Here is a 57,671-nt window from a genome sequence, read left to right as displayed (position 1 = left end):
GATACATTTGCGGCACCATTACAAGGTATTTTACGAGGCTACAAAGATACTGTCATCCCTTTCTACCTTGGTCTCCTTGGATACTGGGGAGTTGCTATACCTCTTGGTTTATTTCTAGATTATTCAACAAATCTCGATGCTTATTCATATTGGATAGGTCTTATCGTAAGTTTAGTTGTCAGCGGATTACTCTATCAGTGGCGTTTACAAGTTATTATGAAAAGATTCAAATAATTTGTTGAAAATATCCATGGAAATCAGTTTGTGAAATAGCCATTTTACGTAAAGAAAAGTCTTGATTTCATTGACTTTTCTTTTTTTAATTTGTGAAAAAATATCAAGCATAATCTTTGACTCTAGTTAACCTATAAGTTAGAATAGAACTATAAGAAATTAAACTTAGAAAGGCAAGATTATGTCAACTTTAGATAAAAATCTTTTGCTTGAGATGTTCCGTAAGATGGAAGAAATTCGTCGTATGGATTTAAAAATTGCTCAATTAGTAAAAAAAGGAAAAGTGCCAGGTATGACGCACTTTTCTGTTGGTGAGGAAGCTGCAAACGTTGGGGCTATGTTAGCTCTAAACGAAGACGACCTCATAACATCGAACCACCGTGGTCACGGACAAGCCATTGCTAAAGGAATCGACCTTAATGGTATGATGGCTGAAATCCTTGGTAAGTATACTGGAACTTGTAAAGGTAAAGGTGGATCAATGCACATCGCCGACCTTGATGCAGGGAACCTTGGTGCTAACGGTATCGTAGGTGGTGGTATGGGGATTGCAGTAGGTGCAGCCCTTACTCAACAAATGAAAAACACTGGTAAAATCGTTGTCTGCTTCTTTGGTGATGGAGCGACGAATGAAGGTGTATTCCACGAAGCTGTTAATATGGCTTCAATTTGGAATCTTCCAGTAATTTTCTACTGTATCAATAACGGTTATGGAATCTCTGCTGATATTAAGAAAATGACAAATGTCAAGCATATCCATGAGCGTAGTGCTGCTTACGGTATTCCTGGAATGTTTATCGAAGACGGTAACAATGTTATCGATGTCTACGAAGGATTTAAGAAAGCAGTTGACCATGTTCGTTCTGGTAAAGGTCCTGTCTTGATCGAAAGTGTAACTTACCGTTGGCTTGGTCACTCATCATCAGACCCTGGTAAATATCGTACACGTGAAGAAGTCGATGAGTGGAAAGAAAAAGATCCAATCGAAAACCTTCGCAAGTACCTTGTTGAAAATAAAATTGCTAGTGCAGAAGAACTTGAAGAAATTCAGGCTCAGGTCAAGGAAGCAGTGGAAGCATCTGTTAAGTTTGCAGAAGAAAGTCCATTCCCTCCACTAGAATCAGCTTTTGAAGATATTTACGCAGACTAAGGAGAAGTAGAGAAATATGGAAACAAAATTAATGTCTTTCCGCGATACCATTATCCTTGCAATGTCTGAGGAAATGCGTCGCGACGAAAATGTACTCTTGATGGGTGAAGATGTCGGTGTCTTTGGTGGAGACTTTGGTACATCTGTAGGTATGCTTGAAGAATTTGGGCCAGAACGTGTTCGTGACTGTCCGATTTCCGAAGCAGCTATTTCTGGAGCAGCTGCTGGTGCAGCTATGACTGGGCTTCGTCCAATCGTCGACATGACTTTCATGGACTTTTCTGTTATTGCCATGGATAATATCGTCAACCAAGCAGCTAAAACTCGTTACATGTTTGGTGGTAAAGGTCAAGTACCAATTACAATCCGCTGTGCCGCTGGTAACGGAGTAGGTTCTGCAGCACAACACTCACAATCATTGGAATCATGGTTCACTCATATCCCAGGATTGAAGGTTGTAGCTCCAGGTACACCAGCTGATATGAAGGGACTTCTTAAGTCTTCTATCCGTGACAATAATCCTGTTATCATTCTTGAATACAAATCAGAATTTAACCAAAAAGGTGAAGTACCAGTAGATCCTGACTATACAATTCCGCTTGGTGTTGGTGAAATTAAACGCGAAGGAACTGATGTAACGGTAGTAACATACGGTAAAATGCTTCGTCGTGTCATGCAAGCAGCTGAAGAATTGGCTGAAGAAGGCATCTCAGTAGAAGTAGTAGACCCACGTACTTTGGTTCCACTTGATAAAGACATCATTATTAATTCAGTTAAGAAGACTGGAAAAGTAGTTCTTGTAAACGATGCCCACAAGACAAGTGGTTTTATCGGTGAAATCTCAGCTATTATTTCAGAATCAGAAGCGTTCGATTATTTAGATGCACCTATTCGCCGTTGTGCAGGTGAGGATGTACCAATGCCTTATGCACAAAATCTTGAAAATGCAATGATTCCAACGGTTGAAAGCATCAAAGATGCAATCCGTAAAACTCACAACAAACAATAATACATAAAATAAATTATGTAATCAAATTAATCAGACGAGAAGCTTAGTATCTAATAGATGCAAAGTTCTCTACGTACTTGATATCTTAGATTAGAGCACGGGCTAAAAGCTCGGAAAAAAGATAAATCTCCTTGACTTCATCGAAGTCTGCGTCGATTTCCTATTTTTCGGTCGCTTTTAAACGCCCTTTGCATCATAAATAGAATAGGAGAGGTCATGGCTGATGATAAGCTAAGAGCGACTCCTGCGGCTAGAAAATTAGCGGATGATTTAGGGATAAATCTCTACGACATTTCTGGCTCAGGCGCAAACGGTCGTGTCCACAAAGAAGACGTGGAAACATATAAAGACACTAATGTGGTTCGCATTTCACCACTTGCAAAACGAATTGCCCTTGAACATAACATTGCATGGCAGGAAATTCAAGGAACTGGTCATCGTGGCAAGATTATGAAGAAGGATGTTTTAGCTTTCCTTCCGGAAAACATTGAAAACGATACGATTAAGTCACCTTCTCAGATTGAAAAAGTGGAAGAAGTTCCAGATAACGTAACTCCTTATGGGGAAATCGAGCGTATTCCAATGACACCAATGCGTAAGGTTATTGCTCAACGTATGGTTGAATCATACTTGACTGCACCAACCTTCACGCTTAACTATGATGTCGATATGTCTGAAATGCTTGCACTTCGTAAGAAAGTCCTTGATCCAATCATGGAAGCAACTGGTAAGAAAATTACTGTTACAGACTTGCTTTCACTTGCGGTTGTTAAGACTCTTATGAAACACCCATACATCAATGCGTCATTAACTGAAGATGGTAAGACAATTATCACTCACAACTATGTCAACCTTGCGATGGCGGTTGGTATGGATAATGGATTGATGACACCAGTTGTCTACAATGCTGAAAAGATGACCTTGTCTGAATTGGTTGTTGCATTTAAAGATGTCATCGGACGTACTTTGGATGGTAAACTAGCTCCTAGCGAATTGCAAAATTCAACCTTCACCATCAGTAACTTGGGAATGTTTGGTGTTCAATCATTTGGTCCTATCATCAACCAACCGAACTCAGCAATCCTTGGGGTTAGCTCAACAATTGAGAAACCTGTTGTAGTAAATGGTGAAATCGTGATTCGTCCAATTATGAGTCTTGGTTTAACAATTGACCACCGTGTCGTAGATGGTATGGCTGGTGCTAAGTTTATGAAAGACTTGAAAGCTTTAATTGAAAACCCAATCTCAATGTTGGTTTAGAGAATTTATTTTTAGAAATATAGATAAAGGAAGTAAGATATGGCCTTAGAAGTAATTATGCCAAAAGCCGGCGTGGATATGACAGAAGGACAAATCGTCCAATGGAATAAAAAAGTCGGAGAATTTGTAAAAGAAGGAGAAATCCTTTTGGAAATCATGACTGACAAAGTCAGCATGGAATTGGAAGCAGAAGAAGACGGTTACTTGATCGCTATCCTGAAAGGGGACGGCGAGACTGTTCCTGTTACTGAAGTTATCGGTTATCTTGGTGAAGAAGGGGAAAATATCCCAACAGCTGGAGCAGCTGCACCAGAAGCTAGCCCAGCACCTGCAGCAAGTGCTTCGAATGATGATGGTAAGAGCGATGATGCTTATGATATCGTTGTTATTGGTGGTGGACCTGCTGGTTATGTTTCTGCCATTAAAGCAGCTCAATTAGGTGGTAAGGTTGCTCTTGTTGAGAAATCTGAACTTGGTGGAACATGTTTGAACCGCGGATGTATCCCAACTAAAACTTACCTTCACAACGCTGAAATTATCGAGAATATCGGTCACGCTGCAAATCGTGGTATCGTGATTGAAAATCCTAACTTCACTGTTGATATGGAAAAACTTTTAGAAACTAAATCTAAAGTTGTTAATACTCTTGTTGGTGGTGTTGCGGGTCTTCTTCGCAGCTACGGAGTGGATGTTCACAAGGGTATCGGTACCATTACGAAAGATAAGAATGTCTTGGTTAATGGTTCTGAATTGCTTGAAACGAAGAAGATCATCCTTGCTGGTGGTTCAAAAGTAAGCAAGATTAACGTTCCTGGCATGGAATCATCACTTGTGATGACTAGTGATGACATCCTTGAAATGAATGAAGTACCAGAAAGCCTTGTGATTATTGGTGGTGGAGTTGTCGGTATCGAGCTTGGGCAAGCCTTCATGACATTTGGTTCAAAAGTTACTGTTATCGAAATGATGGATCGCATTGTCCCAGCAATGGATGCGGAAGTATCTAAGAACCTTCGCTTGATTCTTGAACGCAAAGGTATGACTATCTTAACAGGTACTAAACTTCAAGAAATTATTGAAGAAGATGGCAAACTTCGTATCAAAGTTGAAGGAAAAGATGATATCATCGCAAATAAAGCCCTTCTTTCAATCGGCCGTGTTCCAGACCTTGAAGGTATCGGAGAAGTTGAGTTTGAGTTAGACCGTGGTCGTATCAAGGTTAATGAATACATGGAAACTTCTGTTCCAGGTATCTATGCACCAGGTGATATCAACGGTACTAAAATGTTGGCACATGCTGCCTTCCGTATGGGTGAAGTTGCTGCTGAAAATGCCCTTAAAGGAAATCACCATGTTGCTAAATTGAACTTGACTCCTGCAGCTATTTACACACTTCCAGAAGTAGCAGCAGTTGGTTTGACTGAAGAACAAGCTCGTGAAAAATATGATGTCCAAATCGGTAAATTCAACTTTGCTGCAAACGGACGTGCAATTGCATCTGATGCAGCTCAAGGATTTGTTAAAGTCATTGCAGACAAGAAATATGGTGAAATCCTTGGAGTCCATATCATTGGTCCTGCTGCTGCAGAGTTGATCAATGAAGCGTCAAGTATCATCGAAATGGAAATCACTGTTGAAGAAATGCTTAAGACAATCCACGGTCACCCAACATACTCTGAAGTTATGTACGAAGCATTTGCTGATGTTCTTGGAATGGCCATCCATTCACCTAAGAAAAAATAAAAATAGATAGACTAGACTGGAATTATTTTCCAGTCTCTATCGTATTAGAAGGTATCTTATGAAATACATTATCAATCATTCAAACGACACTGCCTTTAATATTGCTTTAGAGGAGTACGCTTTTAAGCATCTTCTTGATGAAGATCAAATCTTCCTTCTTTGGATCAACAAACCATCTATCATTGTAGGTCGTCATCAAAATACCATCGAGGAAATTAACCGTGACTATGTTCGTGAAAATGGAATTGAAGTAGTCCGTCGAATCAGTGGTGGTGGAGCTGTTTACCATGATTTGAACAACCTAAACTATACAATCATTTCAAAAGAAGATGAAAACAAGGCCTTTGACTTCAAGAGCTTCTCTACTCCGGTTATCAATACCTTAGCTCAACTTGGTGTTAAAGCTGAATTTACAGGCCGTAACGACTTGGAAATCGACGGTAAGAAATTCTGTGGAAATGCACAAGCCTATATCAATGGCCGTATCATGCACCATGGTTGTCTTCTCTTTGATGTGGATTTGTCAGTCCTAGCTAACGCACTTAAAGTGTCTAAAGATAAGTTTGAATCAAAAGGGGTTAAATCAGTCCGTGCTCGAGTAACTAATATTATTGATGAGTTGCCAGAAAAGATCACTGTTGAAGAATTCCGTGATTTACTCTTGGAATACATGAAAAAAGAATACCCTGAGATGACTGAGTATGTATTCTCAGATGAAGAATTGGCTGAAATCAATCGTATCAAAGATACTAAGTTTGGAACTTGGGATTGGAACTATGGTAAATCACCAGAGTATAACGTCCGTCGTGGAACTAAATTCCCAAGCGGTAAGGTTGAAATCTTTGCTAATGTTATTGAGTCAAAAATTCAAGACATCAAGATTTACGGTGACTTCTTTGGTATCGAAGACGTAGCAGCAGTAGAAGATGTCCTTCGTGGTGTCAAATACGAACGTGAAGATGTCCTCAAAGCCCTTCAAACCATTAACCTAGGTCGTTACTTTGCAGGAATTACTGCAGAAGAAATTGCTGAGGCTGTTGTGGAATAAAATCAAAAGAGATCCATGTAATATGGATTTCTTTTTGTTTAAACTTGATATTCAAAAATAATGAGAGTAGAATAAAGGGAAATCTGAACAAAAAGGGGATCATATTCGATGATGAAAATTCCAATGGAAAAACTTGGTCTATTTGAACAGTTAGATCGTATAGTAGTGGCTTTTTTTAGTAAGCAACAACCTTCAAGTCCATATGATTTGAATATCAGTATTACACAAGAACACCTTGACCAGAAAAAGCAAGAGCTAGAACCATTAGGCTACCAAGCTGTCCAACTACCATTAGGAATGGCCTTAGATAATATCATTCAGCAACCTCATTATAAAAACTTAATCATTGGTGGGCTTGCTCCCGACGAAATTATAGTCAGCAAAGAAGAATTAATGCCTTTAAAAGATACTGTGGACAGTTTTTGTATTATGTACGCTGCAGCGAATAACAGACTGGAAAATAGTAAGGCTTATGAATTAATGAAAGATAAGACTGTTTATTTTATTGGTAAACTATTTACAGATATTCCAAAAGCCGGTGATGAAATTGCTTATTTAGGAATTGATCGAATAGCGAGCGATGGTACACCATATGAAGCAGTTAAATGCTTTCTAACGGAAGAGAGTGCAGAGAAGTTCAATGATGAAAAAAGACCTGTCACCCCTGCAAACTTGGCCTATCTAAAATCATTCTGGGAAAAACCAGTAATTATTGAGCCACACCGTAATTATTGGATCGAATTTTTATAGAAAGAATAAAAGAGCGAAAGATTCGATAAAAAATCTACGCTCTTTTTTTACACTAAAACATTACATAATTTATATTATGTATTTTATAAACTATCCAAGGCATTTTTCTGTTCGTCATTAACGATATGCGTATACAAGTCCGTTACTTGTGTGCTAGCATGTCCTAGCTGGTGACTGACCAAAACTTGGGATTTGGTTGCATCATAGAGACGGGTTGCAAGAGTATGGCGCAGTTTGTGGGGAGTTACGCGGACTTTAAAGTCTTCTGAATACTTGGCCACCATCTTTTCAACACTAGAAGCATCAATCCGGTTTGGAACACCTCGATACAAGGTTAAGAAGAGGGCTGTATCAGTCTTTTCAGACTTATAACGTTTGTCTCGAATAGCAAGATATTGCTCTAAATAGGGTTTAGCAAAGGCAGCCACATTGACTGAGTCTCTTTTCCCACCTTTTCGAGTAACATCAATCACCATCATTTTAAGGTTAAGATCTCGAAGATCTAGGTTAACTGCCTCAGAGAGACGGACACCAGAGGCAAGAAGGAGTGCAATAATGGCTAAATCTCGCTCCTTATTCTTGTTAAAGGACGATAAGGCTCGATTTGAGAGAGTTTTAGGGTATTCCTCATCTATATAATTCAAAAATCCCTCTGTTTCATCACCTAAAAAGAGCTTTTGCTTGATATTTTCAGCTCGGGCCGCCAAGGTTTCTTTCTTTTTCTTGGTAGCAACCTTCTTCATAACATTGCGATAGAAATAAGGTTCACCTTGTTCATTTTCAACCTCCTCAGTCAAATACTTATAAAGGCTAGAAAGTGCCGAAAGGGTACGGTTAATGGTTGTTTGAGAAACTCCGTTTTTCGTCGTATTGGCATTGAGCAGAGGACGTTCACGTAAGTAAAGGATAAAGGATTCCATGTCTTTCTTGGTCATGTGCTCCAGAACGTCTAAGGGAATATTAGGCATGGTGTCAGCATCCGATATACCAGATTCCAAAACCCAGGTGAAAAATCGATCGTATTCCTTTAAGTATTCGTATAAGGTCGTAAAACTATATGGAACAGCCAGTTTTGATTGGTAATATTCTAAGACGTACCAGGGCATGACTTGTTTGAGTTTATCAATCCGTTCTAATAAGATCTCGCGTTTCATGTTTTTCTCCAAATCTTTCTATACTAGTAGTATAGCATAGCTAGATATATTTTTCAAGAAAATTATAGTTTTTCGGAAAGATATTATAGGGGAGATTTAGGAATGTTCAAATAAGCTATACAATTAAACCAATAACCAAAAATTTTTTTAGAGCTAATTATTCTCAATTATGTACTTTATTTAAGTGAAAACTGGAAATTTTAAAAGCCATTCATCTACTGTAAAATGTACTTTATTTAAGTGAAAACTAAAAATTTTTCAAATGTACATTTTGATATTAAAAAAACACTTTAATATCAATTTAATGATTTAGAGTGTTTTTAGATTGTTTAATTTATTTTAGCAAACTGAACGAAATGCTCTTGTTTTCTTCTTAAACCTTTACAGATTTTACAGGTTATTAAGCTACGTTTTTCATATTTAATTTTTTCATTGATTTTAAACTTATACCGATGATTTGGATTATCTTTACAAATCCACCATACAATTTTATTACTTTTCTCATCAATTTCTGTTGGCTTTGCTAAAAGAATATTATTCAGATAATCCCATTCGTTTAATAAATACTCATGTGTTGTTGCAAGATCGTTTAAACCTTTTAATACTTTATTGTTTCGACAATATGGACAACAAGATATATTCATTAGAATTTTTTTCTTAACTGATTGCCGATATTCTTTGCTACATTCAGCACATTTCCACCATGCTCTATAATTTGAATTACACATTATAGAACTAGAGTCCCTGTCATTTAAAGTTGACCATTCCTTAATCAACCACGGGTGTGTGGTCGCAAGGTCGTTAAAGCCTTTTAATACTTTTGTTTTTCGACAGTAAGGACAAGATGTTTTACTAATTAACTTAGAACTAACAACCTGCTGGTATGTATTTGAACACACAGAACATTTCCACCATGCTTTATAGCTTGATTTGTTGGTTAAACAACTTAATTGTCGGTCATTCAAATTTGACCACTCTTTTATTAAGTGAGGATGAGTTGTCGCAAGGTCATTGATTCCCTTTATTAATATTCTATTGGAACAATAAGGGCAACATTTATCGTCTTCAGCTCTATTAGAGATCTTTGCCTTAAAGTTTCTGTGGCATTTTCTACATATCCATTCAATTATATCGTTTGAATTAGAGAAAATGTTATAAATGTCTCCATTAATATTTTCTAGCCATTCCGATTTTAAAAATGGCTTTTTGTAACCCAATGATTCTTCAGGTTTAGGTATTTTTTTATTACAGTAAGGGCAAATTTTCTTGAGTTTTCTATTATTATTCGAAAATTTATCTAGAACAATACTTAGTTTTTCATTAAACTCTAAATTACAACAGTCGCACAACCATATATATTTTTTATTTTTAGCTTCTGATAGAGTTATTTCATCAAATTTTTGGATATTTTTGCTGCTCCAATAACTAGATAGTTCAGGGTGAATGTCAGCTAGTGTATTATATCCCTTTAATGGCTGTTCATCATTACAATATGGACAGCTATCTATTACTTCTCTTCTTATTGGGATTGAACAGAGGTATTCGCCTTGACAAATAGAGCAGTTCCACCAATATTTTTTTGTTTCAATATGACTTAGTGCTAAGTGAACAGGGATATTATTTTTTTTACTCCATTCTTTCCGTAACCTTGGCGAATTATGGAAAATATCATTATTAAAAACCAGTGTATTCCAATCACAGTTGTTAGGACACGTTTCAAAGTTACTATTCTCTAAGTTGGTTCTAGAGATCATTTCGGCAGGACTGCATTGAAACTGAATATTACAACAAGGACATTTCCAATTCAAAACATCAAATGATTTATGCCAATAATTAGAAAATAATCGTTTATTATTAATCCAAAATTTTTCAAGATATGGGTGGGTTTCTTTCAAGGTGTTAAAGCCTTTTAACATTTGTTTATCACTGCAATATGGACAACCTTCTTGATGTCTTTTAACAACTGAGCATTCATATTCCCCATTACATTCTGTACATTTCCAAGTTGCTACTATATTAGACAAACAGTCAATCATATTTTTTTTAATATGATTTCTAACCAATTGCTCAAGAAGATGCTTATCTGTGTAAACAAGAGGCGGAGTTGCGTTCGCTTTTATAGCTGTGTCAAAAGTTGCTTCACATTTAGTGCAATAAAATCCATTCCTCTTAATTCTTGAAATCAACTTATCTATTGATAAATCAAAAAAACAATCGCACTTATCACATTTCCATTTTCTGGGAATTGTAACATTATCACTGAGAGTTAATTTTTCAAATTCCAACTTGTTATAATCGCCTGAAAGATATATTTTCCCAAGATTAGGGTATGCTTTATAGAAAAGTACATTATATTTATATTCGTTACAGCCTACATGAAAAACTTTTTTGTTTAATTTTGTTGTTAATAATCTAGAAGTATTGGCTACATCTTTCCAACCAACATGACAGGTAGGACATTTAAAATGAAATAATCTCTTTGAAGTAAAGGTTAAATTTTCAATTTCGTTTTGAATTGTTTCTATATTTTCATAATGAAAGTTTATGTACTCAAGAAGGTTAGGAAACCTATCAGATATAGAGTTTTGTCCTTTTATAAGCACTTCTCCGAGGTCACATACAGGACAGATTTTCGTATGATTTAGAATTTGCTTGTAAGATGTTGAAACACTTGCTTTCCATTCATAGGAACAGTTAGGACATTTCCAGTTAACGTGTTTTTTACTAGTAATAGGGAGTTTTTCTATATCTAATTTAATATTGCTATCAAAATTCCAATATTTCAATAAAGCTGGAAAATCAGTGATGAAGTCTGACATTTTTTCCTCCTAATACTTAGTCTTATTATCCAGTAAGTTTTTAATTTCAAAAATCTTACTTTTGCCCGCTTTCTTCTCTTTATGAGTATGCTTTTCAAAAGATATTTTCGTGTCTGAAGTAATAATATTCTCGCTAAGATACTTCTTAGTTACTAGTTGCTGATCAGATTTTAACAAGCCCTCTTCTTTTAACAATTCATTCGCAATATCAGGATACAAACTAGTTTTAAGAAGATTCCTTAACTTTTTGTTTTCCTCTAATAATTCTTTGTTTAACGCTGTCTGCTCCTTTATTTCAGCATTCTTTTCATTAAGTTGTGCTACCTCATTTTTCAACTCTGAAACTCTTGTTTTGAGCTTACTGGCTTCTTCCTTATATTCTATTGCTGCATCAACAACTCTTTTATAATAATTGTTAAGTTCCATCAATGCTGATTTGATTGCTTTAGGGGTTCTATTGGTCATTAAGAAACGTTCTACATCTAGAGTTTTATACGTTATAACTGTTTGATAAGTGTCGTCTTCAAATAGTTCCAATCTATCATTAAGGGCTTGTCTAAATTCTTTGTTTCTTCTAATCGTTGTGTCTGCAACTTGAGGAAATTCGTTACTTCTAAGGTAATTTCCAAACTGTGGAATTTTGAATAGTCTAGGATTATTCGAACAATGTTCCAGTAAATAATGTTCAAATAATAATAGTAATTCTTGATTATCAATATACTTCTTTCTCGCCATTTGAGAACTCCTGCAAGGATAATTGTTTTTCAGTTAGATATTCTTGATAAGAATGACTAACTGTTTTAAGTTTTAATAACGCCTCACCAATATCTTCTATATTTCCCTTTCCTTGTCGAACTCTTTTTATAGCCTCATCTACAATTAAAGCTTCCTCATCAATTGATTTCTTAAAGGATTTATCCATAGAGAAATAATCTTTTCCTGCTTTTCTGTAAAATGGACAACTAGTGCAAGCACCAAGCTCTGCATGTGAGCTAATGACTTTAAGGCAGTCTGAATAATCACCTTCCGCAAATCTTGGTGAATAACATCTGCCCTTATTATCAAGAGACACATAGTCTTTATTAACGGTGTATTTGTGCTGAGTCTTACTGATAGCGTAAGATGTTTGAGAATTTGTTAATTTACGATAAAGCTGATAACTCCTACATTCAATAAACTGACTCAGATTTGAAAAATAATGTGAAGATGTTGTGACACTATCATGTCCAGCCAAGAGCATTGCGGTTACTGGACTAGCCCCTTCTGCTATCAGATTGATCATCGCAATGTGTCTAGTATCTCCGATATGAATGAAATTAATCTCATGATCGTCTAATTGCTTTGGGGAATTGATATGATGGACAAAATACCCATACTGTTGAGATACAATCTCATTAAAGAAATATTTTAAAATTGTATTTAAGTTACTGTATGTTAAGAAACGGTTCTTAGTACCAGCAATACGTTTCCATTTCCGATAATGAGAATCTATCACAAATAGAGTATCCAACTGCGTAGATGATAAATCTTTGGTTAGTTCTAAATATTTTAAAATTTCACTCGCAAGATTAAAGGGGACTTCGTAAGTCGTCAAATAATAATCCTCTGAAATTTTATGTGATACTTCCCTATCTCTTCCTTTTAAGTTATTTCGTCTGAGAGTTAAGTAATATTTTCCGTCTTTTTCTGTGAGACAATTTCTCTGAGTGAGTAAAAACTCCCTTGGTCTAAGTGGTACTACTGCTGTTATTTGCCACCATAGGTAAAGAGGGTAATAAAATAATCTCTCATCATCCGATAAAGGTTTCGTCCAATAGTCACTTAAAATATCATTAAATAAAAAATAGGATTGAAATTGGGCTAACTTTCGCTGTTTTTTAGTTTTTAGTTGATAACTAACATTTAAAAGTTCATCTAGTTGTTCAATCAATTGGGTTAATTCGTTACTCTCTAAACATGGTAGCGTAGAAAGAAAATCTATACATACTGAGGGATTGGAAATCTTCATATTTGCTAATGCGAAGACTTCATTCACTTTTACTTCTTTGACTATTTTCTTTATATCTCTTAAAAAGGCTTGGAGCGTGATTAAAACATGATGTTCCATAGATAGCACTATAAAACTCTTTAAGTAGGTTACAAAATCATCAAAAGATAATTGAAATATTTGTTCATAAATCCTTTTATATTGGAATTTATTCAAGTTAAAAATGAAGCTAACGTTAGAATATTCATTAGTCGTTACCCATTTATTTTCTTCAAAATTGGTGGTTAGAATAATCCCTTTTTCAACATAGTCTTGAAAACATTCTTTTGCGCTCTCAATCATATTGTCATCAAACAGGACAATTTCATTTACTTTACGAAATAATTTTGGTTGATTATTCAACTGACTAACTCCTTAATAATATCCTCATAATCAGACAATACAGCTTCGCCATACTGTTCCGATAACGCTTCTAACATTTCTGTAAGACATGGTTTAATCTGTTGCTCAAGAATGGCTCGAACCTTTCCTCGTTCAAGTTTATTCTTTAATTTTTGGTATTGTTTATTGAGACGATTAAACTCACCTATTAACAAAAGCAAAGTAGATTTTGTTTGTAATTCATACTGGCAGCCGACACAATGCTGACGGTCATCATAGGGGCATAGTTTCCCTAGTGCAGATAAAAGACACATGCTCTCTCCTTGTTTAGAAAAAGCCTCTCCGTTACCAATTCGATGACAGATCGTTAGTAATTGTTCAGGTTCAACCTTATTTTCAACTAGTATTTTTAAAGCTTGTTGAGAACGTGTATCAGCCTTAATACTCAATTCCAATGTTTTTTCAATTTCAACTGGCGTTAAATCTAAACTTTTAATCATTTGAGTTTGTTGGCTTGGACTTAATTCTTTATACTTTCCTCTAGTTACAATGGTCAAGAGCATAGACGGAATCATGGATAATACGCCTCGTTCAAATAGCTCTTTTGCAACCATTTCAGGTTTTAGTTGTCCAAGTTGGGCATCTTTAAGATATGTTGTTGTTGTTTGTGCAAATTCATTAAAATCCCCTTTATGGCTACGAGCTAATGCTGCTAAAAAATAACCTTTTATATTCAGTTCTGACTTATCTTCAAGAATATCATCTGCCAGCATTGCGACTGATTGTAAGTAAGATTTATTCGCGGAACGACTACTAAAGTTACGCTCTAAAAATAAATTTCCGATTTCCTCCCCCATATAACTAGTAATCTTTTCATAAGTTTTAATTCGTCTGATCAACGGACTTTCTAAATTGTATGGTATTTGAAGTTGGAAATGTGCCTCACAGATAGCCAATAACGTTCCAATAAGAACCTGACAACTTTCTGGGACATGAAACTTTAACTGAGTAACGTTAGAAGCATTTTTTGTTTTATTAGGTGTTAAGTTTAAATAAGTCAATCTTGTTGTAATACTTAGTAAGGTCCTTCTAGCTTCACTGCTACTCCAAGTTCCATCTACTACTGCTTCTAAAACTTCTAATGGTTCTCTTGTTAATTTAGGATGTCCTAATCTTTCTAAGTCTGTTGATCTTAGTGCGCAAATAAAATGTAACCCTAGATACAACCATGTATCTGCATAATCCTTTGAATTTGCTGCTTTACACAACATATCATTTTTTATGATGTAGTTTTCGTTGAATAGGTAGTACATTAATTCAAGGTATTCATCTAATTCATACGCTCCATTTGCACTCTCAATCGTGTAACGCTTTGTCATTTCAAAACTTACTCGATAACGAGTAACGCCTTTATTGAGTAGCCATTTAATAAATTGAATGAGGATATTGCCTTGTGACTTCGTAAGGACTTCTGTTGCTACTTCTACTAAGGTCTCTACTTCAGCATCACCATATAGAAACAAATCTTTTGTTAAGTAGTATGCTAAAAAATCAAGTAGATAGAAACGATTTGTTTCACTCAGCTTTTCTTCTTCAGCAAATTGTACGAATAATTCACTTGTAGAAGGAAATTTTTTTGAAAAGATTCCTTCCATACTCTTAATTCCAGGAGGTGTTGTTAGATAGTCTTTGATGTGATTTTTAAGAACTTCAACATCTTTTTCAGAAATAGTATAGTCATCAAGATTTATAGACACACCAAACCATTCATTGTCTAGTAAGAATCCACTGACTTTCTCACGGTGTTTTATTGTAGCAGCACCTAACTCGACTAATATTCTTTCAAGATAATTTTTTAAATCTACTACCAATAGCTACTCCTTTTAATCTTCTCCAAACAATTTTTCTGCTTGCCAGTTCATATATTCAAAAACACCATTATTAACCTGACCATATTGTTTTGCAATTTCTCCTTTATTTTGTAAATAAACCCAAGCACTTTCTGGTGAATTGTCCCCTCTAGCAGACATCAGTTCACTAACTTCATTAACACCTGACAAAACCAATTGTGTGGTGTACCAGTGCCTAAAGATATGGGGTGAAATATTATTTTCTTGCAAGAGTTGACCAAAAAAGACAACCTCTGGGTCATCAGATTTAAGAAATATTGGAATCATTTCTTCGCGAATAATCTTACGAAATCGTTGATAGTACACATCGTATGACAATGCTTTCCCTTGCTTGTTAAGGTTTAATGGACCATAATCTCTCTCATACCTTTTACCTTCTAGGTAGCTCATATAGTCATTGTAGGTGTCTAAAAAGACCTCTAAGAAGATATAAGGTACAGCTTGAAGTCTTTCCTTTTTAATTCGTCCAGTTGGCTTTAAATCGCTTCTAAGGGGCATTTCTTTTCGCAGATCAATCTCAATTTTAAATACTTGATTATCACTTTGGTGAAATATGATACCTGCCCCCAAAGGGCTATCTTCACGCCTTACATTACAAGCTTCTGATGGTCTTAAACCAACAAATGCTCCCAAAGCAACAACCATAAGTAAATCCTTGTGATATTGAGCAATGTGAGCAAAAAGCATTTCAAAGGCGCTGTTTGGCATATCCCTAAAAATTGACTTCTGTGTGTTGCTTCCATCAACAAATACCTCAAAATTCAACTCTTTTCTTTTGATGACTCTACCTCGTCTATTAGTGAACGTATTGATAGAATAAAGGTCTTTTGGCTTCAATTTAGCCTTCCCTTTTCGTTCATTCAAGTATAGAGTTAAAAAATCAAGAACGGCATTTACACATTTTTCGACTGTACTTTTCTTTCTATTTGTTCTATCTTCAGGTAATTGTGCTAAACCATAAAGCGTAAAAAATTCCTTGACCATTTCAAAAGTTAGTTGATCAAGATTATTTACCCCAACTGTTCCAAATATATAGTTCAAAAACTTAACAACGTATGAAAAACGTTTGTTGCCATTGTCTGAGATAGACTTAATTTTTGCGGAAGATTTTACATATCTATGAAAATGAGTGAATTGTAATGTGCCATCATCATGTTTGAGTGCAATCAATTGCTTTGTAACGATATTATTATCACCTAGAATCAGCGAATGTTTATATACAACAAATCTCATGTTACCTCCTTGTTTATTATGACTGAAGGTTCTTACTGTGTTTTATGATGTCAATACAGAAAAAACGATCAAATCAGTACTATTTTCCTTTGTGCTCTAAACTGCATAAAGGGAATATCGATGAGTACTTTCATTGATCGTTATTATTATTCAAATTAATTCAATAATAAAAGTAACTTCATCTAAGTAATAAGAGCAATTAATTAGCTCAGCGACAACGATAACCACAGCAACTCCTTCTAAACGATGAAAGGAATATCCGCCGTGGCTATCTATTTACTTTTTTTCTTTTACTTCTGTAAGTTACTTTTGTTATTTTTACTTTTTCTGTATTATATCATATTTTGATTAAATTGTCATCTAAGAAAGTGATTTTAAAAAAACTGGAAATTTTTTCAATTGTATATTTTGAAAATAAAAAACACTTTAATATCAATTTAATGATTTTAGAGCGTTTTTAGCTTATTTGATTCTAAAGTTGTCGTCTATTCCTCAGGATTACTTGAAGAACAGGAAAAATTCGACAACAAAGTAATCGATCTATTCAGTTATAAAACTTATGAAGGTCTTTCTGCTGGAACTGGCCACTCCTACTTTGGAGATGTAGATTATACTCTTACTTATTCAACTGAGAATATCCCTCATGATTTCTCCTCATGTGGTGCTAGTAAACTTCTATATTATAGAACGAAAGGGATAGAGTTAATGTTTAAACTTAAACTTTAGAATGAAAATATTTTTTCTTTTCTTACCCTACAGTATCCGTACAAATTTTATAGGTTTCATCTCATAAAAACTTGTACCTTGATAAATTCAACAAACTGAAGCTTGTTTGTTGAATTTAGCTTTCTACTATGTAAGATTCTTGCTTGATAGCGGAGTAAATTTTCTACTCTACACCAAAAGCAAAAAGGATATATTTTTAATAAATTCCATTTGAAAACAATTCCTGTTCTATTATAGTAATGGTAATTCTAACTTTACACTTGCACCATGTTTATCCGAGTTGTTTTCTAATATGATGCGTCCATTATGTAATAACATTATTTTCCAAGAATTATATAAACCTAAACCATAGTTTGTAGCTGAATGTCTACTCTTATCTCCACGGTAAAATTGTTCCGTTCCTCGTTTTAAATCCTCATTAGAAAATCCTGGGCCTTCGTCTATCACAGATATTGAAAGTATCTTATCTGTAGTCATTATTAGTAATTCAATGTTGGATTTGTCTGGTGAATATTGAATAGCATTACTAAATATATTTTGAATGACTCTTTCAAATAATTGTACATCTATCATTACATCTGAATCTTCACAATTAATAGATTTAGATATAGTACGGTCATGTATTAGTGTAATCTCTCTCGCTATTTCACTAACTCTTTCGATTATTTCTGACACCTTTACTTTTTTTAAATTCAACGAGTTTAATTTAATTGACTGATTCATCTCCATCAGAGCTTTTGTATAATCTGATATACGTGTTGAATTTTTTATAATGTACGCTACATAATCTTTTTGTTCATCAGTTAGATCAGTTACCTTTAACAATTCAGCATTACCTTGGACAATAGAAACCGGAGTTTTTAAGTCATGCATTAATGCCGATATCTGACTTCTCTTATTCTCTTCTTTAATCCAATTTTCTCTTAATGAATCACTTAAGGCTTTTTTCATTATATCAAGGCTATTTAAGACATCATTAAATTCTTTGATATTTGAACTTCCTATTTCAAAGTCTAATTCTTGGTTGGCGATTTTATCTGATGCCTCTAGCATTGGCGATAATTGCCTTGTTATTCGTTTTGCCCAGATTAGAGTAGCCACAAATGCACTCATTAAAAAGAAAATGATTAATAAAAATATTAATAGTAAATCTATGCTAGGGAAATATTTTTCCATCCAATCATTATTGTATTGTGGCTCTAGTGAATAATGGATTAATACATATCCATCATTCCTTTTAAATTCTATAAATGAAGAAGATGGAGTTGAAAATCCCTCATGATTGTGAAAATTCTTAGCTTTCAGTTGAATAGCTTCATCCATATTAGTTTTTATCACTTCACCATCTGGCGATAAAAACATATAGCTAGCTCCTTTAGGTATCAATGCTTCATCAAAGTCTATTTTATTTAAAATTTTATATTTATTTTCTTGTAATAAATTTTCTGTATGGTTAGCCGGAATAATCAAACCAACACTATAAAACGCTGTAAAAGTTAATAAAGCTAGTACGATGGCACATCCTAAACCAACTCCAACAGTCATTAAGTATTTAAGAAATACTATTTTGAGTGACTGTCCTTTTCTAATTAATTCCATTTATAACCAATCCCCCAAACTGTAGAAATTGGATTTTCACCAAATTTTAAGAACTTTGCTCTAATATTTTTTACATGTTCTGATATGGCAGAAGAATCACCAATCCCATCAAATCCAAAAATCATTTCATATATTTGTTCTCTTGAAAAAACTTGTCCCTTTCTCTTTGCTAAAAGTTTAGAAATTTGATACTCAGACTTTGTCAGATGAATTTCTTCTTCCTTCACAAATACTTGATTGGAGGATAAATCAAATCTTATATTCCCTAGGTTTAAACTCGAATGTTTTTCTCTTTGTTCTCTTCTCAGATGAGCTTCTACCCTTGCTAACAATTCACCAACACCAAATGGTTTGGTAATATAGTCATCTCCTCCACTTAATAAGCCATCTACTATATCCGTTTCCATTGCTTTTGCAGTTAAAAAGATAATCGGACAATCCACTTTGCTACGTATATTTTTACAATAGCTGATTCCATCAACCTCTGGCATCATTACATCAAGTAATATTAAGTCATATTTCCCCAAACTATTTTCATCAATATCTACCGTGGTTTGGTAAATATCAATAATATGATCTCCTTTTATTAAAATATTCTTGATTAGAGTCAGCATATCTAATTCATCATCTATAGCAAGAATTCTTGCCATACCAAACCACCTCCATATTTATAAATATTTTATTATTATACCATATTCCATTTACAAATACATTTAGAGCTATTATTCACTGATTGACTTTCCACCCCACCTATTGAACCATAATAAAGAGCCAGTAAAAATGACTACTGTAATAGGTATTGCTACATAGCCCCACATGGTAAACTCTTTAATTAAATATGAGCTATCAGCCAATTCACTTCCAACAATATATGTTGCAGATAATCTTGATGCCCAAGTACAAGGTAAAAAATACCAGATATTTTCACCTAAATTGGTTATTGAAAGTAAAGCAATCAACGTTTCCACAAATCCCAATCCAATAGATGCACCACCACCTAACATAAGTGATACCCATAAATGAATCATATATGTAGATAGACATCCTATAAAAACTAATAATAATTCAATTAACCAAGCCATAGTCGCTTGATTACCAAATAGCATTGCAAATATAAAAACTGCTAAACTTATAGAAAATAGAAAACTCAATAAGAGCATTATAAGTTTTCCGCTATAAGCCTTGCTTCTGGATTTTGTAGTTGATAGAATCACTTGAAATCTTCCAGCACTTGCTTCCATGTCAACAACCTTAGATGTGATAGCACCAAATATTATTGGTAAGATAGCACCTAAAAGCACAAAATAATTCAGTATGATATCCATATCAGAAAAATTTTTTAGACTTGTAAATGTTGCTGCCCCATAAAATATTAGTGCATATAAAACAGGTAAGATAAAGTGAGCCCAGGGAATCCATGTATGCTTCAATTTATAAAACTCTGATTTTAATATATTCATCATTACTTCACCTCTTGCTTAGAAAACCATTTTGCAGTAATGAAAGTCAATAATGTAAACAAACATATTGATAAAATACAAGGAACAAGTAAGGATGTGTTTAAAATCATTGGATTTGATACTTCTGTTGGCACACCGTTCGGTAAAATACGCATAACGGGTACCATCAATCTAATCCCCCAAGAATAAGGGCAATAAATCCACATAGAACCGTCAGCTAACAAAATTCCTACCACAAGACCTAATACAGCATTTACTACAATGCTTGCTATAAACCCAAACTTTTTAGCTAGGAAAAAACAAAACGGAACTTGCCATATGTTAGTTATAATCAATAATACACTTGCGAATAATAATGTCGTGAATGCATAGTTTCCTGTTAATTGTTCTCCAATGAAAAATTGAAAAACAAATACTCCTAGCATATGCAAAATAGCAGTTATACTTAGATAAATTGAAGCTGTTAGTATTTTTGATATCCATATTTTTTTTAAATCAACATTAAGTGAAAAAACTGCTCGGTAGTTTAATTTTCTTTCCTCTTTTCTATGCATCATTGCTGGTATTAAAGCGAAAGTTGCTGGCATAATCATCACATACCACCAATTATATGCATTTACACTAAAATATAATGGCATTAATACAAACGCAACAAGTAAAGATATAATTGGTGCAATAAATAATATCTTCAACAAAAAACTGTGTTTGTGTTTCAAATTTTCTGCAAAAATATAATTTTTCATTAAGCTACACCCTCTTTCCATTCTTTACAACATCCATAAAAAGTTCTTCTAAATTTTCATTATGATTAATTGTGTTTTGATATTTTAATTCTCCATCATGTATAATTCCTATATGATCAGCAGTTTGTTCCACTTCTGCTAAAATATGACTAGACAGAATTACTGTTATTCCTTTTTTTGGAAAGCTTCGTATTAAATCTCGTAATTCTTGAATTCCTAATGGATCTAATCCGTTTGTCGGTTCATCTAGTATCAATAGTTTAGGATTATTTAATAAAGCAATTGCAATACCTAATCTTTGTTTCATCCCCAAAGAAAATTGACCGCTTTTCTTTTTTCCGGTATTTTTTAAATCTACAATTTCTAAAACTTCATCAATTCTTGCATCAGGTAATCCAAGTAATAATGTTCTAACTTTTAGATTTTCTCTTGCACTTAAATTTTCGTATAAGGGTGGCATCTCGATTAAAGCACCAATATCTGATAAATCATTTCTACTCCATTCATGTCCTTCAAACATAATTTCACCTGACGTCTTGTGTAACATACCTGTAATCATCTTTAATGTCGTAGATTTACCTGCACCATTAGGTCCTAGTAATCCATATACTGAATTTTCCTCAATTTTTAATGACACATTATTTACAGCTTTTTGTTTTCCAAAAACTTTTGTTAGCTCATTTGTTTCCAAAATATATTTGCTCATATTTTGTTCCTCCTTTAATCTTGTAAATAGTATAAAAAATATTTTTAAGGATTCTGTAAGGAAAAAATATTTTTCAAAAAGTAGCAAGAAAATTCTAATTTATTAAACGTTTTGCATTTTTTCTTTAGTCTTTTATGCCATATCTCATATACTTCATAAATAAAAAAGGCAGAACCAGAGTTCTGCCATAAATAATCATTATTTATCTTACAACTTCAATATCCACCTTTGCTCTAAATCAAATTTTAAGGAATTGAAATATTCTCTTTCTAATCTATAGTTATACCTATTCTGTTCGAGTTTTAGCTAAATATATTCCCCATTCAGCTAATTCTTCAGGCAAATCATAAACAGTTTTTCCATTACTTTCATAGATTTCAGAGATTCCTGGGGAGGTTTTAGAAAAAGTTTTCCAAGCTGTCACTAGTTCTTCAACAAATTGAATATTATGAAGCTCAAAAAAGTCATTAAATTTTGATAGTTCTTTACTATAAATTGTCACAACATTATAGCTATCAAGCATGATCTCATCATGACTTTTATGCCCACCAAATCCAAACTTACTTAGTCCATCATTAACAAGCAAATCACCGTATCTAATCAACAGTGCTAGGCATTCCTCTCTTGAACAGCCATCAATATAATAAACATCCTTATGGGATTCCTTGATAATATTCTTTGCTATCACTTTTTCTCTATCAATACTGACAGGCAATTCCAAAATAAAAAACAAGGGCTCGTCATGAATCGCAATAAAGTGTTGAAAAACCTCTAATATTTTTTCTGCGTGTACATTCGCCATCAAATGATGTTCATTTAACTTTGTAAATGATTCAAACAGGTTTTCTACCAAGCTAACTTGGTGACCTTTTACTAAATTCAACATTATGCCTCCTCCAGAGAATTTAAACAATATCCACATTTATAATTTCATTATACCATTAAACCCCTAAAAAGACTGCAACTTCCCAGTCACAGTCTCTTATAAATCTACCTCAGTTCCTTCAAGGAAAGTTACTACAATTTGTCCAGCTTCTGAAATAGATTGATAGCATGTCAGACCATAGTATCCAGAAGCCATACTTGAACTATTACTCTGATTCTTACCCTCTATTCGATTAGAGAAGCTACCTTCACGCTTTTCATTCTCCCCTTCGTTCAAAGGTTTCTAATCTTTTACAAGCAGTGATACCGCCTCAACGTGGGTTTTAGAGGACTAAATGAAGTCTGAATTGCCTGATAGAGATGTAGTATTGATTAAGCAATCAACAAATATTGAAGATGGACAAATTTATGCAGTGGAATTTAACAATCAAACCTATGTAAAAAAAGTGTATCTTCATAAAACCTATCTGCGTCTTGTTTCGATAAACAAGAAGTATGATGATATTTATGCGCCTTATGAGGAAAATCCTCGTATAATTGGGAAAATAGTAGGTAACTTCACGCCTATTGAGGAGTAAGAGGATAGATATTAGGAAAATACACTAATCATTATCTAAGTGATTTACAGATTCAATATTTTGTAGATAAGCCTTCATGCTTCTAAATAAATTTTTATTTTTATTGTTATTTTAGCTCATTATTTTTGTATTGGTTAAAACAGAGCTACAAAGAATTTTCTCTATTGGAGTGCTATGTTTATTTTTTCACTTTTGTATAATATGTGTAAAAAATAAGACAGTAACCTAAGAATAGTTACTGTCTTGCCTCATTTTTTGTTAAATATTTGATAAATACAAATTACCTTCCTATTAATAAATTATGAATTTTATCATACATGAAATTCACTAAAACCAGCTCAAAAATATAAAGTACATAGAGACTCTTTAGAAGATGAGTTAAAAGGCATAATTTTAAAATAATACAAAAAAAGAATCGACTGATTCTTTTTTTAGATTAAAAGAAGTAAAATTACTTATTCAATAGCAAGGTTTATGGCTATTGGTTATTTGTTTTTAAAGATTGTTGCATATTTAGTATTTTATTCTTTAGGCTAACTTTTTGTTCCTTTAACGCCTTATCGAGCCACCTAGAATCTTTACTATCCTGTTTTGGGTTAAATCGTCTTAAAAAGTTTTTTAGCTGTGTTTCAAAATTCCAATTCATTGTTGATTTGATATTGATTTTATCAAAATACAATATTGCTTGAGAAGCGTTTATTGTTCCAAAAATATAATAGAGAATAATAACTTCCGCAAATGTAAAAGGCATAACTTCATCATCATATTGCAAAAGGCTTTTATACGGTCCTTTGTATTTTGTATCATCAGTGACCAAACAGCATGCACCTAGTGTTTTTGCTAAAGCGATAGCATGTGCCTCGCCTTTATCTCCCTGATTATACAATATTTCTTGTTCTTTAGCGTGTCCTTCAAAAAGCTGGAAAATTCCTTCTCTAGCCATTTTTTCTTTTGAAAATAATTCCAGTTTACCTGCTTGAATGTCTAAGTATACATTAGATAGGATATCTTGTCCATGGTTTTTCAATTCAATTGAATAGACTTGGTCACAAATATAGATAGAATCAAAATACTCAAAAAGAATATTTTGACAGCCTGCTCTATAAAAATGAATAATAGTATTTGTATCCAGTGAAGCGTTCAATCACTTAATCCTCCAATTAAATCATCCAAATTTATATCCTCTGCATCATCTTCCTGACTAAAAGCATTACTTTGTTCAATCTCATCCTCAAAATCTTCAAGTGAAAGATGATAATATTCTAAAACTTTTTCCAATGTTTCTTTCGGCATTGCCCCATTATTAAAGTTATAGAGTGCATATTTTGAGTATTCTTCAGGAATAACTATTTCCTCGCTAGGACGATTTAAAGCAGAACCCCCACCAACTGATTTAATAAGATTCCCTACTTTAGCTTCAACTTTATCAACATTTAATAGTGTTTTTTTTTGTTCATCAATAAACTGTAAACTAAGTAATCTATTAACTACCATGTCAAAGCTAACGTTAAATTCCACCATCATTTTAGCAATATCTCTTGCTGAAAGGCTTTCACTATCCTCTATTTCGAAATCAATAAAGCTTTCCACTTTTTCTTGTGGCATCAACAGGCAAGCTGCAAAATAATTTGCTTCATGTTCTTTTTCATCAGCGTCTGAACCCGACACAGTTGAATTATTATCAAAAAAAGCCTTTTTATTTTCAAAATGGAGAACTGCGTGTCCGATTTCATGAGCAAGTGTAAAGATTTCCCTTGAAAGACGGATACTTGTATTCGTAAAAATAATAATATCATTATCTCTCTTTAATGTAAAACCAAGATCAGCATCCTCACCCATAGGATAGCGAAAAAGCTTGATTTTAAAATTTTCACAGTCTTTGAAAAGATTTGAAATACCATACCTTGTTGTGGTGCATTGTTCTCTGATCTCATTTGCCTTCTTTCGGATCTCTCTTTCTCGTAATCTATCCATTGAGTTACCTATTCCTTATCCTGATAAGTTAATTTTTCATACAAACGCTTGTTTGCATAGAATAAATCAATCATATAAAGCATATCACGTGTTGATTGTTTTTGTTCTCCTGATCTATAAGCTACAGACGCTTCTTGTTCAAGGACTTTCGTAATATCATTAACATTGACATCAAAAACGTTAGCTAGTTTTACAAGAATTTCCAATGTCACGCTATTAATGCCGTTTTCAATACGAGCATATTTTTGTCTACTTATTCCAATTCTTTCAGCTACTTGTTCTTGAGAAAAAGATTTAGCATTTCTTAATTCTGCTATTCTGTTACCAATTTGTTTATTCATCTCCTATACCTTTATATTTCCTTTCTAACCTTATTCTATCACGTTAACAACTCGTTTTCAAGGTATTTGTAACAAAATTATAACTTTATGTTTTTTGTTGCTCAAAAAAATAACAAAAACAAAAAATTAACAGATTATTCCTAATATTCTTTTATAATGGAAAATATAAAAAGAAAGTTCGAAATTTTATTGACTATGAATATCCAATAGTTTATTTTCAATAGAAAATTAAATGAGCAAAAAAATGTACAATTGAACCACCACTTCTTCTGTTATTATTTGAGTAAAAAATGTACAAATAAATTTCCTAAATTGGATAATATTATGTACTAGAAAATATACAAAATACCACTCCAGAATAATGTACAAAATAAAAATAAAGTACACTTTTTAAAGAATGTACTTTATGCTTCTAATTTAGTTGTATCAGGGGTTTAGCTCATGTTAAGTCAATTGTACATAAATTTTTAGTTTTCTAGAAAACGTCTAGATTGGCTAACTGAATTATTGATCATTAATTTACTGACTAAAAAAGTTTCTAAAGTTTCTAAAGCTTATACAGTTTAAGTTTATTAGAATACAATATAAAAACTCGATACCATTATTTAGGAATCGAGTTTTAATTTATATGACTTGGTCTATCATTTTAATTACTAATTTTAGACCAATTATATACAAGACATAACATAAGTTATGTAAAAAACTAATTCTACAACAATAAATCTTTCACTTTTCCAATTTCACTTTTTGGAATCACGAGATGAATCATATCACCTAGATACATCCTTGTAGATCCATTTACTGTCTTACTTTTCCCATTATGTACTTGGGTTGTGATGAGTACGTTATGAGGTAAATTGAGTTCATGTACTTGCTTACCAGCTATTTTGTCTGATACTGGAATTTCAATTAGGGTAATTTCTCCATCATCAGTTGCTGATTCAGGTAACATTTTTTCTAGCATGGCTTCATAGACAGGTGCCCCTTTGAGCAAATCCATAACAATATAAGCAACTAGGGTCACCATCCCTAAAGGCATGAGATTACGGATATCTCCGACCATCTCAGTCACAAGAATCATAGCTGTCAAAGGTGCTTTTGAGATAGCACCAAAATATCCACTCATTCCAAGAATCACAAAGATAGGGAATTGCTGCTGGCTAACAAGGCCAAGATTGACACAAATAACACCGACCAGAGCTCCAAGTAAGGATCCTAAAGCTAAAATAGGTAGGAAAATTCCACCAGGAAGCCCACTTCCGTAACTGATCATGCTCCAGATAAAGCGAATGATGAAGTAAATTAAGAGAATTTGGAAGCTAAAATCTTGTTCTGTTAATGATAAGACAACCTGATTTCCCCCACCAAGTATTTGAGGTAGGAATATTCCCACAGGAATAATCAGGATAAAAGCAAAAATTGGATGATATGCTTTGTCAATGTGAACCTTTTTCCCAATCCAATCATAAACTTTGCCGACATTCAGAACGGCTTTCTCATATAGATATCCAGAAACTCCAAGAAAAATCCCCATAACCAGATAAATCCAATATTGACTAAGACTCATTTGAGGAATATTATCAGGCATATCAAGTACAGGTGTTAAGCCAAAGATAAGAAGGGAAACAAAGTTTGCTACTAGACTAGCAGCCAAGGTAGAAACCCAGAAGAATCGTGAAAAATGGTGATAGACTTCTTCTACTACAAATAATAACCCCGCAATCGGTGCATTAAAGGCTGCAGCAAGTCCAGCAGCAGCTCCGCTAGCAATCAAAGAACGCTCCTCAACAGGGCTAGACTTGAGCCATTTAGCAATTCCTTTTCCTCCAGCGGCACCTAGCTGAATACTGGGACCTTCACGACCGAGCATAAGCCCACTCGCAATGGCCAAAATACCTAGAATGTATTTCTTCCAAAGGATACTCCACCAGTTGAGAGACATGAGACCTTTTAACTCCGCTTCAACTTGAGGAATTCCTGATCCTTTAATATCTTTTTCTGAGCGTGTTAATTTGGCACTAAGTAAGCAAATGAAGATATAAAACAATAAAATAATCAATAAATTCCGTATCAGATTTTCTTGGTCTTGATAAAATCCTTGAACAATATGAAAGCCTTTTTCGATCAAAAATCGAAATGATCCGACAATAATTCCTACGACTAATCCGACAATAATACCTCGCCCTACTTGAGCTAAGATCGTACTGGACGCGAAAGCAAATTCTTTCTTGGAACTAAGTATTTCCGATTGTTCCTCCATAATTCTCTCCTTTAATTATCTTTTACTAGTTTCTGAGACGATCGTTTTAATCGGTTCAAAACTGGAGCGATGAATAGGTGTGACACCGTGCTTTTCAATTCCTTCTAGATGCTTAGCAGTACCATAGCCAGCATTTTGAGCAAAATCATAGCCTGGAAATTCTTCGTTATAGTTAGCCATGATCTTATCTCTGGTAACTTTAGCTATAATCGATGCTGCTGCAATAGATAAGGAGTTGGCATCCCCTTTGATGATGGATGTCTGAGTGATTGGCAAGTCCAACTTCATAGCATCAATTAAAAGATGTTCTGGCTGAGGTTCAAGTTGAGAGATAGCTTCCCTCATGGCTAGTTTCGTCGCTTCGTAGATATTGACTTGATCAATGGCTTGATTGTCCATAATCCCGATACCGATTGCTAGGGCATTCTCTTTGACAGCCTGAAAAATCTCCTCGTGTTTTTTCTTAGGAATTTTTTTGCTGTCATTTAAACCTTTAATTTTACAATTTTGAGGTAAAATCACTGCAGCAGCCACCACTGGACCAGCTAGCGGACCACGTCCAACCTCATCTACACCTGCAATTAGGTTAATCCCCTGAACGTAAAGTTCTTTTTCATATCGAAGCATAGCTTCTAAGCGAAGATCTTCATCTATTTCTGCTTGGATGGCCTTTTTACGCTTTTCAATTTCCTTTTGTACACCTGAACGAGAATCTTTTTCAAATTCCTTAAAAAAGGGACTATCAAGTTCTCTTATCTTTGCTAATTCTTCTTTGATGTCTTTAATCGTTGCCATTGAGATCATCCAATGTATCTAAGGTATAGTTACCAAGTTTTCCATCACGAACTTCTTTGACAAAGAGGTTGTAAAAACGATCGTAATCATCACGGAAACCAAGGATACGCGTCATATCCATGATAATTTCTGGAGCCTCATCGTCCAGATTCATTTGTTTGAAACGTTCTTGAAGTTTTTCAGGATAATGCGTTTTAAAGTAATTGAGACCGAAAATCGTTACCTCATCCATTGGAAGTAACTGATCCTTGATTGCTCCCGTAAGGGCAAGTTTAAGGGCTACAGTTTCATCTTCAAATTTTGGCCAAAGAATCCCTGGAGTATCCAAGATTTCCAAATCTTTATTGGTTTTAAGCCATTGTTGGCCCTTAGTAACACCAGGATTGTTTCCAACTACAGCAATTTTCTTACCCGCTAAACGGTTCATCAGAGTCGATTTACCAGCGTTTGGAATCCCGATTATCATGGTACGCAAGGTTTCAATTTGAATACCACGTTCTTTTTGACGAGCAATCTTGTCTGCCATGAGTTTCTTAGCAGCATCCGTTACGACTTTTACTGTTATTTGTTCCTTAGAGTTGATAGCAAGCGTTTGAATGCCTTGTGATTCAAAGTGCTGACGCCATTCTTTTGTTAATACTGGGTCCGCAAGGTCTGCCTTGTTTAAAATTAATAGCCTTGGTTTGTCCCCGATGATTTTAGTCAGCATTGGATTTTGACTAGACAAGGGCAAACGTGCATCTACTAAAACTGTTACAAAATCAACAAATTTTAAATTTTCCTGGACCTGACGACGTGCCTTAGACATGTGTCCAGGAAACCATTGAATAGTTGCCATTTTATTTCCTTTTCTTCATACAAACTTATTCTATAAAACATAGATGATTACTGACTATTTTACCATATTTTGGCTATTTTTGCAGATGAATTATGTCTTTAAAAAAGGGAAATCCCCCTTTACCAAGAAGGAAAGAGGGATTTCAGTCTTATTGATGAACAGCTTGTGCTGCTGTAATTAGAGTTAGTTTGTAAACATCGTCAGAGTTACATCCACGTGAAAGGTCGTTTACTGGTTTGTTAAGACCTTGCAAAACTGGTCCAACTGCAGCAAATCCACCTAGACGTTCTGCCATCTTGTAACCAATGTTACCTGCTTCAATACCAGGGAAGATGAAGACATTAGCTTGTCCAGCTACGTTGCTTCCAGGAGCTTTAAGAGCTGCAGTTTCTGGAACAAAGGCAGCGTCAAATTGCAACTCACCATCGATTTCAAGGTCAGGACGCAAGTCGTGAGCAATTTTAGTAGCTTCCACTACCTTATCAACACTTTCGCCAAAACCTGAGCCTTTAGTTGAATAGCTAAGCATAGCAATCTTAGGTTCGATACCAAACATTTTAGCAGTGATAGCAGAGTTAATAGCAATTTCAGCTAGAGCATCAGCATCTGGGTTAATGTTGATAGCACAGTCACCAAACAAGTAACGTTCAGTGCCACGAACCATAAGGAAGGCACCTGATGTACGGCTCACATTCGGACGAGTCTTAATGATTTGAAGAGCTGGACGAACTGTTGAAGCTGTAGAGTGAATAGCTCCTGAAACCATACCATCAACCAAGCCCATATAAACTAACATAACACCAAAGTAGTTAACATCGTTGATGAGTACTTCTCTCGCTTCTTCTTCTGTCATTTTTCCTTTACGACGTTCAACAAGTGAAGCTACCATATCTTCAAATTGAGGGTAATGTTCTGGATCGATGACTTCGTAACCCTCTGTAATTCCTTCGATTTCGAGATAGATTTTAATTTTGTCAGGGTTTCCTAGGAGTACAGGGATAACTTCTGTTTCTTTTACCAAGCGCTTCGTTGCTTGTAGGATACGTGGTTCTTCACCTTCAGGTAGAACGATGCGTGCATTTTTACCAACTAGGTTGGCTTTCAAACTTTCAAAAACTTCCATGAGTTTTGACTCCTTTTAAGATAAATTATTATTTGATAACTGTGTAATAAGTGTGTCGAAATCATCCGGCAGTGGGCATTCTAGCTCTAACTGCTCTTCTAAGAAAGGATGATAGAACGATAAGTAATGGCAATGTAGGGCCTGGCGCTCGATGCCATGTTCTAAGCTTCCCCCATAAAGATCATCTCCTAGTAATGGAAACCCAATATGCGAGAAATGAACCCGAATCTGGTGGGTTCTCCCAGTGTGGAGACGAATATCAACTAAGTGAATATTCCCATAAGATGCCACGATTTGATAGGACGTATGGGCATATTTTCCACCCTTTGCTACTCGTCGAGTGATGATAGAATCTTCATCTCGGGCTATCGGAGCTATGATTTCTCCCTGAGGTTCCAGATGACCATCTCCCTTGACTAAGGCATAATAACGCTTTTCAATAGACTTTTTTTGTAATTGCTTGTCTAATCTGGCATGCGCATAGCCGTGTTTAGCAAAAAGCATCAATCCAGAGGTATCTCTATCAAGCCGAGTCACAATATGAACCTGCTGATTCTCATAGTTTTGTTTTACATAGTAGCCCTTAATAAAGTTGGCAATGGTATTGGAATGATTGACACTAGGGATTGAAGCGACTCCAAAGGGTTTGTTGATAATCAAGAAATGATCATCTTCAAATAGAATATCTAGAGGATAATCAATTGCTTCAAGTGTCTCGAATCCTTCCTCTGGCGGAATATCAATGACGACTTCATCTCCGATATCTAAGAGATAGGTTGCATTCTGCGGATGCCCGTTTACTCGAATATCACCACCTCGAAACTTAATCTTGGCAAGTAACCCTTTTGAAACTTCATGTTTTTTCAGAAAGGTTTTGACCTTGACATGTTCGTCGGCAATAAACTGAAACCTCATTCGTCCACCTCACCAATAAAGGCATCTTTGACACGATTCCAAAAACTGGTGTGGCTTGGCGTGGCTACAAAATGAATCTTGTGGTGATCAATCTGATACTCTATTTTCTCAATATTTCGGAAAGAATAAATACTATTATCGATTGAGATTGTGTGATAGTCATTTCGAGTTGGTATCAATTCAATCTTGTCTTTTTTTGGAACAATAATTGATGAACCAAGTGTGCGATAGATTCGGTTGTTCAAACTAGCAATTTCAGCCAATTGTAGGGCCTCTATGGTCGGGTGCAGTACTGCTCCACCAAGTGATTTATTATAAGCAGTACTTCCAGTCGGCGTTGAAACTGTTAGGCCGTCACCACGAAAGCGTTCGAAGGGAACATGGTTAATAATGACATCAGCAACCATAGTTCGATCCGCACGACGAATGCTAGCTTCATTTAGTGCTCGGAAAGACTTGACTTCACCATTTTCGAGAAATATTTTGACACTTAAGAGTGGATAAGACACTTGAGCACCATTATCCAACAGTAAATTTGTAACCAATTGGTCCAACTCAAAATCACGATAATCCGTATAAAAACCTAAATGTCCTGTATGAACCCCAACAAAACGAACCTTATCCAGTTGGTTTTCATACTTATGAAAAGCAGACAACAACATCCCATCTCCACCAATAGAGACGACAATATCTGGATTTTTATCATTTAGGATAAAATTATTCTTTTTTAATCGTTCTTTTAACTCGAATAGAACTTTCTGACTCTGAGGCTTACGGTTGGCAATTAGGTCAATTCGTTTACCTGTATTCTTCATCGGTATCGTCACTGTTTCCTACCCCGTCATTTAACTTTCTGTGCAAAGGATCAAAGAGCGCTTGTGCTTCCTGGATATCAGCACGTATTTTACTCATTTCTTCGTCTAGCTGATGTGAAATTCTGGCTGTAATTTCAAGTCGTTCCTTGATTTCCTCTGGGAAATCTCCTTGATATTTATAATTGAGAGAATGTTCGATTGTAGCCCAAAAGTTCATAGCCAAGGTACGAATTTGAATCTCAACTAGAATGGTTTTTGCACCGTAAATCGTATCAACCATATACTCAATAATCACATGATAAGAACGATAACCCGAAGCCTTTCGATGAGTAATGTAATCACGTTCTTGAACAACTCTCATATCCTGTCTTTTACGAAGGATAGAAACAACCTCGTTTACGTCGTCTACAAATTGAACCATGACACGTAAACCTGCAATATCTTGCAAATCCTGTTCAAGTGTGTCATAGCCAATACCCCGGCGTGCCATTTTTTCTTTGATACTTTCAATCGGTTTAACCCGACCCGTGACAAACTCGATTGGAGAATGTCGGTTTTGTTTTCTGTATTGTTTTCGGATTCCTCGGAGTTTTATTTTTAATTCTCCGACAGCTTGAATGTAAGGATCTAAAAATTCTTCCCATTCTGTAATCATATAACTCTTACGTCCAATTCTCTATGCAGTTTAATTTATCTAGTTTTTGATTTTCTCATGAAAATCATATACAATAAATACAATGCTTATTATACCATAAATCGCTTTCAAATATAAAGAAAAGGTTGTAAAAATGAAACATTTAGAAATAGAAATGAAAACACTTCTCAGTGAAGAAGAATACAATCGATTGCTAGCTCAATTTTCAGAAGTCACTCCTGTTACACAAAAAAATTACTACCTAGATACGCCTGATTTTTACCTTCGCCAACATAAAATCGCTATGCGCATTCGTACGTTCGATACAAGCGCCGAACTGACTATTAAGATTCCTCAAGAAGTCGGAAATATGGAATACAACCAAGACCTCACTCTTGAGGAGACTAAAAATTGTCTTGCCCAATGTAAACTTCCTCAGGGGATGATTCAAGAAGAACTGACTAGCCGTGGACTTTCAACAAGTGGTTGGGTGGTTTTAGGTTGCCTAACTACTGTTCGTTACGAAAAGGAAACAGCAATTGGACTCATGGCGCTTGATCAAAGCCGCTACTTTGATATTGTAGATTATGAACTAGAGCTAGAAGTTGAAAATGGTGACCAAGGAAGTCTTGATTTTCAGGAGTTTTTACAGGTAAATGAGATCCAATACAAGAAAGCACCTTCAAAATTAGTACGATTTATAGAAAATATGAAAAATAACTGAAATAATCTTCTTTTTTTGATAAAATAGAAGAGATAAAAAATAATAGAATCTGTGAAAGAAAACACTTTCCTTTAAAAATGTTTTTTCACCGATTTACTTAGTTTATAGAGGACGGTTTATCAATGTCAGATACAAAAAATATGAAGCTTTTTTCTCTTTCATCCAATCATGAAATTGCTCAAAAAATTGCGGATGCTGCAGGTGTTCCACTAGGAAAATTATCATCACGTCAATTCTCCGATGGTGAAATCCAAGTTAACATCGAAGAAAGTGTTCGTGGATATGATGTTTATATCATCCAGTCTACTTCTTATCCTGTTAGCAATCATTTGATGGAACTTTTAATCACAGTTGATGCCTGTGTTCGTGCTAGTGCAAATACAATCAATGTTGTCATGCCTTATTTTGGTTATGCTCGTCAAGATCGTATTGCTTCTTCTCGCGAACCTCTTACAGCTAAACTTGTTGCAAATATGTTAGTAAAAGCTGGGGTTAGCCGTGTATTGACACTGGACCTTCATGCTGTTCAGGTACAAGGTTTCTTTGATATTCCTGTAGATAACCTCTATACAATTCCGCTATTTGCAAAACACTACATTGATAAAGGCTTAACTGGTCCAGATGTGGTTGTTGTCAGCCCTAAAAACTCAGGTGTAAAACGTGCTCGTAGCCTTGCTGAATACCTTGATGCTCCGATTGCTATCATTGACTATGCCCAAGATGATTCTGAACGTAGCCAAGGTTACATTATCGGAGAGGTTGAAGGTAAGAAAGCAATCTTAATCGATGACATTCTTAATACAGGCCGTACTTTCTCTGAAGCTGCTAAAATTTTGGAACGCGATGGTGCTACTGAAATCTACGCGGTATCCAGCCATGGTTTGTTCGTCAACGGTGCTGCGGAGTTGTTGGATGAAGCTAATATCAAGGAAGTCTTGGTTACAGATTCTGTATTGACAGAAAGTAAAAAACCTAAGAATGTACAATATATTACTGCAAGCGAACTAATTGGTGATGCCATGGTTCGTATTCATGAAAGAAAACCAGTTAGTCCACTATTTAAATTTAAATAGAAATTAGGTGAGTTTTTGATTTATTTAGATAATGCTGCTACGACACCCATGTCATCTGCAGCTATCTCAGCAATGACTCAAGTCATGCAGGAGACTTATGGCAATCCTTCTAGTATTCATGGTCATGGGCGTCAAGCAGGAAAATTATTACGTGAAGCCCGTCAAGAGTTGGCAGGTTTACTAGGTACAAAGCCCCAACACATTTTCTTCACTTCTGGTGGTACAGAAAGTAATAATACAGCTATTATCGGCTACTGTCTTCGTCATCAAAATCGCGGAAAACACATTATTACTACTGCTATCGAGCATCACGCTGTACTTGAACCAATTGAATATCTGGTGGAAAATTTTGGGTTTGAAGTGACTATTTTAAAACCCGACGACAATCAAGAAATCACTGCAGATCAAGTCAAAAATGCACTGCGTGAAGATACTATTCTCGTTTCAACTATGTATGTTAACAATGAAACAGGTACTCTTTTACCAATCGCTGAAATTGGTCAGATTTTAAAAGTCCATTCAGCAGCTTATCATGTAGATGCTGTTCAAGCTGTCGGGAAGCTAAAGATTCTTCCTGAAGAACTAGGAATAGATTTCCTCAGTGCTTCTGCTCATAAATTTCACGGTCCAAAGGGTATCGGTTTCCTATACGTTGCTTCTTCAGATTTTGATCCTTACCTACATGGTGGAGATCAAGAACAGAAAAAAAGAGCAGGGACAGAAAACCTTCCCGCAATTATAGGTATGGTTGCAGCTCTTAAGGACGATATAGATCATCTAGAGGCTAACTTTAATAAAGTTCAAAAACTACAGAAAGTTTTTCTAACTGAAATGGCTGGATCAACCTATTATCTGAATCAAGGTAAAGAGCAACTCCCTTATGTCCTAAATATCGGATTTCCGGGACAACGCAACGATCTACTACTACTTCGTTTAGACCTTGAAGGTATTTCTATTTCAACAGGTTCTGCTTGTACAGCTGGTGTTGTTCAGGTCAGTCATGTTCTTCAAGCCTTCTACGGAGAAGAATCTCCTCGCTTACACGAGTCTGTACGCGTCAGCATTTCACCTCAAAATACGGAACAAGAAATGATAACTCTTGCTAAAACTCTTAAAAATATCATCGGAGGATAAACTTAATGGCATTTGAACAAACGATTAAACTTAAAAATTGTCGTTACGAATACACACTTAGTCCAACTGTTAAAAAATTTACGCTTAAAGATAATACTTTTTTTGAAACTAAGGTTGGTAACTATGAATTAACGCGTCTACTTGAAAAAGTTCCAAATAGTGGAGAAGGATTCCAACTTAAGATTATCATCAACAAAGACTTAACTGGTGTAAAAATCAATATCACTGATAAATTTGGTCTACGTTTAGTTGATATCTTCAAATCAGAAGAAACTCATATCCACCAAGAGAAATTCTACTTTTTGATGGATAGCCTGGTTGAACGTGGCGTATTTACAAAAAGCGAAAGATAGAAGGTCATTATGTTTCGATTAACTTACAAGGACTCCTATCAAGTAGAGCGTGTGCAAGAATATGAAGACTATGAAGCTCTTATGCTCTCTCTATCGGGTTGTGTAACTCTCCCTGATACTACTCATATTACTTCATTAACACATGATGGAGTTGAAATCTATCAAGGACTTCTAGGTGACCTCTACCGCTTTTTAAGGACTTACCACGAAACGAAGATAAACTAAGATTTTTTCTTAGTTTTTTTTCGTTATTGTTGCAATTTTCACAAGCTTTCTATAAAATAGTAGATAGAAAGGTTGTGATTTTGTGAAAGAAAAACAGTCTGCTATTCCTAAAGCAACAGCAAAGAGACTTTCTCTCTATTACCGTATTTTTAAAAGGTTTAATGCCGAGAAAATTGAAAGAGCTAATTCCAAACAAATTGCAGAAGCGATTGGAATTGATTCTGCCACTGTTCGTCGTGACTTCTCATACTTTGGCGAACTTGGACGTCGTGGATTTGGCTATGATGTCAAAAAGCTCATGAACTTTTTCGCTGATCTTTTAAATGATAATTCTATTACCAATGTTATGCTTGTGGGTATTGGAAATATGGGACATGCCCTCCTCCACTACCGCTTTCATGAGCGTAACAAAATGAAAATCATCATGGCTTTTGACCTAGATGATCATCCTGAGGTTGGTACCATGACACCCGACGGTGTTCCAATCTATGGAATCTCTCAAATAAAGGATAAAATTAAGGATAGTGATGTTAAAACTGCTATTCTTACTGTTCCTAGTGTTAAATCTCAAGAAGTTGCGGAACTTTTGGTTGATGCTGGTATCAAAGGTATCCTTAGTTTTTCTCCTGTTCACCTACATCTTCCTAAAGACGTAGTTGTTCAGTATGTCGATCTTACTAGCGAACTTCAAACCCTCCTCTATTTCATGCGAAAAGAGGATTAGAAAGCGAATTGATTTATGAAAAAACCAGTTATTGGGATTACAGGAAACGAAAATGCCCATCCAGACGATGAGCTTATGATGAGTTATGCTGCCAAAGGCTTTGTTGAAGGAGTTAAGGAAGCTGGTGGAATTCCCATTATCCTACCAATTGGTGATGAAGAAATGGCCGGTTACTACATTAGTTTAATTGATAAACTTATTTTAACTGGTGGACAAAACGTTGACCCTAAATACTATGGTGAGCCAAAAGCTATTGATAGCGACGATTACCACCTTCAACGTGATATTTTTGAGTTAGCCCTCATTAAAGAAGCAATCAAGCAAAAGAAACCAATTTTTTCTGTTTGTCGTGGTACTCAACTTTTTAACGTAGCCATGGGCGGATCTCTTTATCAAGATATCGAAGATCATTGGCAAGATACTTCTGCTGAATACACTACTCAGCGGCTTGTCACCGAACCAGATACTATTCTAAGAGAAATCTATGGAGAAATCTCTCATATCAATTCTTTCCACCATCAGAGCATCAAAGATTTAGCCCCTAATCTTAAGGTTGTAGCACATGATCCTAAAGATGGTATTATCGAAGCTGTTACATCTACGGACGGCTTCCCTTATCTTGGTGTTCAATGGCATCCTGAATTTCTCTTTGAAAATCGCCCCAAAGATAAAACACTTTTCGACTATGTCGTCAATGAATTATAATTTCGATAAATTAGCTAATTAATTATGAATGAACTTACCCCACCTTCTACTCATGAACTTTTAAGAGATTTAGAAATTAATGTCTTAATATCTGTTAAGAGCAAGGAAATTGACCATTTCTCAACCTATAAGGAAAAGAAAATAGAAGTTTATTTTCAACTTTCTAATCTATATAGTCTTTTAATGGCATATAGTTACCAATCATTTTCTAAGAATAAAGAGTATCTCGACAAACTCTCACTAAAAGACAAACAAAAAGAACTGAAAAAAAATCTCTAAAAAGGCAAAACCATTTTGTAAAAAGGCAGATGCCAAATTTAAAGGCAGATTTCGTTCTTCGCTTGTTTTTTACAGAGATATCTTGATCCACTCCAAAAAGTATTATAAAATTAAAGATTTCAATGCTATTGTCGACTTTATCGTGCAAGAAAAGTTGCTAGTCCCTGCAATTGATCCTCTTCCTAAAATTGATATGAAGGAAGTAGAGTCTTACGCTTTACAAGCGATTGAGCAGGGTCCTCTAAACTTCAAAAAATAATCCTATATCAGGTCCGTCTTCTCACGGTAACTAAAATAATCGGAATGTGAGACAATTAAATGGTCCAATAAGACCAATCCCATTAATTCGCAGGCTTCTTTAACAAGCTTGGTAACATGGTCGTCATTGGGGCTAGGAACTACTGCTCCTGATGGATGATTATGAACCAGAATCACAGATGTTGCCATATGCTTCAAAGCATAGTGGAGAATTTCTCTCGGTTCAGCAATGCTTCTCGTGGCAGACCCGATAAAAATAGTCTGCTGGTGAATGATTTGATTTTGAGTATTCAGATAGAGCGCTACTAGGTGCTCTTGTTTTTTATCTCCAAGTTCATCTTGCATCTTTTTAGCTAATTTACGACTGCTAAGAATACTCTCCATTTCCACTGTTTCCCTTTTATGGATACGGTAGCCTAATTCGATAACAGCTTGTAATTCGATAGCCTTAACACGCCCAATACCCGATAGAGTCTGCAATTCCTGTAGGCTCATTCTTTTTAGGTCGGTTAAACATGTTAGCTGATTTAAGACCTTCTGTGCTATTTCAAAAACATTTGCCTGTTTCGTGCCTGTCCTTAGTAATATTGCCAGTAATTCTTGATTGCTGAGTGCTTCTACTCCCTCTCTGACTAGTCTCTCTCTTGGTAAAAGCGAATCTTCTTGAAATGAAATACTATACATAAAAATCCTCCTCACTTTATTATTCGTGAGAAGGATGTTTAATTCGATAAAAACTAGTTATTTTTAGATTTTTTCAAGTGCAAGACGCAAATCTTCAATCAAATCGTCGACATTTTCAAGACCGATTGAAAGACGGATTTGATTTTTAGTTACTCCTGCTGCTTCTAGATCAAAGTCAGACAATTGAGCATGTGTTGTAGTTGCGGGATGAACGACCAATGATTTTGCATCTGCCACGTTTGCCAGGTTTGAGAAGATTTCTAAGCTGTCAATAACCTTACGTGCTTCTGCTTCTCCACCTTTAACGTGGAAAGTAAAGATTGAACCAACACCTTTTGGTAAGTATTTTTCAGCCAAGGCATGGTAAGGACTATCTGCAAGTTTTGGATAGTTTACCTGTTCAACTTTTGGGTGATTAACAAGGAAATCAACGATTTTTTCAGCATTTTGAACATGGCGTTCTACACGGAGAGAAAGTGTTTCAAGACCTTGCAAGAGCAAGAATGAGTTAAATGGTGATAGGGCAGCTCCCATATCGCGAAGCAATTGAACACGAGCAGCAACAATAAAGGCTGCAGCACCTACATCACGAGTATAGCTTAAATTATGGTAGCTTGGATCTTCTTCGACTAATTGAGGGAATTTCCCTGAAGCAGCCCAGTCAAATTTACCGCTATCAACGATGACACCACCAATAGTTGTACCGTGACCACCGATAAACTTAGTTGCCGAGTGAACTGAGATATCTACACCGTGTGAAAAGACATTAATGAGATATGGTGTTGCAAATGTATTGTCAGAAACCAAAGGAATTTGATGTTTGTGAGCAATTTCAGCAATTTTTTCGATATCGGGAATGTTGATAACTGGATTACCTAGTGTTTCAATCAAGACAAGTTTAGTGTTATCTTTTATTGCTGCCTCTACTTCTTCTAACTTGTCAATATCTACAAAAGTTGTGGTAATTCCATAACGAGGAAGAGTTTCTTTCAAGAGGTTAAAAGTACCACCATAGATAGTAGATGCCGCAACTACATGGTCTCCTGCATGAGCTAGTCCAAGAATGGTATAAGTAAGAGCTGCCATCCCAGAAGCTGTTGCAAGTGCACCTACTCCGCCTTCAAGGGCAGCGATACGCTCTTCAAAGGCTGATGTTGTTGGATTGGTAATACGAGTATAGATATTTCCAGCTTTTTGAAGGGCAAAAAGCTCTGCACCTTCTTGGGTATCTTCAAATACAAAAGATGTCGTTTGGTAAATAGGAACTGCACGAGATTTTGTAGTCGCATCTACCACTTGTCCTGCATGCAATTGTAGGGTTTCAAATTTAAATTCACGAGTCATTGTGAGTCCTCCTAAGATTTCATTAGCTTCATTGTATCACCTAATTCGCTCGGTTACAAATACAACTTTGTTATATCTTGGCATAAGAAATAGCTATGGCTATTATTTGAATTGTAGAACTTTTTTCAGATAGTTTAAAAAGTTTGTATTCAATTCTCCTATACTTTATAATGTTTAGAAAGGAGATCACTATGTCAGAAATTACTCATGAAATTGATGCAAACTTTGCTGGCCGTTTAAATATCTTGCGTGCTGGTGTACTGGGAGCAAATGATGGAATCATCTCTATCGCAGGAGTTGTTATCGGGGTTGCCAGTGCGACAAGTAATATCTGGATAATCTTCCTCTCAGGATTAGCCGCAATTCTTGCTGGTGCCTTTTCTATGGCTGGTGGCGAGTATGTATCCGTATCTACTCAAAAAGACACAGAGGAAGCTGCAGTAGCCCGTGAACAACTTCTTTTGGATAAAGATATGGAGGCTGCTAAAAAATCTCTTTACGCAGCTTATCTTCAAAATGGTGAGTGTGAAACATCAGCCCAACTATTAGTTAACAAAGCTTTTCTAAATAATCCACTTAAGGCTCTAGTCGAGGAAAAGTATGGAATCGAATACGAAGAATTTACTAATCCTTGGCATGCTGCAGCATCTAGCTTTATCGCCTTTGTCCTCGGAAGTCTTCCGCCCATGCTTTCAATAACTGTCTTTCCAAGTGACTATCGAATCTCTGCTACTGTTTTTATCGTTGCGATTTCTCTATTGATTACAGGTTACACCAGTGCCAAACTCGGAAAAGCCCCAACCAAAACAGCTATGATTCGTAACCTCTGTATAGGTCTTTTAACCATGGGAGTGACATATTTATTGGGTCAGTTATTTAGTATTTAAAAAAGATACCGTACGGTATCTTTTTTATTATACAAACATAAACAATTAAGTAAAACTACCAAAACCAACCTTTATCATCATCGATTGGTTCAGCCTCTTTTATCTTACGTGGTCCTGTTCCGTACATTTCTGCTTCGATATCTTCCTTTGTTGGCAAAATAGAGGCTAAGATGATGTAGATGATGATTCCAAGTCCGAAGTTTGCGATTGTAAAGATAGCAAAAATGAAGCGCACAAGAGTAACATCAAGATTCCATTTATCAGAGAGTCCAGCAAGTACTCCTGATATCATACGATTTCGTCTCATTTTGTAAAATTTTTTATTCATAGTTTGTACCTCTTTCGGTATTCTTGTAATAAGTATAACATGAAATAAAAACTGCTCGCATCAGTCCTTAGGCGGATTTTGCAAAATGAGTTTGCCACGACAGAGACCACAACGATAACGTTTGGTATCAATTCGTCGCTTTCGATGATAAGTCTGACTACAAGTCTGACAAGTATAGACTAGAACTGGTGTTTGACTGACACTTGATAAGGGTGGAACAAAGCGGAGCCCGTCCACTTCTTTTAACAGTTCCTTAAAGGCTAGATCTTTATGTTTATACCCTTTGCCGTCATAGTATAGATGATAATGACAGAGTTCGTGACGGACAATTTTCCGAAAAACCTCTAAACCTAGTTCTTGATAGACTTTGGGATTAAAATCCAAATGCCCATCCTTAGGGAAAAATCGCCCACCTGTCGACCGTAGACGAGAATTCCATTGAGCTTGGTGTTTGAAAGGTTTCCCAAAGTCTTCTAAAGAAACTTGTCGAACGTAATTAGTTAGATTCATCTGGTGCAAGGAGCGACAGATTTACTTTTTCGCGTTGGACATCAATCTTCTTCACCCAAACGGTTACCAAATCACCAACTGAAACGACTTGACTCGGATGCTTGATGAATTTCTTGCTCATGTGAGAGATATGAATCAGGCCATCCTCGTGAATACCAATATCAACAAAGGCACCGAAGTCAACGACGTTACGAACAACGCCCTCAAGCTTCTGGCCAACTTTTAAGTCTTTGATATCCAAGATATCCTGACGAAGGACTGGAGCATCAAAAGAATCACGGAAATCACGTCCTGGTTTTAAGAGATCTGCAATAATATCTTTAAGGGTTTCCTGACCGAGGTCTAATTCTTGGGCCATTTCATTGATTGAAATAGATTTGAGTTTGGCTTGCGCTTCTTCATTTAGGTCTTTAATGTCCAAACGTTTGAAGAGTTCCTTAACAGCAGCATAGTTTTCTGGGTGAACACCTGTGTTGTCAAGGATATTGCTACTTTCAGGGATACGGAGGAAACCTGCAGCCTGTTCAAACGCTTTAGCACCTAATCGAGGGACTTTCTTGATTTGGGCGCGTGAAGTGATTTTACCTTCTTCTTCACGATATTTCACGATATTTTCAGAGATTGTTTTGTTAAGACCAGCTACGTGCGAAAGTAAGGCTGGACTAGCTGTATTGACATTGACACCGACTTGGTTTACTACTGTATCAACAACAAAGTCAAGACTTTCAGACAGTTTTTTCTGACTAACATCGTGCTGATATTGACCGACACCGATGGATTTGGGATCAATTTTAACCAATTCAGCAAGTGGGTCTTGCAAACGACGAGCAATAGAAATAGCAGAGCGTTTCTCAACAGTTAACTCTGGAAACTCTTGACGAGCAAGTTCACTAGCTGAGTAGACAGATGCCCCGCTCTCATTTACAATGACATAGCTGACCTCAGGAAAATCTTTAAGTACTTCAGCGACGAAGGCTTCACTCTCACGACTAGCAGTACCATTACCGATGGCAATGATTTCCACACCATATTGACCAATCAAATCTGCCAAATCTCTCTTTGCTTCTTCAATCTGACGAGATGAAGCTGGTTTGACTGGATAAATGACTTGCGTTGTTAGCATCTTCCCAGTTGCATCAACGACTGCAAGCTTGGCCCCTGTACGAAAGGCTGGGTCAAAACCAAGGACCACGCGCCCTTTAAGAGGAGCAACAAGGAGAAGATTGCGAAGGTTTTCTGAGAAGAGTTGGATAGCTCCTTCTTCTGCCTTTTCTGTTAGTTCAGTGCGAATACGACGCTCAATAGCTGGTAATACTTTTTTCTTAACAGATTGCTGAATGACTTCATCAATATAAGCATTCTTAACCTTGAAACGAGCAGCAAAGAAGGCTTGGATACGATCAACTGCATGCTCAAATCCAATCTTCAAAACACCTAGCTTCTCACCACGATTAAGGGCAAGCGTACGGTAGCCCTGCATATTGGCAACTGTTTCTGAGAAGTCATAATAAATCTGAAAGACTTGTTTTTCATCTAGACTCTCGTCTTTAAGTTGAGATGTAATCTTAGAATGTCTAAGGACTTCTTGATAGGTCATTGAACGCAAGTTGACATCTTCAGAGAGAGCTTCAACCAAGATGTCTACAGCCCCAGCCAAAGCTTCTTGAGGAGTTTCGAAACCTTCACAGACAAATGTTTCTGCTTCTTTTTCTAGGTCAGATACATTTTGTAAGATTAAGCGAGCAAGTGGAAAGAGTCCAGCTTCACGCGCAATCGTTGCCTTGGTGCGACGTTTTTCCTTATAGGGAAGATAAAGTTCTTCTACATCTGCTAATTTTTCGGCAGAAAGAATTGCTTCTTCTAATTCCTTGGTTAACTTGCCTTGCTCTTTGATTTTTGCTAAAACAGTTTCTTTACGATCGTTGAGAGCTGTTAGACTTTTATCGAGGTCGATAATAGCTTTAATAGCAACTTCATCTAGGCTACCAGTCATGTCTTTCCGATAACGGGCGATAAAGGGGATAGTTGCTCCTTCTGCTGTCAAAGACAAGACAGTATCAATCTGCTTTAAAGTTACACCCAAATCTTGGGAAATTTTTTCATATTTTTTATCCATAAAACTATTATACCATAAGGAAGAAAGCTTGTTTTCATTAATTTGATGCTTTCATTCAACTTTATAAAGATAAAAGCCATGTTTATTTTAAAATCCAACTATTTCTTAGAAATAATAGTATAATAGTGTTAACTAAAAGAATCGAGGTATGCCTTATGGCTGTTAAATTTACAAAAACTGATGACTTAGATAAGATGTTCGAAGAATTCGCTAAACTCCCTGACTTGAAGCAAGTGACTTTCCCAGACGACAAAGAAAAGAAAGATAAGGCAGAAAAGAAAAAATAAATGACACTCTTTCAAAGTTTACCTTCTAGTGTGCTACAAGCTGGCGCCATTTTTCTTTCAATTATCATTGAAGCTTTACCCTTTGTCTTAATCGGTAGCATCATATCTGGTGTCATTGAAGTCTATGTGACTCCTGAGAAGGTCTATAAGTTTCTCCCTAAAAATCGCTTGGGGAGAATCTTTTTTGGTAGCTTCATCGGTTTTCTCTTTCCCTCTTGTGAGTGTGGAATCGTTCCGATCATCAATCGCTTTTTAGAAAAGAAGCTTCCTAGCTATACAGCTGTTCCCTTTCTAGTAACAGCTCCTATCATCAATCCCATCGTACTTTTTGCGACTTATTCAGCCTTTGGTCATTCAATTCAAATGGTTTTCCTAAGAGCTTTGGGCGCGATTCTAGTTGCTACTATATTGGGTATCTTTCTTGGATTTTTCTGGGAGGGACCTATCCAAAAGGAAAATAGATTGGCTTGCCATGAGCATGATTTTTCTCACTTGAGTAAAAGTCAAAAAATCCTTCAGGTATTCATTCAAGCTATTGATGAATTCTTTGATATGGGACGTTATTTGGTCTTTGGCTGTCTTTTTGCAAGTATAGTCCAAGTCTATGTTCCAACTCGTATCCTGACATCCATCAGTGCGACACCACTACTAGCGATTGTTCTTTTGATGGTCTTGTCCTTTATTCTATCACTCTGTAGTGATGCGGATGCCTTTATCGGATCTTCTCTTCTATCAAGTTTTGGCTTTGCTCCAGTGCTTGCCTTTCTGGTTATAGGTCCCATGCTTGATGTCAAGAACCTCCTCATGATGAAGAATTATCTCAAAACACGCTTTATTTGGCAATTCATGACAATTGTAACTCTTGTTGTTCTTGTCTATTCTTATCTAGTCGGGGTGATGCTATGATTCGATTTTTTATCTTATTTGGCTATTTTATCTTAACCCTTTATCTGCACCTATCAGGTAAGCTTAATCAGTATATAAACCTCCACTACTCTTATCTGGCTTATATCAGCATGGTTTTGTCATTTTTACTAGCCATCGTTCAAGCCTATATTTTCTTCAAGCGTTTGAAAGAACATAGTCACTTGCATAGTTTTTCAGCCAAGCTTGCTAGTTTTGTCCTCTTAAGTTTACCCTTGTTAGTTGGATTTACTTTTCCAACAGTCACTCTGGATTCACAAACAGTATCGGCAAAAGGGTATTATTTCCCTTTGTCGGAAGGAACTGACAAGGCAATTCAAGCAAGTGAAGGAACGAGCAGTCAGTATCTCAAACCAGATACTAGCAGGTTTTATTCACAAACAGCTCATGAAAATATTATTCGAAAGAGTGCTGATAAATACTTAGCTCAATCTAGAATAGTTATCAATGATGAAAATTACCTGGAGGTCATGGAAGCTATCTATGATTTTCCAAACGAATTTGAAGGCAAGGAAATCGAGTTTATTGGCTTTGTCTACAACGATCCAAATCATACCAATAGTCAATTTGTTTTTCGCTTTGGTATTATGCACTGTATCGCTGATTCAGGAGTTTTTGGCCTTTTGACCACTGGAAACACTAATCAGTACGAAAATAACACTTGGGTCAGAGTCAAAGGTAATATTAGCAATCACTATCACAAAGAACTCAACCAAGTCCTCCCAACCCTTGAAGTCAAGTCCTTTGTAAAAGTCGATAAACCAGAGAATACTTATGTTTACAAAGAATTTTAAAAAGTAGCCTGAGAGGGCTACTTTTTCTTGTTTAATAAGGTTGAATGATTGACATATTCAAAATATTAGATTTCTGTATTTCAGAATTCTAATACTGTCTGTTTATCTATTTTTTTCTTATAGGATTTAAACATCCAAGCTTAATTGTTGCCATTAACTCTAAATGAATGTTCAGAGATCCATTTGGTGTAGCTAGATAACCTTTCATCTGTTAAGGAGTCTACTGCGATAGTTACACACATATCTACCGCTTCTTCAACTGTTACAGAAAAACGATAACCATTTAACTGTAGAAATTTCACCAAAACAAAGAAAGCAGTTCGTTTATTAGCATTGGCAAAAACATGCTTCTTGATCAATTGGACAAATAGTATCGTTGCCTTATCAAAAATTGTTGGATAAAGAGGTTTACCGAAGACAAATTGTTCTGGTAAATTGACAATCATATTTAAGGCAGAAGGACTAACTGTTTGAATTTTTTCATTAGGTGAATACCGTTGAATTGCTAAAGCATTGATTTTTTCAATTTGCTTTTCTGTCAGATAGACTGTCATTTTTCCACCAAAGCTTTGAAAACATCATCGTATTCGTCAAAAATTTTGTCCAAATTTAAGTCAAAGGCATCATCAGATACATAAGAAATCTGATGTCCAGACTCTTCGGGAGTAAAGATAATTTCACCACTTGGTAACAATTTTGCTTCGTATTTAACACCACTTGGAATATTGAATTCACTTGGAATGGTGATGGTGATTGAATTTCCTTGTTTTCTTGTTTTTACTACCATCTGATTTCCTCCTTTGAAGTATTATAACAAATAATTACCGTAATTACAATAAGAGGATATCAGTCAGAATACTCCTGCATGAGAGATTTCTTCAAACAACTCATCCAAATAAACCGAATATGCATTTAGATCAGACGCTTTGTGGTCGTTCATTGCTTGCCCACATCTACAAGTCCATTTTCCCATAATTAACCTCAGTCACTACTTAATTCTTCGATGAAAAATTGATTGAGAGTACCCCAATCTCTTTTATCCTTCTTCCACTATGTTCATTTTATCAGATTTCTAATACTTTATCAAAAATTAATATAGTATATAAACAAAAAGCCTCCAAGAGGCTTTTTGTCATTTCACGATATCTTTATACATATCTGGTCTTCTATCTCTAAAGAGACCCCAATTCAGGCGTTCATTTGCTCCCTTGTCAAGGTCATAAATGGTTAAGAGGATTGCTTCATCTTGTCGTTCGGCTTGACTTAAAATAGCTCCTGTTTCATCGGTCATAAAGGATGAACCGTAGAAGTTAAGGCTGGAACTTTGTCCCCCATTTTCTTCACAAGGAGTGACTTCTTCTAAACCATAACGATTGGCTGCAATAACTGGCACAATATTTGCTGCTGCATGCCCTTGCATAGTACGTTGCCAATGACCACAACTATCTGTATCCAAAATAGGCTCTGAACCAATAGCTGTTGGATAAAAGAGCAATTCTGCGCCATTTAGAGCAAGGCAACGGGCAGTTTCAGGGAACCATTGATCCCAACAGATCCCAATACCAATCTTGGCGTAGCGAGTATCCCAGACCTTGAAACCAGTATTTCCAGGAGTGAAATAGAATTTCTCTTGGTAATAATGGTCGTCAGGAATGTGAGTCTTCCGATAAACGCCAAGTACTTCTCCATCTGCATCAATGATAGCAATAGAATTGTACAAGACATTACCATCTTTTTCATAGAAACTGATTGGTAAAACGACCTTAAGCTCCTTGGCAATCCCTTTAAAATGCTGAATAGCTGTATTTTCTGATACCGACTGGGCATACTGGTAGTAGTCATACTGACGCTCCTGACAGAAATAGGGACGTTCAAATAATTCAGGCAAGAGAATAATTTGGGCTCCTTGCTCAGCAGCTTGTCGAACTAAACGTTCTGCTGTTTGGATATTCGTTTCCACATCCTTAGCGCATTGCATCTGAATAGCTGCAACCGTTACATTTCTCATCTTTTTCTCCTATTCTGGAATTTGTTGGGTAATACAGTGGATATTTCCACCACCTAATAGAATATCTCTTGCAGGAATACCGACAACTTCACGGTCTGGGAAACACTGGCTGAGAATATCCAAGGCCACTTGATCGTTTACATCCTGAAATTGTGGCACCAAGACAGATTTGTTGGCGATATAAAAATTCACATAGGAAGCTGCTAGTCTTTCACCTGCATAACGCTCCTCTTCGCCTTCTTCATAAGCATAGCCCGGCAAATCCTCCTCTGAAACTACTTGATGAATAGCTGGGATTGGAAGTTTATGAATAGTGAAACTCCGGCCTTTTGCATCGGTTTCCTTCTCTAAAAGAGCTAGATCTGCTGCAGACATGGCATACTGAGGATCGTCTTGGTCGTCTGTCCAAGCTAAAACAAGCTCTGCAGGACCAACAAAGGCTGCAACATTGTCGACGTGTTCATTTGTTTCGTCTTGATAAATACCGTAAGGCAACCAAATGACTTTTTCGGCCCCAAGGCTCTCTAGTAAGGTCTTTTCAATCTGCTCTTTAGTCAGGTGAGGATTACGACCCGAACTGAGTAAACAACTTTCAGTCACAAGTATCGTTCCTTGACCGTCACTATGAATAGCTCCACCTTCCAGTACAAAATGTTTGGCATCATAAACAGGTATCTCTAATACTTTTGCAAAGCGACTGGCTACTTGGTCATCTGCTTCATAGTCTTGATAAAGACCGTCAACAGCACCACCCCAGGCATTGAAAGACCAATCTACCGCCAACTTTTCCCTTTGATCATTGAGGAGAATAGTTGGACCAGTATCACGCGCCCAGGCATCATTTGTCGGAATATCTAAATAAACAACCTTGTCTCCTAGATAGGATTGCGCTTCAGATAGATAATCCTGGTCCACTAAAAGGTAGACTGTTTCCCCTTGGGCAATGGTTTTGATAATCTGGCTAAATGCCTTTTTTGCAGCCTTTCCTTGAAAAGGCCAAGATCCGGGTCGAGTCGGCCATATCATGAGAGTTCCATGATGAGTTTCATACTCTGCAGGCATACGATAGCCTAATTTCTTTGGGCTGTCCATCATGATAATCTCTCCTTAAAGTCTTGATAACCAAAGGCTTTGACTAGACTGCACTCACCCTCTTTATCCATGAGATACAAACTTGGAAGCCCAATGCCGTTAAAGGTATTATTTTTGACAAATGAGTAAATAGCCATGTCTTCAAAATAGAGGCGATCGCCAATTTCAATCGGTTTTTCAAAGCTGTAATCCCCAATGATATCCCCTGTCAGGCAAGTATTTGAAGAGAGTCTATAAGTATAAGGTTTTTCTTGCGCTTCAAATCCATCTCTCAATGGGGGACGATAAGGCATCTCAAGAACATCTGGCATATGGCAGCTTGCTGAAGCATCTAACACCAAGGTCTCAATTCCATTTTCAACAATGTCCAAGACTTCTGTCGCTAGATAGCCCGCGTTAAGGGCAATGGCTTCACCTGGTTCGACATAGACATCAAGGTTATAAGTTTCTCGAATACGTTTAATCTCAGTAATCAGTAAGTCCACATCGTAATCTTCTCTTGTGATGTGGTGTCCACCGCCCATATTGAGCCATTTAACTTGGTGCAAATAGGCACCAAACTGGTCTTCAACTGCTTTCAAAGTCGTTTGTAAATCATCTGCCCCTTGCTCACAGAGGGTATGAAAATGAAGTCCGTCAACCAAATCCAATAGATCACTTGGTATCTTATCCAAAGTTACTCCAAAACGAGAGCCGGGAGCACAGGGGTCATAAAGCGCGTGGTCACCCTGCGTTGAACATTGAGGATTGATGCGAAGACCCACACTGATACCAGCCTCACGACAACGTTGACCATACTTTCGAAGTTGTCTCTCTGAGTTAAAATCAATATGATCAGATATTTGCAGTAGCTCTTCCATATCTGATTCCTTGAAAGCAGGCGCAAATACATGGACTTCCCCCGGAAACTCTTCTCTAGCTAACTTCGCTTCATAGAGTCCACTAGCTGTCGTACCTGATAGATACTGGCTAATCAAAGGATAGGTTTTATAGAGAGAATAAGCCTTTTGAGCTAGCAAAACCTTACAACCTGCCTTTTCCTGAACCTCTTGCAGAATGCTACAATTTTCTTCTAGTTTTGCTAAATCTATGACATAAGCTGGCGTTGGTACTTGTTCTAACTTCATTAGTCCACCATTTCTGGATTTTCAACCACAACCCATGGCAAACCGTATTTATTTAAAGCTTCCATGAATGGGTCTGGATCCAACTCTTCAAGGTTATAAACTCCTGGTTGTTTCCATGTACCATCCATCACTAATTTTGTCCCAATCATGGCAGGAACACCTGTTGTGTAAGAAATGGCTTGTGAACCAACCTCTGCATAGCACTCCTGATGGTCGCAAACATTGTAGATGTAGATGGTCTTTTCAACGCCATCTTTGATACCTGTAAAGATACATCCGATATTTGTTTTACCAACAGTACGTGGGCCAAGGCTGGCAGGATCTGGAAGCAAGGCTTTCAAGAATTGGATTGGTACGATTTCTTGTCCGTTAAAATTAATAGCATCTGTACGAAGGAGACCAACGTTTTCCAAGCATTTCATGTGAGTTAAATAAGATTGACCAAAAGTCATAAAGAAGCGAATTCGTTTAACACCTGGAATGTTCTTTGCTAATGATTCGATTTCTTCATGGTGGAGGAGATACATGTCTTTTTGACCAACTTGAGGGAAATTATACTCACGTTTGATAGACATGGCTTCGACTTCTACCCATTTTCCATCTTCCCAGTAAGAACCTGGTGCAGAAACCTCACGTAGATTGATTTCTGGGTTAAAGTTTGTCGCAAATGGATAACCGTGGTCACCACCATTACAGTCTAAAATATCGATATAGTGGATTTCGTCAAAGTAATGTTTGAGTGCATAAGCTGAAAAGACACTGGTTACACCTGGGTCAAAACCAGAACCCAGAAGAGCGGTCAAGCCTGCTTCCTTGAATTTTTCTTGATAAGCCCACTGCCATGAGTAGTCAAAGTAAGCTGTAAAACCAAGTTCTTTGCAACGTTTCTCATAAATAGCACGCCATTCAGGGTCTTCTGTATCCTCGGCCTCATAGTTGGCAGTATCGATATAGTGGACACCTGTTGCCAAACAAGCATCCATAATAGTCAAGTCTTGATAAGGCAAAGCTACGTTCAAAACAGCTTCTGGTTTGTAGCTTTCGATCAAGGCAATCACTTCTTCTACCTTGTCAGCATCAAGAGCAGCTGTCTCAATCTTAGTATTTGTTTTGCCTTCTAATTTAGCCTTCAAATCATCGCATTTTGACTTGGTACGGCTAGCAATCATAATTTCTTTAAAAGTTTCGCTATCTTGGCAAATCTTTGAAATAGCAACTTGGGCAACTCCCCCACATCCAATAACTAATAAACGACTCATTTTTTTCCTTCCTCTTCTTCTAAAATGTCTTCTACATACTTAGGCAACATAAAGGCCCCCACATGTAAGTTTGCAGTGTAATATTCCGTAAATAACTGGCGTTTTTTCCAGCCTTCCTTGTCAAAATCTTTGACAGGGTGATATTTTTTCGATGCAAATCCAAACAACCAATAGCCCGCAGGACTAGTTGGGATATGTGCCTGATAAACTCGGCTGATTGGAAAGGCTTGATTGACCTTGCGGTGCATACTTCGGCAAGCTGACTCATCTTCGTCAAAGAAAGGACTACCATGCTGGTAGATCATGATACCGTCTTCTTTCAAAGCTCTATAGCTATTGCCGTAAAATTCCTTGGTAAAGAGCCCTTCCGTATGGCCAAATGGATCTGTCGCATCGTTGATGATGATGTCATAATCATCTTCACAGTTTCTCAAAAATCTCAGTCCATTTTGGTAGTAAATGGTGACACGAGGGTCATCAAGTCCTGCAGCAAAATCAGGGAAGTATTCTCGACAAACCTCAACCAGCATCTCATCTGGTTCTACAATATCGATTTGTTCCAATTCAGGATATAGTGTCAAAACCTGGGCAACACCACCGTCACCACCCCCAATAACCAAAACTTTCTTTGGATTAGGATGGACAGCCATAGGAACGTGAACTGTCATTTCATTGTATACAAAGTCATCTGCATCTGAGAATAAGACATGCCCATTTAAAATTAACACTTTCCCAAAAGCTGGGGTGTCTAGAACCTCGATATCCTGCCATTCACTTTGACCAGAATAAAGCTGTTTGGCTGTTCTCATTGTTAACTTGACATCTGGAGTATGAACTTCAGAAAACCATAAATCCATCTAGTTCTCCTTTCTTTCAATAACATTGATATGATTGACCTCTGGATCTTCAGTACCTTGGAGGGAACAACCACGTTCTTTGGCGAATTGAATATAATCGACAATTTCTCGTGTAATCCGTTCACCTGGCGCTAGGATTGGAATTCCTGGAGGATAGCACATGACAAATTCCCCACAGACCTGGCCAACGGACTCGTCTAATGTTAAGCTTCTTCTCTCTGCATAGAAGGCTTCCTGAGGAGATAGTACCAACTCAGGCTGGATATATTCTCCAGCAATTAAGTCCTTCCCATCTCGTGAGTATAGTCTCTTGATATCAGCTAAAGCACCGACCAAGCGTTCAATGTCTTGGATACGGTCACCAATTGAAATGTAGGCCAAGATATTCCCGATATCACCAAACTCGATCTGAATGTCATATTCATCTCGTAAGAGGTCATAAACCTCAATACCTGTTAGACCAATCCCCTGAGTGTAAACTGACAGCTTGGTTACATCAAAATCACAAACTGAGACACCATCTACTAGTTCTTTTGAATAGGCATAGTAGCCACCGATGGCATTGATTTCACGACGTGCGTACTCAGATAGCTCAATAACTTTCTCAAAGGACTCCTTACCACGAAGGGCTAGGTTTCTACGAGAAACATCTAGACTAGCCATTAGCAAGTAGGATGCTGATGTTGACTGTGTCAGATTAATAATCTGGCGTACGTACTCAGGATTCATCTGATTGCCAACGAGAAGGAGCGAGCTTTGAGTCAAGCTGCCACCGGACTTATGCATGGATACAGCTGACATATCTGCTCCTGCGTCCATAGCAGACAGAGGAAGTTTATCTGTAAAGTGCAGATGAGCACCGTGCGCCTCATCTACTAAGACTTTCATTCCTGCGGCGTGAGCCATCTCTGTTAATCCCTTAAGATCTGAACAAATCCCATAATAGGTTGGATTGTTTATTAGGATAGCCTTGGCGTCCGGATGGTCCTTAATAGCTCGCGTCACACGCTCATTTTCAAGCCCCAAAGCAATACCGATTTTTGGATCAACACTCATCTCGATATAGATAGGAATAGCACCGCATAAAACGAGTGCATTAATAGCTGATTTATGGACATTTCGAGGAAGGATGATTTTATCACCTGATTTACAGGTAGAAAGAATCATGGTCTGCACGGATGAAGTTGTCCCACCAATCATCAAAAAGGCATGAGCAGCACCAAAAGCTTCTGCCGCTAGCTCTTCCGCTTCTCTAATAATCGAAATAGGATGTCCTAGATTGTCCAAGGGCTTCATAGAATTGACATCAATACCAACGCATTTTTCCCCTAAAAGTTCCACTAATTCCGGATTCCCGCGGCCACGCTTATGACCTGGTACATCGAAAGGTACAATTCTTTTTTTTCGTAACTTGACCAGTCCCTCATAAATAGGAGCTTGGTTTTGATTTAACATTTTAGAGACATACTCCTTTATCATAGTTATTTTCACCTTATGCAAGGTTCTAAAGGATACTTATGAAAAAAGAGCAGGTTGGCACCTGCTCTACAATCTACTGACGTGTTTATGTTTGTTTCTTTTGAGTATGTCTGTTCCTGATGTTTCCTAACTCTCTAGTAGCAAATATTACGTACTTTATTGATCGTTTCACAAGATGACGTGTGCTTTCACCACACTAACAAATCTATACGAATTAGGACAAGTGTCCTAACATCAACTTATAAAAGTAGGCTTTTAACCCTATCAATAATGTGGCTTTTCAACCACGCTTCGGCATTCAACCCTGCCTGTCCGTAGGCATTTTTTACTCGGGTTTATATTTGCTAGAAAACATCATCTCATTTTCTAAGCTTCATTACTATAACATGTTTTGACTAGCTTGTAAAGTACTTTTTTGTAAAAAATTTATGTTTTGTTCGTAAAATTTATTTAATTTCAAAATAGAAATCGTTTTACATTTAAATCAAAAACAAAAAAAGGAACTAAATAAATTAATTCCTATAGATAGTCATAAGCAAATTCAACTATTCAAAATCGTACTTACTCATCACGCGCAACTTTGACAGCTAGTTCAAAATCAGTCATCAAATAATTTTCATCTAGACGGATAAGACTATAATACTCATTCCAAAATAGAGAGTCACTGTTACTTGACCACTGTAATCCATACCACAATTGAGTGACATCACTTGTATTTGATGGGGGGATTGACCATAGATGCTTTTTGAAAGTTTCTTGAACAAGTGGAAGGTCCAGTCGACTAGTCAAGTCGAGTTCATCCAATTTCAAAGTGATAGAATGTTTCTTAGCTGCTTCAATACTGTTCTTATTAAATCGAACCTGAATAACTTTAGAATCTTCTAAAGCCACATCCTGGTCCTCAGCACCGTAAAAAGAAATACTGCCCAGCACTATACCATTTTTTGCTATTAGATATGGAGCGTAGGGAACAGCATTGCTATCAAGTCTGAAGCCTTTTTCGATAGTGACTGATTTATCTCCTGAATACTTTTGGAAACTTCCATCTACCAGGAGGTCTTCGTAGTCGCTAGCACCATCACCTTGTCTTACATAGATATCAAATCCAGCTTCCATCAGATTACTTGCTTTTGTTTCTGCTAAAGTGATTTTACTTTCATTAATTTTCAAAATCGGTGTTTGAGGTGGAAAACCAATCGTGAGATGAAACATGACTCCTACTAGAAATACCATCAAGGTTATAAGGAGGGCAAGTAATGACTTTCCAGTCCTTTTTCTTGCATTGAAAAGAGCCATTAGAGCAGGCAGAAGGATCATTTTGGCTAAAATAGAATTCCCCACACCGCCTCTATTTAAGGTCTGAAAAGCAAAGAGCCCTGCGATTGCAATCAGGGACAGGTAGACCAAAATCTCTCCTAGACCCAGTTTTTCTGTTCGAGTTTGTTGATTTATAGGAGTTTCATACAATGACTGCCCATTCTCTTTCCTCTTTTTTAGAAAGAGATAAAAACCCAGACCGAGTAGCAGATTAAAAATTGTAAAAGCAATTAAAGTACCTATAATCACCGTTCTACCCATGGCTCTCTACTCCTTTATGTTCTCTCTCAAATCTTATCTTTCTCTTTAATATCCAATTACCAATCAATAAAATCATTAAGAAAAAGGGGCCGCCTTCTATCAGTACAATCGGTAAAGCTTAAATGGCAATGATTCTCCTCTTTTTATCTTTAAGGAAACTGCTGATATTTCTAGCTCTATTTCCCTAGAAAATGCTATAATGGAGCTAAGAAATTGTTCTCTAGCAATTGAAAAACGGGGGAAGTAGTCATGCTCACCACTATTGTTTTAGGATTTTATGCTCTTTTCTTTCTATCCTTGTGCTTTACTATCTATCTCTATATCAGACTTGTAGTTGCGGTTAAAAAAGGCAAAGACATTCCCAAATGGATTTATAAACTTGGCCATGCTGTTCAAGGAAGAATTCACGTTGACTATGAAGAAATCACTGATGCTAATGCCCTTAAAGAGATTCATTGGTTCTTGCTAATCTATTTAATCGTAAATCTATTCGTATTGGCTGTCTTCTACTATCATGGTAATAGCTTTCCTCAAGCCATTTATGAATGTTTGAAAAAACAATTTTTTATCGTAATTGTTAGTATGGTTTTAAAAAGTATTGGCAAATTTGTTGTACTGGCTATAAGAAAAAACTTTCAAAACAGTCATGTCTATGCATCAACCAACGCTTTTATCGGGACAGCTTTTTTAACGAGTTATGTATTTATGTTTTGCATCATGATGAGTGGTCTTCCTGCTCAACCTGTTCCAGTAACCATTCAAGATACCACTGTCATTATCGGGGAGACCAAGGCTTCCGAGCTTTTAGACCAAGGCTATACCTTTGAAGATAAAGGTGCAGAGAGCTCCATCACCAATCCCAAAAACGACCACTTCTACTACGGTCAGCTTCTCGAAGTCAAGCGGGATAACCAGTCCTTTGGCTTTATGAGCCTTACTCCCATAGGTAAAGATACTGATCAGCTCAAAAACTGCATCATTACCTATTACAGAACACCTAAGGATAACAATAAACTAGAAGAAATTTCCATCAATCATGTCAAGCTAGCAAATCTCAAGCTCCAAGACTTTCAAACACGAAAATTAATCGATATCTTTGAAGTCAATCCAGCTGATTATAACGTCTCTGATAAGGATAACAACTTTATCCTAACCATTCAAACAGCAGATTACGACCTCTGGAAAAGATACCGTATTGAATCCAAGTTCAATTCAGATGGTTCGATTGATAGTTATGGTGTCAGAGCCCAACACAGTCAATGGGAATGATTAACCATTAACCCCTTTATCACATAAGCATTAAACTGGAAAAATATCGTCGACAAGTTTATAGGTTTCGATGAATCTAAGGCCAGAGGAACCTTTATCTCTAGTGATTTCTTCATAAATATCTTCTAAATTTTGGGCAGGTGATAGCATCCAAAGACTAAAAGGTCTAAGTTTCACCTGTCCAATTTTTTCAATATTATCTAATAATTGGCCTAAATCTTTGTGATTGAACCAGCAATCTGTAACGAGAGCAAACTTTGTATTGTCCATCTTACAGGAGATTTGACTGGTCAAAAAATCATCGATGGTGGGCTTTTTTGTTTGTAAGAGGCGCGTGCAAGCCAGATGGTACTCAAGCTTTCTAGGACTCTGCTCAACCATAGATACAAAGACAAGACCATACTCATCTTCGAACTTTACAGCAAGGATATCTCCTTCTTCAAAGTAAGGTTTGCGTTTAGCTTTTGCTTTAGGAACCTTTAGAGGTCTAGGGTTTTCAGTTTGCAACTGGATAGCAAGTTTATCCAAGACCTTTTGCCTTTGTTTCAAAGCCTTTGAGTCTATTTCCAACCAAAATGGATCA

General features: G+C 36.4%; 58 protein-coding genes (2 of these 58 running past the window's edge). 21 read left to right on the top strand and 37 right to left on the bottom strand.

Features of this window, described 5'->3' with window-relative positions; genetic code table 11:
- The 7 genes from AB8E63_RS02750 to AB8E63_RS02720 all read left to right on the top strand — a co-directional run.
- Positions 1-234, top strand: the end of a protein-coding gene (locus AB8E63_RS02750; RefSeq protein WP_368909821.1) for an MATE family efflux transporter. The gene continues 1,107 nt to the left of window position 1, outside the view; 234 of the gene's 1,341 nt are visible here — the last part of the coding sequence; the start codon falls outside the window, past its left edge; it ends in the stop codon at positions 232-234.
- A 181-nt stretch (positions 235-415) separates the two neighbouring features.
- Complete coding sequence (locus AB8E63_RS02745; RefSeq protein ID WP_036757432.1) at positions 416-1,384, top strand: thiamine pyrophosphate-dependent dehydrogenase E1 component subunit alpha; 969 nt, start codon at positions 416-418, stop codon at positions 1,382-1,384.
- 16 nt (positions 1,385-1,400) lie between these two features.
- On the top strand, positions 1,401-2,393 hold the full coding sequence (locus AB8E63_RS02740; RefSeq protein ID WP_006152177.1) for an alpha-ketoacid dehydrogenase subunit beta: 993 nt from the start codon (positions 1,401-1,403) through the stop codon (positions 2,391-2,393).
- 216 nt (positions 2,394-2,609) lie between these two features.
- On the top strand, positions 2,610-3,653 hold the full coding sequence (locus tag AB8E63_RS02735) for a dihydrolipoamide acetyltransferase (RefSeq protein WP_368909820.1): 1,044 nt from the start codon (positions 2,610-2,612) through the stop codon (positions 3,651-3,653).
- A 39-nt stretch (positions 3,654-3,692) separates the two neighbouring features.
- A complete protein-coding gene (gene lpdA, locus AB8E63_RS02730) occupies positions 3,693-5,396 on the top strand; it encodes a dihydrolipoyl dehydrogenase (RefSeq protein WP_006151487.1) in 1,704 nt (567 codons plus the stop codon).
- Between the two features lie 58 nt (positions 5,397-5,454).
- The gene (locus tag AB8E63_RS02725; protein ID WP_368909819.1) at positions 5,455-6,444 is read left to right on the top strand and encodes a lipoate--protein ligase; all 990 of its coding nucleotides are present in this window, start codon (positions 5,455-5,457) and stop codon (positions 6,442-6,444) included.
- Positions 6,445-6,552: 108 nt separating this feature from the next.
- Positions 6,553-7,194, top strand: a complete 642-nt coding sequence (locus AB8E63_RS02720; RefSeq protein ID WP_368909818.1) for a hypothetical protein — start codon at positions 6,553-6,555, stop codon at positions 7,192-7,194.
- Positions 7,195-7,277: 83 nt separating this feature from the next.
- Here AB8E63_RS02720 and xerS read toward each other — a convergent pair whose 3' ends face one another.
- The 12 genes from xerS to AB8E63_RS02660 form a co-directional block, all read right to left on the bottom strand.
- Positions 7,278-8,348, bottom strand: a complete 1,071-nt coding sequence (gene xerS, locus AB8E63_RS02715) for a tyrosine recombinase XerS (RefSeq protein ID WP_368909817.1) — start codon at positions 8,346-8,348, stop codon at positions 7,278-7,280.
- A 329-nt stretch (positions 8,349-8,677) separates the two neighbouring features.
- The gene (locus AB8E63_RS02710) at positions 8,678-11,167 is read right to left on the bottom strand and encodes a zinc-ribbon domain-containing protein (protein WP_368909816.1); all 2,490 of its coding nucleotides are present in this window, start codon (positions 11,165-11,167) and stop codon (positions 8,678-8,680) included.
- A gap of 9 nt (positions 11,168-11,176) precedes the next feature.
- Entirely contained in the window at positions 11,177-11,902 is a 726-nt protein-coding gene (locus tag AB8E63_RS02705; protein ID WP_368909815.1) for a hypothetical protein, read from the bottom strand.
- Positions 11,880-13,556 carry a hypothetical protein gene (locus tag AB8E63_RS02700; RefSeq protein ID WP_368909814.1) on the bottom strand — a complete coding sequence of 559 codons (1,677 nt, stop codon included), beginning with the start codon at positions 13,554-13,556 and terminating at the stop codon, positions 11,880-11,882. The genes AB8E63_RS02705 and AB8E63_RS02700 overlap by 23 nt, the downstream gene beginning before the upstream one ends.
- A complete protein-coding gene (locus AB8E63_RS02695) occupies positions 13,553-15,406 on the bottom strand; it encodes a hypothetical protein (RefSeq protein ID WP_368909813.1) in 1,854 nt (617 codons plus the stop codon). The genes AB8E63_RS02700 and AB8E63_RS02695 overlap by 4 nt, the downstream gene beginning before the upstream one ends.
- Before the next feature lie 12 nt (positions 15,407-15,418).
- On the bottom strand, positions 15,419-16,678 hold the full coding sequence (locus tag AB8E63_RS02690; RefSeq protein WP_368909812.1) for a site-specific integrase: 1,260 nt from the start codon (positions 16,676-16,678) through the stop codon (positions 15,419-15,421).
- A gap of 957 nt (positions 16,679-17,635) precedes the next feature.
- A complete protein-coding gene (locus AB8E63_RS02685) occupies positions 17,636-19,003 on the bottom strand; it encodes a sensor histidine kinase (protein ID WP_368909811.1) in 1,368 nt (455 codons plus the stop codon).
- On the bottom strand, positions 18,994-19,653 hold the full coding sequence (locus AB8E63_RS02680; protein WP_036757387.1) for a response regulator transcription factor: 660 nt from the start codon (positions 19,651-19,653) through the stop codon (positions 18,994-18,996). Before AB8E63_RS02680 ends, AB8E63_RS02685 begins: the two co-directional genes overlap by 10 nt.
- Before the next feature lie 72 nt (positions 19,654-19,725).
- Positions 19,726-20,466, bottom strand: a complete 741-nt coding sequence (gene pcfG / locus AB8E63_RS02675) for a lantibiotic protection ABC transporter permease PcfG (protein ID WP_314794877.1) — start codon at positions 20,464-20,466, stop codon at positions 19,726-19,728.
- Positions 20,466-21,206: a lantibiotic immunity ABC transporter MutE/EpiE family permease subunit gene (locus tag AB8E63_RS02670; protein WP_314794881.1), complete on the bottom strand. Its 741-nt coding sequence runs from the start codon at positions 21,204-21,206 to the stop codon at positions 20,466-20,468. The genes pcfG and AB8E63_RS02670 overlap by 1 nt, the downstream gene beginning before the upstream one ends.
- A 4-nt stretch (positions 21,207-21,210) precedes the next feature.
- The gene (gene pcfF, locus AB8E63_RS02665) at positions 21,211-21,912 is read right to left on the bottom strand and encodes a lantibiotic protection ABC transporter ATP-binding protein PcfF (RefSeq protein WP_023918138.1); all 702 of its coding nucleotides are present in this window, start codon (positions 21,910-21,912) and stop codon (positions 21,211-21,213) included.
- Positions 21,913-22,198: 286 nt separating this feature from the next.
- On the bottom strand, positions 22,199-22,798 hold the full coding sequence (locus AB8E63_RS02660; protein WP_368909810.1) for a hypothetical protein: 600 nt from the start codon (positions 22,796-22,798) through the stop codon (positions 22,199-22,201).
- 334 nt (positions 22,799-23,132) lie between these two features.
- Here AB8E63_RS02660 and AB8E63_RS02655 point away from each other — a divergent pair, with 334 nt between their 5' ends.
- On the top strand, positions 23,133-23,375 hold the full coding sequence (locus AB8E63_RS02655; protein WP_314794901.1) for a S24 family peptidase: 243 nt from the start codon (positions 23,133-23,135) through the stop codon (positions 23,373-23,375).
- 478 nt (positions 23,376-23,853) lie between these two features.
- Here AB8E63_RS02655 and AB8E63_RS02650 read toward each other — a convergent pair whose 3' ends face one another.
- The 10 genes from AB8E63_RS02650 to AB8E63_RS02605 all read right to left on the bottom strand — a co-directional run bounded on the left by AB8E63_RS02650 (position 23,854) and on the right by AB8E63_RS02605 (position 33,091).
- A complete protein-coding gene (locus AB8E63_RS02650; RefSeq protein WP_368909809.1) occupies positions 23,854-24,519 on the bottom strand; it encodes a PIN domain-containing protein in 666 nt (221 codons plus the stop codon).
- On the bottom strand, positions 24,516-25,349 hold the full coding sequence (locus AB8E63_RS02645) for an ImmA/IrrE family metallo-endopeptidase (protein ID WP_368909808.1): 834 nt from the start codon (positions 25,347-25,349) through the stop codon (positions 24,516-24,518). Before AB8E63_RS02645 ends, AB8E63_RS02650 begins: the two co-directional genes overlap by 4 nt.
- Positions 25,350-25,357: 8 nt before the next feature.
- Positions 25,358-25,690 (bottom strand): helix-turn-helix transcriptional regulator, encoded by a 333-nt coding sequence (locus AB8E63_RS02640; protein WP_195347955.1) that lies wholly within the window; start codon positions 25,688-25,690, stop codon positions 25,358-25,360.
- A gap of 709 nt (positions 25,691-26,399) precedes the next feature.
- The gene (locus tag AB8E63_RS02635) at positions 26,400-27,950 is read right to left on the bottom strand and encodes a chloride channel protein (RefSeq protein WP_368909807.1); all 1,551 of its coding nucleotides are present in this window, start codon (positions 27,948-27,950) and stop codon (positions 26,400-26,402) included.
- Positions 27,951-27,965: 15 nt separating this feature from the next.
- Positions 27,966-28,745, bottom strand: coding sequence for a ribonuclease HII (locus AB8E63_RS02630; protein ID WP_368909806.1), 780 nt, complete (start codon positions 28,743-28,745; stop codon positions 27,966-27,968).
- Entirely contained in the window at positions 28,732-29,583 is an 852-nt protein-coding gene (gene ylqF / locus AB8E63_RS02625) for a ribosome biogenesis GTPase YlqF (protein ID WP_368909805.1), read from the bottom strand. Before ylqF ends, AB8E63_RS02630 begins: the two co-directional genes overlap by 14 nt.
- A 148-nt stretch (positions 29,584-29,731) precedes the next feature.
- Positions 29,732-30,706 carry a phosphate acetyltransferase gene (gene pta, locus AB8E63_RS02620; protein WP_049496230.1) on the bottom strand — a complete coding sequence of 325 codons (975 nt, stop codon included), beginning with the start codon at positions 30,704-30,706 and terminating at the stop codon, positions 29,732-29,734.
- A 15-nt stretch (positions 30,707-30,721) separates the two neighbouring features.
- Positions 30,722-31,621 carry an RluA family pseudouridine synthase gene (locus AB8E63_RS02615; protein WP_368909804.1) on the bottom strand — a complete coding sequence of 300 codons (900 nt, stop codon included), beginning with the start codon at positions 31,619-31,621 and terminating at the stop codon, positions 30,722-30,724.
- Positions 31,618-32,436, bottom strand: a complete 819-nt coding sequence (locus AB8E63_RS02610; RefSeq protein ID WP_368909802.1) for an NAD kinase — start codon at positions 32,434-32,436, stop codon at positions 31,618-31,620. The genes AB8E63_RS02615 and AB8E63_RS02610 overlap by 4 nt, the downstream gene beginning before the upstream one ends.
- The gene (locus AB8E63_RS02605) at positions 32,420-33,091 is read right to left on the bottom strand and encodes a GTP pyrophosphokinase family protein (protein ID WP_004252944.1); all 672 of its coding nucleotides are present in this window, start codon (positions 33,089-33,091) and stop codon (positions 32,420-32,422) included. Before AB8E63_RS02605 ends, AB8E63_RS02610 begins: the two co-directional genes overlap by 17 nt.
- A 133-nt stretch (positions 33,092-33,224) precedes the next feature.
- Between AB8E63_RS02605 and AB8E63_RS02600 the strand changes: the two genes are divergently transcribed.
- The 8 genes from AB8E63_RS02600 (at position 33,225) to AB8E63_RS02565 (ending at position 38,287) form a co-directional block, all read left to right on the top strand.
- A complete protein-coding gene (locus AB8E63_RS02600; protein WP_368909801.1) occupies positions 33,225-33,794 on the top strand; it encodes a CYTH domain-containing protein in 570 nt (189 codons plus the stop codon).
- A gap of 122 nt (positions 33,795-33,916) precedes the next feature.
- Positions 33,917-34,867, top strand: coding sequence for a ribose-phosphate diphosphokinase (locus AB8E63_RS02595; RefSeq protein ID WP_368909800.1), 951 nt, complete (start codon positions 33,917-33,919; stop codon positions 34,865-34,867).
- Between the two features lie 15 nt (positions 34,868-34,882).
- On the top strand, positions 34,883-36,001 hold the full coding sequence (locus tag AB8E63_RS02590) for a cysteine desulfurase family protein (RefSeq protein ID WP_368909799.1): 1,119 nt from the start codon (positions 34,883-34,885) through the stop codon (positions 35,999-36,001).
- 5 nt (positions 36,002-36,006) lie between these two features.
- Positions 36,007-36,354, top strand: a complete 348-nt coding sequence (locus AB8E63_RS02585; RefSeq protein ID WP_004252935.1) for a DUF1831 domain-containing protein — start codon at positions 36,007-36,009, stop codon at positions 36,352-36,354.
- Positions 36,355-36,363: 9 nt separating this feature from the next.
- Positions 36,364-36,579 carry a DUF4649 family protein gene (locus AB8E63_RS02580; RefSeq protein WP_006148519.1) on the top strand — a complete coding sequence of 72 codons (216 nt, stop codon included), beginning with the start codon at positions 36,364-36,366 and terminating at the stop codon, positions 36,577-36,579.
- An 82-nt stretch (positions 36,580-36,661) separates the two neighbouring features.
- Complete coding sequence (locus AB8E63_RS02575; RefSeq protein WP_368909798.1) at positions 36,662-37,303, top strand: redox-sensing transcriptional repressor Rex; 642 nt, start codon at positions 36,662-36,664, stop codon at positions 37,301-37,303.
- 15 nt (positions 37,304-37,318) lie between these two features.
- Complete coding sequence (locus tag AB8E63_RS02570) at positions 37,319-38,008, top strand: gamma-glutamyl-gamma-aminobutyrate hydrolase family protein (RefSeq protein ID WP_368909797.1); 690 nt, start codon at positions 37,319-37,321, stop codon at positions 38,006-38,008.
- 24 nt (positions 38,009-38,032) lie between these two features.
- On the top strand, positions 38,033-38,287 hold the full coding sequence (locus AB8E63_RS02565) for a hypothetical protein (protein ID WP_368909796.1): 255 nt from the start codon (positions 38,033-38,035) through the stop codon (positions 38,285-38,287).
- Between the two features lie 261 nt (positions 38,288-38,548).
- On the opposite strand, the gene radC is transcribed toward AB8E63_RS02565, so the two are convergent.
- Entirely contained in the window at positions 38,549-39,229 is a 681-nt protein-coding gene (gene radC / locus AB8E63_RS02560; protein WP_368909794.1) for a DNA repair protein RadC, read from the bottom strand.
- A gap of 63 nt (positions 39,230-39,292) precedes the next feature.
- Positions 39,293-40,573, bottom strand: coding sequence for an O-acetylhomoserine aminocarboxypropyltransferase/cysteine synthase family protein (locus AB8E63_RS02555; RefSeq protein WP_368909793.1), 1,281 nt, complete (start codon positions 40,571-40,573; stop codon positions 39,293-39,295).
- A gap of 191 nt (positions 40,574-40,764) precedes the next feature.
- On the opposite strand from AB8E63_RS02555, the gene AB8E63_RS02550 reads away from it, so the two are divergent.
- Positions 40,765-41,460: a VIT family protein gene (locus AB8E63_RS02550; protein ID WP_368909792.1), complete on the top strand. Its 696-nt coding sequence runs from the start codon at positions 40,765-40,767 to the stop codon at positions 41,458-41,460.
- Between the two features lie 55 nt (positions 41,461-41,515).
- Here AB8E63_RS02550 and AB8E63_RS02545 read toward each other — a convergent pair whose 3' ends face one another.
- From AB8E63_RS02545 to AB8E63_RS02535, 3 genes are read right to left on the bottom strand one after another with little or no spacing between them, the layout of a single operon-like run.
- Positions 41,516-41,788, bottom strand: coding sequence for a PspC domain-containing protein (locus tag AB8E63_RS02545; RefSeq protein WP_368909791.1), 273 nt, complete (start codon positions 41,786-41,788; stop codon positions 41,516-41,518).
- Between the two features lie 60 nt (positions 41,789-41,848).
- Positions 41,849-42,298: a SprT family protein gene (locus AB8E63_RS02540; protein WP_368909790.1), complete on the bottom strand. Its 450-nt coding sequence runs from the start codon at positions 42,296-42,298 to the stop codon at positions 41,849-41,851.
- Positions 42,285-44,414 carry a Tex family protein gene (locus tag AB8E63_RS02535; protein WP_368909789.1) on the bottom strand — a complete coding sequence of 710 codons (2,130 nt, stop codon included), beginning with the start codon at positions 44,412-44,414 and terminating at the stop codon, positions 42,285-42,287. The genes AB8E63_RS02540 and AB8E63_RS02535 overlap by 14 nt, the downstream gene beginning before the upstream one ends.
- A gap of 155 nt (positions 44,415-44,569) precedes the next feature.
- Between AB8E63_RS02535 and AB8E63_RS02530 the strand changes: the two genes are divergently transcribed.
- Genes AB8E63_RS02530 through AB8E63_RS02520 form a run of 3 tightly spaced genes read left to right on the top strand, consistent with a single transcriptional unit; the run spans position 44,570 to position 46,419 of the window.
- Positions 44,570-44,701, top strand: a complete 132-nt coding sequence (locus tag AB8E63_RS02530) for an SPJ_0845 family protein (protein WP_000268695.1) — start codon at positions 44,570-44,572, stop codon at positions 44,699-44,701.
- Positions 44,702-45,607 (top strand): permease, encoded by a 906-nt coding sequence (locus AB8E63_RS02525; protein WP_368909788.1) that lies wholly within the window; start codon positions 44,702-44,704, stop codon positions 45,605-45,607.
- On the top strand, positions 45,604-46,419 hold the full coding sequence (locus AB8E63_RS02520; RefSeq protein WP_368909787.1) for a TIGR03943 family protein: 816 nt from the start codon (positions 45,604-45,606) through the stop codon (positions 46,417-46,419). Before AB8E63_RS02525 ends, AB8E63_RS02520 begins: the two co-directional genes overlap by 4 nt.
- A 140-nt stretch (positions 46,420-46,559) precedes the next feature.
- Here AB8E63_RS02520 and AB8E63_RS02515 read toward each other — a convergent pair whose 3' ends face one another.
- The 9 genes from AB8E63_RS02515 to AB8E63_RS02475 all read right to left on the bottom strand — a co-directional run bounded on the left by AB8E63_RS02515 (position 46,560) and on the right by AB8E63_RS02475 (position 55,819).
- Positions 46,560-46,973: a type II toxin-antitoxin system death-on-curing family toxin gene (locus tag AB8E63_RS02515; RefSeq protein ID WP_368909786.1), complete on the bottom strand. Its 414-nt coding sequence runs from the start codon at positions 46,971-46,973 to the stop codon at positions 46,560-46,562.
- Positions 46,970-47,206: an AbrB family transcriptional regulator gene (locus AB8E63_RS02510; RefSeq protein WP_000260607.1), complete on the bottom strand. Its 237-nt coding sequence runs from the start codon at positions 47,204-47,206 to the stop codon at positions 46,970-46,972. Before AB8E63_RS02510 ends, AB8E63_RS02515 begins: the two co-directional genes overlap by 4 nt.
- Before the next feature lie 345 nt (positions 47,207-47,551).
- Positions 47,552-48,427 (bottom strand): N-carbamoylputrescine amidase, encoded by an 876-nt coding sequence (aguB, locus tag AB8E63_RS02505; RefSeq protein WP_368909785.1) that lies wholly within the window; start codon positions 48,425-48,427, stop codon positions 47,552-47,554.
- Positions 48,428-48,436: 9 nt separating this feature from the next.
- Positions 48,437-49,522 carry an agmatine deiminase gene (aguA, locus tag AB8E63_RS02500; protein WP_368909784.1) on the bottom strand — a complete coding sequence of 362 codons (1,086 nt, stop codon included), beginning with the start codon at positions 49,520-49,522 and terminating at the stop codon, positions 48,437-48,439.
- Positions 49,519-50,646 carry a carboxynorspermidine decarboxylase gene (gene nspC, locus AB8E63_RS02495; RefSeq protein ID WP_084857439.1) on the bottom strand — a complete coding sequence of 376 codons (1,128 nt, stop codon included), beginning with the start codon at positions 50,644-50,646 and terminating at the stop codon, positions 49,519-49,521. The genes aguA and nspC overlap by 4 nt, the downstream gene beginning before the upstream one ends.
- Positions 50,646-51,905 carry a saccharopine dehydrogenase family protein gene (locus AB8E63_RS02490; RefSeq protein WP_084857437.1) on the bottom strand — a complete coding sequence of 420 codons (1,260 nt, stop codon included), beginning with the start codon at positions 51,903-51,905 and terminating at the stop codon, positions 50,646-50,648. The genes nspC and AB8E63_RS02490 overlap by 1 nt, the downstream gene beginning before the upstream one ends.
- Entirely contained in the window at positions 51,902-52,762 is an 861-nt protein-coding gene (speE, locus tag AB8E63_RS02485; protein WP_084857435.1) for a polyamine aminopropyltransferase, read from the bottom strand. The genes AB8E63_RS02490 and speE overlap by 4 nt, the downstream gene beginning before the upstream one ends.
- Positions 52,763-54,217 (bottom strand): aminotransferase class I/II-fold pyridoxal phosphate-dependent enzyme, encoded by a 1,455-nt coding sequence (locus AB8E63_RS02480; RefSeq protein ID WP_368909781.1) that lies wholly within the window; start codon positions 54,215-54,217, stop codon positions 52,763-52,765.
- Positions 54,218-54,802: 585 nt separating this feature from the next.
- Positions 54,803-55,819: a hypothetical protein gene (locus AB8E63_RS02475; protein ID WP_368909780.1), complete on the bottom strand. Its 1,017-nt coding sequence runs from the start codon at positions 55,817-55,819 to the stop codon at positions 54,803-54,805.
- A gap of 249 nt (positions 55,820-56,068) precedes the next feature.
- On the opposite strand from AB8E63_RS02475, the gene AB8E63_RS02470 reads away from it, so the two are divergent.
- The gene (locus AB8E63_RS02470) at positions 56,069-57,088 is read left to right on the top strand and encodes a hypothetical protein (RefSeq protein ID WP_368909779.1); all 1,020 of its coding nucleotides are present in this window, start codon (positions 56,069-56,071) and stop codon (positions 57,086-57,088) included.
- A 30-nt stretch (positions 57,089-57,118) separates the two neighbouring features.
- Here the strand turns inward: AB8E63_RS02470 and AB8E63_RS02465 are convergent, their stop codons facing one another.
- Positions 57,119-57,671: the 3' portion of a hypothetical protein gene (locus AB8E63_RS02465; RefSeq protein ID WP_084857427.1), read on the bottom strand. It continues 254 nt past the right edge of the window; only the last 553 of its 807 coding nucleotides appear in the window; its start codon lies beyond the right edge, outside the window; its stop codon occupies positions 57,119-57,121.

It is taken from the genome of Streptococcus sp. oral taxon 061, assembly GCF_964211575.1.
GTDB lineage: Bacteria > Bacillota > Bacilli > Lactobacillales > Streptococcaceae > Streptococcus.
Note: the sequence above shows the minus strand (reverse complement) of the source record. Positions and strands in the feature narration are given on the sequence as shown.

Excerpts from the sequence above, each read along its gene's own strand:
- AB8E63_RS02745 (WP_036757432.1), top strand. The coding sequence starts at position 416 with ATGTCAACTTTAGATAAAAATCTTTTGCTTGAGATGTTCCGTAAGATG.
- AB8E63_RS02740 (WP_006152177.1), top strand. The coding sequence starts at position 1,401 with ATGGAAACAAAATTAATGTCTTTCCGCGATACCATTATCCTTGCAATG.
- AB8E63_RS02735 (WP_368909820.1), top strand. The coding sequence starts at position 2,610 with ATGGCTGATGATAAGCTAAGAGCGACTCCTGCGGCTAGAAAATTAGCG.
- lpdA (WP_006151487.1), top strand. The coding sequence starts at position 3,693 with ATGGCCTTAGAAGTAATTATGCCAAAAGCCGGCGTGGATATGACAGAA.
- AB8E63_RS02725 (WP_368909819.1), top strand. The coding sequence starts at position 5,455 with ATGAAATACATTATCAATCATTCAAACGACACTGCCTTTAATATTGCT.
- AB8E63_RS02720 (WP_368909818.1), top strand. The coding sequence starts at position 6,553 with ATGATGAAAATTCCAATGGAAAAACTTGGTCTATTTGAACAGTTAGAT.
- xerS (WP_368909817.1), bottom strand. The coding sequence starts at position 8,348 with ATGAAACGCGAGATCTTATTAGAACGGATTGATAAACTCAAACAAGTC.
- AB8E63_RS02710 (WP_368909816.1), bottom strand. The coding sequence starts at position 11,167 with ATGTCAGACTTCATCACTGATTTTCCAGCTTTATTGAAATATTGGAAT.
- AB8E63_RS02705 (WP_368909815.1), bottom strand. The coding sequence starts at position 11,902 with ATGGCGAGAAAGAAGTATATTGATAATCAAGAATTACTATTATTATTT.
- AB8E63_RS02690 (WP_368909812.1), bottom strand. The coding sequence starts at position 16,678 with ATGAGATTTGTTGTATATAAACATTCGCTGATTCTAGGTGATAATAAT.
- AB8E63_RS02685 (WP_368909811.1), bottom strand. The coding sequence starts at position 19,003 with ATGGAATTAATTAGAAAAGGACAGTCACTCAAAATAGTATTTCTTAAA.
- AB8E63_RS02680 (WP_036757387.1), bottom strand. The coding sequence starts at position 19,653 with ATGGCAAGAATTCTTGCTATAGATGATGAATTAGATATGCTGACTCTA.
- pcfG (WP_314794877.1), bottom strand. The coding sequence starts at position 20,466 with ATGATGAATATATTAAAATCAGAGTTTTATAAATTGAAGCATACATGG.
- AB8E63_RS02670 (WP_314794881.1), bottom strand. The coding sequence starts at position 21,206 with ATGAAAAATTATATTTTTGCAGAAAATTTGAAACACAAACACAGTTTT.
- pcfF (WP_023918138.1), bottom strand. The coding sequence starts at position 21,912 with ATGAGCAAATATATTTTGGAAACAAATGAGCTAACAAAAGTTTTTGGA.
- AB8E63_RS02660 (WP_368909810.1), bottom strand. The coding sequence starts at position 22,798 with ATGTTGAATTTAGTAAAAGGTCACCAAGTTAGCTTGGTAGAAAACCTG.
- AB8E63_RS02655 (WP_314794901.1), top strand. The coding sequence starts at position 23,133 with ATGAAGTCTGAATTGCCTGATAGAGATGTAGTATTGATTAAGCAATCA.
- AB8E63_RS02645 (WP_368909808.1), bottom strand. The coding sequence starts at position 25,349 with ATGGATAGATTACGAGAAAGAGAGATCCGAAAGAAGGCAAATGAGATC.
- AB8E63_RS02640 (WP_195347955.1), bottom strand. The coding sequence starts at position 25,690 with ATGAATAAACAAATTGGTAACAGAATAGCAGAATTAAGAAATGCTAAA.
- AB8E63_RS02635 (WP_368909807.1), bottom strand. The coding sequence starts at position 27,950 with ATGGAGGAACAATCGGAAATACTTAGTTCCAAGAAAGAATTTGCTTTC.
- AB8E63_RS02630 (WP_368909806.1), bottom strand. The coding sequence starts at position 28,745 with ATGGCAACGATTAAAGACATCAAAGAAGAATTAGCAAAGATAAGAGAA.
- ylqF (WP_368909805.1), bottom strand. The coding sequence starts at position 29,583 with ATGGCAACTATTCAATGGTTTCCTGGACACATGTCTAAGGCACGTCGT.
- pta (WP_049496230.1), bottom strand. The coding sequence starts at position 30,706 with ATGGAAGTTTTTGAAAGTTTGAAAGCCAACCTAGTTGGTAAAAATGCA.
- AB8E63_RS02615 (WP_368909804.1), bottom strand. The coding sequence starts at position 31,621 with ATGAGGTTTCAGTTTATTGCCGACGAACATGTCAAGGTCAAAACCTTT.
- AB8E63_RS02610 (WP_368909802.1), bottom strand. The coding sequence starts at position 32,436 with ATGAAGAATACAGGTAAACGAATTGACCTAATTGCCAACCGTAAGCCT.
- AB8E63_RS02605 (WP_004252944.1), bottom strand. The coding sequence starts at position 33,091 with ATGATTACAGAATGGGAAGAATTTTTAGATCCTTACATTCAAGCTGTC.
- AB8E63_RS02600 (WP_368909801.1), top strand. The coding sequence starts at position 33,225 with ATGAAACATTTAGAAATAGAAATGAAAACACTTCTCAGTGAAGAAGAA.
- AB8E63_RS02595 (WP_368909800.1), top strand. The coding sequence starts at position 33,917 with ATGTCAGATACAAAAAATATGAAGCTTTTTTCTCTTTCATCCAATCAT.
- AB8E63_RS02585 (WP_004252935.1), top strand. The coding sequence starts at position 36,007 with ATGGCATTTGAACAAACGATTAAACTTAAAAATTGTCGTTACGAATAC.
- AB8E63_RS02580 (WP_006148519.1), top strand. The coding sequence starts at position 36,364 with ATGTTTCGATTAACTTACAAGGACTCCTATCAAGTAGAGCGTGTGCAA.
- AB8E63_RS02570 (WP_368909797.1), top strand. The coding sequence starts at position 37,319 with ATGAAAAAACCAGTTATTGGGATTACAGGAAACGAAAATGCCCATCCA.
- AB8E63_RS02565 (WP_368909796.1), top strand. The coding sequence starts at position 38,033 with ATGAATGAACTTACCCCACCTTCTACTCATGAACTTTTAAGAGATTTA.
- radC (WP_368909794.1), bottom strand. The coding sequence starts at position 39,229 with ATGTATAGTATTTCATTTCAAGAAGATTCGCTTTTACCAAGAGAGAGA.
- AB8E63_RS02555 (WP_368909793.1), bottom strand. The coding sequence starts at position 40,573 with ATGACTCGTGAATTTAAATTTGAAACCCTACAATTGCATGCAGGACAA.
- AB8E63_RS02550 (WP_368909792.1), top strand. The coding sequence starts at position 40,765 with ATGTCAGAAATTACTCATGAAATTGATGCAAACTTTGCTGGCCGTTTA.
- AB8E63_RS02545 (WP_368909791.1), bottom strand. The coding sequence starts at position 41,788 with ATGAATAAAAAATTTTACAAAATGAGACGAAATCGTATGATATCAGGA.
- AB8E63_RS02540 (WP_368909790.1), bottom strand. The coding sequence starts at position 42,298 with ATGAATCTAACTAATTACGTTCGACAAGTTTCTTTAGAAGACTTTGGG.
- AB8E63_RS02535 (WP_368909789.1), bottom strand. The coding sequence starts at position 44,414 with ATGGATAAAAAATATGAAAAAATTTCCCAAGATTTGGGTGTAACTTTA.
- AB8E63_RS02530 (WP_000268695.1), top strand. The coding sequence starts at position 44,570 with ATGGCTGTTAAATTTACAAAAACTGATGACTTAGATAAGATGTTCGAA.
- AB8E63_RS02525 (WP_368909788.1), top strand. The coding sequence starts at position 44,702 with ATGACACTCTTTCAAAGTTTACCTTCTAGTGTGCTACAAGCTGGCGCC.
- AB8E63_RS02520 (WP_368909787.1), top strand. The coding sequence starts at position 45,604 with ATGATTCGATTTTTTATCTTATTTGGCTATTTTATCTTAACCCTTTAT.
- AB8E63_RS02515 (WP_368909786.1), bottom strand. The coding sequence starts at position 46,973 with ATGACAGTCTATCTGACAGAAAAGCAAATTGAAAAAATCAATGCTTTA.
- AB8E63_RS02510 (WP_000260607.1), bottom strand. The coding sequence starts at position 47,206 with ATGGTAGTAAAAACAAGAAAACAAGGAAATTCAATCACCATCACCATT.
- aguB (WP_368909785.1), bottom strand. The coding sequence starts at position 48,427 with ATGAGAAATGTAACGGTTGCAGCTATTCAGATGCAATGCGCTAAGGAT.
- aguA (WP_368909784.1), bottom strand. The coding sequence starts at position 49,522 with ATGATGGACAGCCCAAAGAAATTAGGCTATCGTATGCCTGCAGAGTAT.
- nspC (WP_084857439.1), bottom strand. The coding sequence starts at position 50,646 with ATGAAGTTAGAACAAGTACCAACGCCAGCTTATGTCATAGATTTAGCA.
- AB8E63_RS02490 (WP_084857437.1), bottom strand. The coding sequence starts at position 51,905 with ATGAGTCGTTTATTAGTTATTGGATGTGGGGGAGTTGCCCAAGTTGCT.
- speE (WP_084857435.1), bottom strand. The coding sequence starts at position 52,762 with ATGGATTTATGGTTTTCTGAAGTTCATACTCCAGATGTCAAGTTAACA.
- AB8E63_RS02480 (WP_368909781.1), bottom strand. The coding sequence starts at position 54,217 with ATGTTAAATCAAAACCAAGCTCCTATTTATGAGGGACTGGTCAAGTTA.
- AB8E63_RS02475 (WP_368909780.1), bottom strand. The coding sequence starts at position 55,819 with ATGGGTAGAACGGTGATTATAGGTACTTTAATTGCTTTTACAATTTTT.
- AB8E63_RS02470 (WP_368909779.1), top strand. The coding sequence starts at position 56,069 with ATGCTCACCACTATTGTTTTAGGATTTTATGCTCTTTTCTTTCTATCC.